This is a genomic window from Streptococcus equinus, assembly GCF_049393805.1.
Lineage (GTDB): Bacteria > Bacillota > Bacilli > Lactobacillales > Streptococcaceae > Streptococcus > Streptococcus equinus.
In genome coordinates, this window is the sequence record NZ_CP185763.1 from 288358 (window position 1) to 346028 (window position 57671).

The 57671-nt window shown below is 37.2% G+C and carries 51 protein-coding genes, 1 tRNA gene and 2 CRISPR repeat arrays (1 of these 54 running past the window's edge); of the genes, 4 read left to right on the top strand and 48 right to left on the bottom strand.

Going from position 1 to position 57671, the window contains the following annotated elements:
- Nucleotides 1-369: 369 nt before the first annotated feature.
- The 25 genes from ACN0NP_RS01400 to cdaA form a co-directional block, all read right to left on the bottom strand.
- Nucleotides 370-921, bottom strand: a complete 552-nt coding sequence (locus tag ACN0NP_RS01400; RefSeq protein ID WP_423217411.1) for an SLATT domain-containing protein — start codon at nucleotides 919-921, stop codon at nucleotides 370-372.
- A gap of 12 nt (nucleotides 922-933) precedes the next feature.
- Nucleotides 934-1752 carry an SMODS domain-containing nucleotidyltransferase gene (locus ACN0NP_RS01405; protein ID WP_423217412.1) on the bottom strand — a complete coding sequence of 273 codons (819 nt, stop codon included), beginning with the start codon at nucleotides 1750-1752 and terminating at the stop codon, nucleotides 934-936.
- 270 nt (nucleotides 1753-2022) lie between these two features.
- Nucleotides 2023-2232 carry a recombinase zinc beta ribbon domain-containing protein gene (locus tag ACN0NP_RS01410; protein ID WP_423217413.1) on the bottom strand — a complete coding sequence of 70 codons (210 nt, stop codon included), beginning with the start codon at nucleotides 2230-2232 and terminating at the stop codon, nucleotides 2023-2025.
- 3 nt (nucleotides 2233-2235) lie between these two features.
- On the bottom strand, nucleotides 2236-2454 hold the full coding sequence (locus ACN0NP_RS01415) for a recombinase family protein (RefSeq protein ID WP_423217414.1): 219 nt from the start codon (nucleotides 2452-2454) through the stop codon (nucleotides 2236-2238).
- Between the two features lie 82 nt (nucleotides 2455-2536).
- Nucleotides 2537-3892 carry a 23S rRNA (uracil(1939)-C(5))-methyltransferase RlmD gene (rlmD, locus tag ACN0NP_RS01420; RefSeq protein ID WP_423217415.1) on the bottom strand — a complete coding sequence of 452 codons (1356 nt, stop codon included), beginning with the start codon at nucleotides 3890-3892 and terminating at the stop codon, nucleotides 2537-2539.
- Between the two features lie 113 nt (nucleotides 3893-4005).
- A complete protein-coding gene (locus tag ACN0NP_RS01425) occupies nucleotides 4006-5475 on the bottom strand; it encodes an LCP family protein (RefSeq protein ID WP_423217416.1) in 1470 nt (489 codons plus the stop codon).
- Nucleotides 5476-5625: 150 nt separating this feature from the next.
- Nucleotides 5626-6450, bottom strand: a complete 825-nt coding sequence (pheA, locus tag ACN0NP_RS01430) for a prephenate dehydratase (RefSeq protein WP_423217417.1) — start codon at nucleotides 6448-6450, stop codon at nucleotides 5626-5628.
- A complete protein-coding gene (locus tag ACN0NP_RS01435; RefSeq protein ID WP_423217418.1) occupies nucleotides 6447-6923 on the bottom strand; it encodes a shikimate kinase in 477 nt (158 codons plus the stop codon). Before ACN0NP_RS01435 ends, pheA begins: the two co-directional genes overlap by 4 nt.
- The gene (gene aroA, locus ACN0NP_RS01440) at nucleotides 6916-8199 is read right to left on the bottom strand and encodes a 3-phosphoshikimate 1-carboxyvinyltransferase (protein WP_423217419.1); all 1284 of its coding nucleotides are present in this window, start codon (nucleotides 8197-8199) and stop codon (nucleotides 6916-6918) included. Before aroA ends, ACN0NP_RS01435 begins: the two co-directional genes overlap by 8 nt.
- 133 nt (nucleotides 8200-8332) lie before the next feature.
- A complete protein-coding gene (gene lepA / locus ACN0NP_RS01445) occupies nucleotides 8333-10168 on the bottom strand; it encodes a translation elongation factor 4 (RefSeq protein WP_423217420.1) in 1836 nt (611 codons plus the stop codon).
- Nucleotides 10169-10429: 261 nt separating this feature from the next.
- Nucleotides 10430-11786: a CRISPR direct-repeat array (repeat unit 36 nt; unit sequence GTTTTGGAACCATTCGAAACAACACAGCTCTAAAAC).
- Nucleotides 11787-11874: 88 nt separating this feature from the next.
- Complete coding sequence (ndk, locus tag ACN0NP_RS01450) at nucleotides 11875-12291, bottom strand: nucleoside-diphosphate kinase (protein ID WP_004232469.1); 417 nt, start codon at nucleotides 12289-12291, stop codon at nucleotides 11875-11877.
- 167 nt (nucleotides 12292-12458) lie between these two features.
- Nucleotides 12459-13483: a CRISPR direct-repeat array (repeat unit 36 nt).
- 142 nt (nucleotides 13484-13625) lie between these two features.
- A complete protein-coding gene (locus tag ACN0NP_RS01455) occupies nucleotides 13626-14006 on the bottom strand; it encodes a type II toxin-antitoxin system HicB family antitoxin (protein WP_074483645.1) in 381 nt (126 codons plus the stop codon).
- A 13-nt stretch (nucleotides 14007-14019) separates the two neighbouring features.
- Nucleotides 14020-14205: a type II toxin-antitoxin system HicA family toxin gene (locus ACN0NP_RS01460; RefSeq protein ID WP_074483646.1), complete on the bottom strand. Its 186-nt coding sequence runs from the start codon at nucleotides 14203-14205 to the stop codon at nucleotides 14020-14022.
- 95 nt (nucleotides 14206-14300) lie between these two features.
- On the bottom strand, nucleotides 14301-14963 hold the full coding sequence (csn2, locus tag ACN0NP_RS01465; protein ID WP_074483647.1) for a type II-A CRISPR-associated protein Csn2: 663 nt from the start codon (nucleotides 14961-14963) through the stop codon (nucleotides 14301-14303).
- Nucleotides 14953-15297: a CRISPR-associated endonuclease Cas2 gene (gene cas2, locus ACN0NP_RS01470; RefSeq protein WP_004232475.1), complete on the bottom strand. Its 345-nt coding sequence runs from the start codon at nucleotides 15295-15297 to the stop codon at nucleotides 14953-14955. The genes csn2 and cas2 overlap by 11 nt, the downstream gene beginning before the upstream one ends.
- The gene (gene cas1, locus ACN0NP_RS01475) at nucleotides 15294-16160 is read right to left on the bottom strand and encodes a type II CRISPR-associated endonuclease Cas1 (protein WP_074483648.1); all 867 of its coding nucleotides are present in this window, start codon (nucleotides 16158-16160) and stop codon (nucleotides 15294-15296) included. Before cas1 ends, cas2 begins: the two co-directional genes overlap by 4 nt.
- On the bottom strand, nucleotides 16160-20377 hold the full coding sequence (gene cas9 / locus ACN0NP_RS01480) for a type II CRISPR RNA-guided endonuclease Cas9 (protein ID WP_423217421.1): 4218 nt from the start codon (nucleotides 20375-20377) through the stop codon (nucleotides 16160-16162). The genes cas1 and cas9 overlap by 1 nt, the downstream gene beginning before the upstream one ends.
- 257 nt (nucleotides 20378-20634) lie before the next feature.
- Nucleotides 20635-20805, bottom strand: a complete 171-nt coding sequence (locus ACN0NP_RS01485; protein ID WP_134775434.1) for an NADH-quinone oxidoreductase subunit L — start codon at nucleotides 20803-20805, stop codon at nucleotides 20635-20637.
- Nucleotides 20802-21461 (bottom strand): TIGR01906 family membrane protein, encoded by a 660-nt coding sequence (locus ACN0NP_RS01490; RefSeq protein WP_074450629.1) that lies wholly within the window; start codon nucleotides 21459-21461, stop codon nucleotides 20802-20804. Before ACN0NP_RS01490 ends, ACN0NP_RS01485 begins: the two co-directional genes overlap by 4 nt.
- Complete coding sequence (locus tag ACN0NP_RS01495) at nucleotides 21451-22224, bottom strand: TIGR01457 family HAD-type hydrolase (protein ID WP_020917067.1); 774 nt, start codon at nucleotides 22222-22224, stop codon at nucleotides 21451-21453. The genes ACN0NP_RS01490 and ACN0NP_RS01495 overlap by 11 nt, the downstream gene beginning before the upstream one ends.
- A gap of 73 nt (nucleotides 22225-22297) precedes the next feature.
- Nucleotides 22298-23026, bottom strand: a complete 729-nt coding sequence (locus ACN0NP_RS01500) for an acyl-ACP thioesterase domain-containing protein (protein WP_021142663.1) — start codon at nucleotides 23024-23026, stop codon at nucleotides 22298-22300.
- 4 nt (nucleotides 23027-23030) lie between these two features.
- The gene (gene hemW, locus ACN0NP_RS01505; protein ID WP_287181598.1) at nucleotides 23031-24161 is read right to left on the bottom strand and encodes a radical SAM family heme chaperone HemW; all 1131 of its coding nucleotides are present in this window, start codon (nucleotides 24159-24161) and stop codon (nucleotides 23031-23033) included.
- A 93-nt stretch (nucleotides 24162-24254) separates the two neighbouring features.
- Entirely contained in the window at nucleotides 24255-25607 is a 1353-nt protein-coding gene (glmM, locus tag ACN0NP_RS01510) for a phosphoglucosamine mutase (protein ID WP_021142665.1), read from the bottom strand.
- A gap of 114 nt (nucleotides 25608-25721) precedes the next feature.
- A complete protein-coding gene (locus ACN0NP_RS01515) occupies nucleotides 25722-26678 on the bottom strand; it encodes a CdaR family protein (protein ID WP_423217422.1) in 957 nt (318 codons plus the stop codon).
- On the bottom strand, nucleotides 26675-27523 hold the full coding sequence (gene cdaA, locus ACN0NP_RS01520) for a diadenylate cyclase CdaA (RefSeq protein ID WP_021142668.1): 849 nt from the start codon (nucleotides 27521-27523) through the stop codon (nucleotides 26675-26677). Before cdaA ends, ACN0NP_RS01515 begins: the two co-directional genes overlap by 4 nt.
- Before the next feature lie 105 nt (nucleotides 27524-27628).
- On the opposite strand from cdaA, the gene murT reads away from it, so the two are divergent.
- The 3 genes from murT (at nucleotide 27629) to ACN0NP_RS01535 (ending at nucleotide 30168) form a co-directional block, all read left to right on the top strand.
- Complete coding sequence (gene murT, locus ACN0NP_RS01525; protein ID WP_423217423.1) at nucleotides 27629-28972, top strand: lipid II isoglutaminyl synthase subunit MurT; 1344 nt, start codon at nucleotides 27629-27631, stop codon at nucleotides 28970-28972.
- A 1-nt stretch (nucleotide 28973) separates the two neighbouring features.
- On the top strand, nucleotides 28974-29762 hold the full coding sequence (gene gatD / locus ACN0NP_RS01530) for a lipid II isoglutaminyl synthase subunit GatD (RefSeq protein WP_004232502.1): 789 nt from the start codon (nucleotides 28974-28976) through the stop codon (nucleotides 29760-29762).
- A 136-nt stretch (nucleotides 29763-29898) separates the two neighbouring features.
- Nucleotides 29899-30168 carry a DUF4177 domain-containing protein gene (locus ACN0NP_RS01535; protein ID WP_021142672.1) on the top strand — a complete coding sequence of 90 codons (270 nt, stop codon included), beginning with the start codon at nucleotides 29899-29901 and terminating at the stop codon, nucleotides 30166-30168.
- Nucleotides 30169-30457: 289 nt separating this feature from the next.
- On the opposite strand, the gene eno is transcribed toward ACN0NP_RS01535, so the two are convergent.
- Nucleotides 30458-31756 (bottom strand): surface-displayed alpha-enolase, encoded by a 1299-nt coding sequence (gene eno / locus ACN0NP_RS01540; protein WP_004232506.1) that lies wholly within the window; start codon nucleotides 31754-31756, stop codon nucleotides 30458-30460.
- A gap of 206 nt (nucleotides 31757-31962) precedes the next feature.
- Between eno and ACN0NP_RS01545 the strand changes: the two genes are divergently transcribed.
- The gene (locus ACN0NP_RS01545; RefSeq protein WP_423217424.1) at nucleotides 31963-32415 is read left to right on the top strand and encodes a DUF1694 domain-containing protein; all 453 of its coding nucleotides are present in this window, start codon (nucleotides 31963-31965) and stop codon (nucleotides 32413-32415) included.
- Here the strand turns inward: ACN0NP_RS01545 and ACN0NP_RS01550 are convergent.
- From ACN0NP_RS01550 to sufB, 22 genes are all read right to left on the bottom strand, one after another.
- Nucleotides 32412-33527, bottom strand: coding sequence for a glycerate kinase (locus ACN0NP_RS01550; protein WP_126437965.1), 1116 nt, complete (start codon nucleotides 33525-33527; stop codon nucleotides 32412-32414). The genes ACN0NP_RS01545 and ACN0NP_RS01550 overlap by 4 nt on opposite strands.
- A 130-nt stretch (nucleotides 33528-33657) precedes the next feature.
- Entirely contained in the window at nucleotides 33658-40314 is a 6657-nt protein-coding gene (locus ACN0NP_RS01555) for a pullulanase (protein WP_423217425.1), read from the bottom strand.
- Nucleotides 40315-40519: 205 nt separating this feature from the next.
- The gene (gene hisE / locus ACN0NP_RS01560) at nucleotides 40520-40834 is read right to left on the bottom strand and encodes a phosphoribosyl-ATP diphosphatase (RefSeq protein ID WP_024343809.1); all 315 of its coding nucleotides are present in this window, start codon (nucleotides 40832-40834) and stop codon (nucleotides 40520-40522) included.
- Between the two features lie 12 nt (nucleotides 40835-40846).
- Nucleotides 40847-41167 carry a phosphoribosyl-AMP cyclohydrolase gene (hisI, locus tag ACN0NP_RS01565; RefSeq protein WP_027968556.1) on the bottom strand — a complete coding sequence of 107 codons (321 nt, stop codon included), beginning with the start codon at nucleotides 41165-41167 and terminating at the stop codon, nucleotides 40847-40849.
- Nucleotides 41164-41922 carry an imidazole glycerol phosphate synthase subunit HisF gene (gene hisF, locus ACN0NP_RS01570; protein ID WP_024343808.1) on the bottom strand — a complete coding sequence of 253 codons (759 nt, stop codon included), beginning with the start codon at nucleotides 41920-41922 and terminating at the stop codon, nucleotides 41164-41166. Before hisF ends, hisI begins: the two co-directional genes overlap by 4 nt.
- Before the next feature lie 3 nt (nucleotides 41923-41925).
- On the bottom strand, nucleotides 41926-42645 hold the full coding sequence (hisA, locus tag ACN0NP_RS01575) for a 1-(5-phosphoribosyl)-5-[(5-phosphoribosylamino)methylideneamino]imidazole-4-carboxamide isomerase (RefSeq protein WP_141348127.1): 720 nt from the start codon (nucleotides 42643-42645) through the stop codon (nucleotides 41926-41928).
- A gap of 17 nt (nucleotides 42646-42662) precedes the next feature.
- A complete protein-coding gene (gene hisH, locus ACN0NP_RS01580) occupies nucleotides 42663-43277 on the bottom strand; it encodes an imidazole glycerol phosphate synthase subunit HisH (RefSeq protein ID WP_423217426.1) in 615 nt (204 codons plus the stop codon).
- 69 nt (nucleotides 43278-43346) lie between these two features.
- Complete coding sequence (gene hisB, locus ACN0NP_RS01585) at nucleotides 43347-43931, bottom strand: imidazoleglycerol-phosphate dehydratase HisB (RefSeq protein WP_004232533.1); 585 nt, start codon at nucleotides 43929-43931, stop codon at nucleotides 43347-43349.
- Entirely contained in the window at nucleotides 43932-44588 is a 657-nt protein-coding gene (serB, locus tag ACN0NP_RS01590) for a phosphoserine phosphatase SerB (RefSeq protein WP_423217427.1), read from the bottom strand.
- A complete protein-coding gene (hisD, locus tag ACN0NP_RS01595; protein WP_134775445.1) occupies nucleotides 44581-45858 on the bottom strand; it encodes a histidinol dehydrogenase in 1278 nt (425 codons plus the stop codon). The genes serB and hisD overlap by 8 nt, the downstream gene beginning before the upstream one ends.
- The gene (hisG, locus tag ACN0NP_RS01600; RefSeq protein WP_021142688.1) at nucleotides 45855-46502 is read right to left on the bottom strand and encodes an ATP phosphoribosyltransferase; all 648 of its coding nucleotides are present in this window, start codon (nucleotides 46500-46502) and stop codon (nucleotides 45855-45857) included. Before hisG ends, hisD begins: the two co-directional genes overlap by 4 nt.
- Nucleotides 46502-47470 carry an ATP phosphoribosyltransferase regulatory subunit gene (locus tag ACN0NP_RS01605; protein ID WP_074668809.1) on the bottom strand — a complete coding sequence of 323 codons (969 nt, stop codon included), beginning with the start codon at nucleotides 47468-47470 and terminating at the stop codon, nucleotides 46502-46504. Before ACN0NP_RS01605 ends, hisG begins: the two co-directional genes overlap by 1 nt.
- A gap of 12 nt (nucleotides 47471-47482) precedes the next feature.
- Entirely contained in the window at nucleotides 47483-48541 is a 1059-nt protein-coding gene (gene hisC, locus ACN0NP_RS01610; RefSeq protein WP_423217428.1) for a histidinol-phosphate transaminase, read from the bottom strand.
- 457 nt (nucleotides 48542-48998) lie between these two features.
- Complete coding sequence (ezrA, locus tag ACN0NP_RS01615) at nucleotides 48999-50723, bottom strand: septation ring formation regulator EzrA (protein WP_024343800.1); 1725 nt, start codon at nucleotides 50721-50723, stop codon at nucleotides 48999-49001.
- A gap of 104 nt (nucleotides 50724-50827) precedes the next feature.
- Nucleotides 50828-52780 carry a DNA topoisomerase (ATP-hydrolyzing) subunit B gene (gene gyrB, locus ACN0NP_RS01620; protein WP_423217429.1) on the bottom strand — a complete coding sequence of 651 codons (1953 nt, stop codon included), beginning with the start codon at nucleotides 52778-52780 and terminating at the stop codon, nucleotides 50828-50830.
- A complete protein-coding gene (locus tag ACN0NP_RS01625; protein ID WP_423217430.1) occupies nucleotides 52781-53341 on the bottom strand; it encodes an HAD-IA family hydrolase in 561 nt (186 codons plus the stop codon).
- Nucleotides 53342-53457: 116 nt separating this feature from the next.
- Nucleotides 53458-54669, bottom strand: a complete 1212-nt coding sequence (locus ACN0NP_RS01630; protein WP_074483661.1) for an FtsW/RodA/SpoVE family cell cycle protein — start codon at nucleotides 54667-54669, stop codon at nucleotides 53458-53460.
- A 223-nt stretch (nucleotides 54670-54892) separates the two neighbouring features.
- Nucleotides 54893-54964: transfer RNA gene (locus ACN0NP_RS01635), tRNA-Arg, on the bottom strand.
- Nucleotides 54965-55020: 56 nt separating this feature from the next.
- Nucleotides 55021-55368, bottom strand: a complete 348-nt coding sequence (gene rplS / locus ACN0NP_RS01640; RefSeq protein ID WP_021142699.1) for a 50S ribosomal protein L19 — start codon at nucleotides 55366-55368, stop codon at nucleotides 55021-55023.
- 131 nt (nucleotides 55369-55499) lie between these two features.
- Nucleotides 55500-56720, bottom strand: coding sequence for a chloride channel protein (locus ACN0NP_RS01645; protein WP_423217431.1), 1221 nt, complete (start codon nucleotides 56718-56720; stop codon nucleotides 55500-55502).
- Between the two features lie 18 nt (nucleotides 56721-56738).
- Nucleotides 56739-57020 (bottom strand): chorismate mutase, encoded by a 282-nt coding sequence (locus ACN0NP_RS01650; protein WP_423217432.1) that lies wholly within the window; start codon nucleotides 57018-57020, stop codon nucleotides 56739-56741.
- Between the two features lie 83 nt (nucleotides 57021-57103).
- Nucleotides 57104-57671 carry the 3' portion of a Fe-S cluster assembly protein SufB gene (gene sufB / locus ACN0NP_RS01655; protein ID WP_423217433.1) on the bottom strand. It continues 818 nt past the right edge of the window, so 568 of the gene's 1386 nt are visible here — the last part of the coding sequence; the start codon falls outside the window, past its right edge; the stop codon is at nucleotides 57104-57106.

Consider the following 57671-nt stretch of genomic DNA (forward strand, 5'->3'; position numbering starts at 1 on the left):
CTACTTCGCTGTTTCAGCAGCTTGCCTTAAAATTCAAAAGCAAGCTAAATTCTTATTCTGCGTTTTTAACTAGTAATCCTACACACTCAACATATGCTGATAGTTACCAGCTATGCTACGGAACAAAATGAAGGTTGTCAAATTTGAGATTATACTACAGAACGAAACTCTCCCTATTTTTTAACAATGAGTCTAATAGATGGCAAATATTCGTATTCTCAATTGATGATACCTAGACCATATTCACAAATATAGACACCTTACTTGCAATCATTAATATTAAAAAATGTCCGCATCCATCCAAGATTCACTAATTTTATTCATTTGCATCTCTAAATATATGATAGGCATGCCTTACACTTTAATTTATCACTTTTCAATACCGTTAGGTAAGATTGCATCAACCTCTTTCTCCTTAAAAGTCTGTTCTTCTTCCTTTTGTAAAGCCTTCTGTGCAATTTTGTAGCTTTTCTTATCAGTCGCAGGGTAATTGTTATTGACCTCTGAAACTTTTTTACAGAGAACATCTCTCTTTTTTCTTATTTCACTATCTTCAAGTACTTCAAAATCAACTAATAAGGAAAAATACCCTTCTCGAATATCCCACAATGCATTTGCTGCGTTCCTATGCTGACTTACTTCATTTTGAATCTTATATTCCTTGGTATAGAGGTTTAGGCACAGAGATAATACAGCTGAGATTCCACCTATCCATGTCAACATAACCTTATTAGTTATAATACTGGCAAAGAATCCACAAGAAGAAAAGGCAGTCAATATAATCTGCGCAATTTTCACAAATTTATTTTCTTTTTCAAGGCGATCAGCTAATTTATGATGAGCTGTATATGTGTAAATAACTTTCCCGCATGCCTCCTTGATTTGATTTCTAAGTTTATCTCTGTATTTCTTATCATCCATAATTTTACCGCCCTACACCATTTTATTTAGGATTTTACCAAGTACATCCCAACCCTTAGATGTATCAACCTGCATTCCACTACCAGGTGCCAATAAACTTGGAGGAAGCAGCCCGTTTAGTGAAACCTGATTATAATAATCAAGCAGAACTTGCTCATATGATTTAGTATAACTTGATGAACCGCCTTTTCCATCAGTAAAACGCCAGTTACCCATTGCAACATATACAAAAGAATCTATTAAAATTCCGGACAGATGATAGCTTGAATAAGATTCGTCTCTTATGGTTCTTATATGCTTACAGGTAGCGCACAACAGACCATTAGATGAGCTGTTTTTATCCTTCATCGCTTTCTGCTCTGACTTTGGATCTGTTGTTCTCCAATTTCCTCCCATATTAGTGTCAGGATACTTATAGGTGACCGCACCACTCCAGCTCATCTGTGGGAAAACTGGTAATACTTCAAACTTCATTCCGTCAGAAAAATCTATTTTAACAACCTGCCCATCCGCCCTAATATTACTTCTTGAATAAGGTGTTTCAATTGCATTTTTCACAGCCTGCAAAAGTCGAGATTGCCCATTTCCTTTAGAATATGAATACCTATTATTATATTCATATTCCGGAATTTCAATAAGTATATCTATATCACTTGTATTTATTGCTGTGTTCCTTCCATAAGAACCAACATAGAGACTATGTGCAGTTTCACTCGTAGAATTCCAAAATTCTCGATTTATAGCTTTAGTAACCGTATGGTATCTACTGGCTATACTTTGACGCGTTACTAAAGGGATAACATTATCGTGTCTTATTACGCTTAAACTCATAGTGAATAATCCATTTCATTTTTTTGTTTTTGATATCTTTATTATACCACGAAAATAGAAGAAAACTGCCACCTTTCGGTCACAGTTTCTCACAATTCAACTTCAGTCCCTTCAAGAAAGGCAACTATAAGTTGACCATTCTTTAAGATGCTGATATGGTCTAGAACTTGACACATCTCAAAGGAATCGAATACCTACGAAGTCCTATTTATTATATCAGCCAGCAACTTATTATAGTATTTTTCTAATGGACGATTTTCTTCCAGAAACTTATTCCACTTTGACCTTGTAGCGGTTGCTACACTGCAAAACATTACGTTTCCTTCGACTTGTCGTCCAATTCTTTCTGCCAAAGGCTGAACCACATTCAGCACAAAAGACCTTAGTCGCAAATGGATTCCCCTTGTTTTGCATCATATAGGATTTCAGTTTGTGCCTTACCCTGAATTCTTTCCACCTTGTAATTTCCAGTTGAACCATATCCTACACATCCGCATCTATGATAGCTTTACGATTATTGGCGACATAATATTGATTAACTTGTCCTTCGTTCTCCGAGCGTTTCTTGGTCAGAAAATCTACCGTATAAGTTTTCTGAAGCAAGGCATCACCTTTGTACTTCTCATTCTGAAGCATTTTAAGAATTGAACTGGGATACCAGTTAGACTTTCCCGACCATCCTTTGATATGATTTTGATTCAACTCTCACTCTGATACTTCCCCTCTATACGACAAAAAAGCCTTGATATCAAGGCTTTTCATTATATCTTTTATTCAAAGGTTTCTAGGCTTTTACGAGCAGAGCAACACATTCAACATGATGCGTATTCGGGAACAAATCTACTGGTTGTACTTTTTGGAGTTTGTAGCCAAGTTCTTGGTAAAGTTTGATGTCACGCGCCATAGTTGCTGGGTTACATGAGATGTAAGTGACTTTTTCTGGTTGCATGGCTACGCTTGCTTTGATAAAGTTTTCTGTCAAGCCTTTACGTGGTGGGTCAACCAAAATGACGCTTGGTTTGATGCCATTTTTGCTCCATGTCGCCATGGCATGTTCTGCAGAATCAGCCACATAATGCGCATTAGTAATGCCATTAAGTGCAGCATTGCGTTTAGCATCTTCAACCGCTTCTTCAATCACTTCAACACCATAGACTGCTTTGACATTTTTAGCAAATGAAAGTCCAATTGTTCCAATTCCAGAATAGGCATCAATCACGATGTCATCAGCCGTCAAATCTGAAAAATCAATAGCAGTTTGATAAAGTTTTTCAGCCATTTCAGTGTTAACTTGGTAGAATGAACGCGCTGAAATTTCATATTGATTACCAAGCATGCTATCAACAATCGTATCTTTTCCATAAAGTGTTCTAAAGTCATTACCAAAAATCGCATTGGTATTTTTATCGTTGATATTTTGGACGATTGATTTTACGGCTGGAAATTCAGCAACGATTTTTTCGATGATTTGCTCGATGCGGAAAATTTTCGGACGTGTTGTGACAAAGACAAGCATCATTTCACCAGAATAGTGTCCACGACGAACGACCAAGTTACGAATCAAACCAGTTTGCTCTTTTTCATCATAAGGTTTGAGGTCAAAACGACGAAGCAAATCACGTGTGAAATTAATCAAGCGGTCAATCTCTTTATTTTGAATGTAAAAATCAGAAATTGGCATCAAATCGTGTGAATGTTTGCGGAAGAAACCAGTTTCCAGTTGTCCATTAACACGGCGAACTGGCACTTGCGCTTTGTTACGATAGGCGTAAGGGTGTTCCATACCAAGTGTCTCAGCCACTTCAACATCTGAAATACCAGCTGTTTTGTAAAGATTATCCGCTACTTGTTTGCGTTTAAATTTGAGTTGTTCTGAATACGCAAGGTGACCAAAGTCTGCGATTCCTGTGCGCAAATAGTCAACATTCAAATCTTGGTTACGGTGTTCAGAAATTGTCAAGTATTCCTCAACCTTACCAAATCCAATATTTTTCTTCACTTTCAAGACGCGCATCTTGATTTTTTCACCTGGAAGAGCATTTTCAACAAAAAAGACAAAGCCATCAACCTTGGCTACTCCAGCTCCTTCATGTGATAAATCTGTGATTTCAACCTCAACAATGCTATTTTTTTCTAACATATTTTCCTTTCAACAAGCCTGTAAAGTTCAAGCTTCTAATAATCAATTCTCATTCGGTTACTTTTCTCAAAAAAAGAGAAGCATAACTGCCTCTCTATTATATCATATCTCATCTAGCGTAAGCCTAGTTCTTTCAACTCTTCTTGATATTTATTAAAATCAATCGAAATACCTATACCGCCATACATGTCATAATCATCTGTCCAATCCCCTTCTTCAGGAATTGTCTTTTGCTCAATGCCTTTTTTGCCGCTCGTCACTACACCCAAACCTTCTTTTACAAGAAATGGATAAGAAACGTTAGTTGAGGTAAGAGCATAAATTTTTCCGATTGCAGCTGAACCAGTAAAGAGTTTTGACGGATCTTTAATCTGGCTGACGATTGCTGAAATAACTTGTTGCTGGCGCTGTGTACGTCCATAATCTCCGTCATCATCCTTACGGAAACGCGCATAATTTAGCAAAGTCCTGCCATCCATCTTTTGCTCACCGACTTCAATGATTTGGTTTGGAACGGTTCCATCAGCTCGCATATTAAGATCATCAGGCACTTCCACAGAAGACACTTCTTGACCGTCAACCGTACCAAACTTGGCATCGATGTCAACACCATTAGGGAAAAGCGTGTTAATTGCTTCGGCAAAGGTTTCAAAATCGACCATAACATAGTACTTGATATTAATATCAAAATTATCCTTCAATGTTTTTCGCATCAACTCTGCACCTTGACTCTCATCTTGTTCGCCGATATTAAAAGCAACGTTTAATTTTTGGTCATTAGCATAGTCGTTATAGCTGACACCGTTAATATTGACAAGAGTATCGCGCATAAAGCTAACTAGCTTTACTTTTCCTTCTTTGTTGCCGATGTTTAAAACCATAATGGTATCTGTTCTGGCATCTGATGACCCTTGAGAAATTCGCTTATCACTTCCAAGAATCAAAATATTAGTACCATCTTTGCTATCTTGTCCATTAAAAGGCTCAGTAACAGCTGCTGAATAATTCGTTTCACCACTTGAGACTTCTTTCACTCCATGAAAAAACATGTAAATCATTCCTGCCATAACCAAAACGATTAGCATGGCAAAAAATTGTAAAAAATGTTTCAAACGTTTTTTACGTTTCTTCTTTTTAGAATTTTTTACTTTTTTGACAGGCTTGTCATCGATGCCTTCGTAATAGTCTAGATAAGAAGACTTTTTTGGCTTTTTTTGATGTTTACGCTTAGGACGTGAAGTTTTTTCAAACTTTGGATATTTAGGCAAACCTTGTGAGGTTACTTGATCATCATAGCTATCATATCCAGAATAATCATCATAATCTACATAAGCAGCACTATCTTCATAATCGTCGTAGTAATCATTATTATAATCATCGTAATAGCCATAATCGTCATACTGGTCATCATATGTCTCGTTATAGGCAGACGAAGAGTAATTTGATGGCTGTTGCATGCTCATCAATTTTTTCTGATAAAGATAATCAAACTCTTCTTTTTGTTGGGCATTCAGATATTCTAAATTGCCCAAAAGATATTGATACCTTAATTCTTCATGTCGACTTAATCTATTATTTGCCATATCTTATACCACTCTTTCATTCTAGCTAACTAAAGTCAGTACAAGTTTAACGAAACGACTATATTCTTATTATACTAAAAAATGGCAGCGCTTGCTACTTTGGGCACAAACCTATCAAAAAACACCTGATTTTGCAGGTGTTTTTTAGTGTTATAGTTTGTAAACGTCATAATTGCCTAGAGCTTTGTAATCAATGCCCAAAAGCTGCAGTTCCTCAAGAGCACATGCGACTAAAGCTTCATTTGAATTGTCTACATCAACAATGAAAAAGTATTCTCCAAGAGCTGTCTTCAAGGGACGACTTTCGATTTTTGTCAAATTAATCCCACGCCAAGCAAAGACTGACAGAGCTTTATAAAGCGCACCAGGCAAATTATCCTGCAAAGTGATAGCTAAAGACAGTTTTTGCTGAGACTTAGGCAAATCAAATACAGGCTTTTGGCGTCCAAGTAGCCAAAAGCGCGTGTAATTTTCATCCATTTCTTGAATATCTTTTGCGATAATCACAAGACCATACTCTTTTGCCGCTGCTGCTGGAGCAATGGCTGCGTATGGCTCATCAGGATTTTCTGCAATATAACGCGCGGCATAAGCAGTACTTGCTGTCATTTCGATTTGAGCATTTGGATAATGTGCTTTAATGTATTTCTTGCCCTGAGCAATAGCCTGAGGGTGCGAAAAAATCTTTTCGATTTTTTTATCCTGTGACGTTGCTAAAAGCTGTTGCTTAATCGGCTGAATCATCTCGGCAACTGCTTCAATATTGGCTTGGTGATAAAGATAATCAAGCGTTTCATGGACAGAGCCCTCAATTGAATTTTCAACTGGAATAATGGCATAATCCACGACACCTTCTTCATAAGACTTAATTACTTCTGTGATATTGGCAAATGGCATGCGCTCGTCATCTGGAAAAGCCTTAACAGCAACATTGTGCGTAAAAGAACCACTCGGTCCTAGGTAGCCAACTTTCATCCGATTTCCTCAACAATTTCTTCTGGTGTTTTTCCAGCGACTTCGATAATGCGATTAGCTGCTGACTCATACATTTCTCTACGCCCATCAAAGATAGCTTTAAATGCTTCTTTGCTATTATTGATAAATAGCGGACGCACATTTTTTATATCATTTTTGATACGGTCATAAAGCGTGTCAAAATCAGCTTTAAGATAAATCGTCTCACCATTTTTGGCCAAAATATCACGGTTAATAGGATTAATCACAACACCGCCACCAGTGGAAATGACATGCTCAGAATTAACCAACTCTGCTAGCACTTGAGACTCAATCTCACGGAATTTTGCTTCGCCTTCTTTTTCAAAAAAGTCAGCAATCGACATGCCAATGCGCTCCGTAATCAAAGCATCCATATCGACATAATCTTTATCTAAAAGTGATGAAATCGTTGACTTACCTGACCCCATAAATCCGATAATAATTCTAGCCACGTGACAACACCTCCAAATCATTAAAGAAGCTTGGGTAACTTGTATTGATTGCTTCTGCTCTTTCCAACTCAACATCGCCATCTGACACTAAAAGCGCAGCAATTGCTGTCATCATGCCAATGCGGTGGTCACCAAAAGTATTGATTTTAGCACCATGAAGCGGTGTTTTTCCTTTGATAATCATGCCATCATCTGTTGGTGTGATGTCAGCGCCCATTGCATTAAGAGCATCCGCAACCACCTGAATGCGATCAGTTTCTTTGACCTTCAATTCTTCTGCATCACGAATCACAGTTGTGCCATTTGCTTGAGTCGCAAGAAGAGCAATAATCGGTAATTCGTCAATCAAACGTGGAATGATTTCACCACCGATTTCAGTACCATGAAGTTCAGAAGTTTCAACGGTAATTGTCGCAGATTTTGCGATGTCATCGACATCTGAAATCGTCATCTTGCCGCCCATCGCTTTAATAACATCAAGAATACCAGTTCGCGTTTCATTGATACCAACGTTCTTCAATGTCACTTTTGCATTTGGGACAATAAGCCCTGCAACGAGCCAGAAAGCTGCTGATGAGATGTCACCTGGCACCACCACATCTTGACCAGTGAATTCTTGACCACCTTTGATGCGAATTTCTTTGCCATTGACATCAATTTTCCCACCAAATTGAACAATCATATCTTCGGTGTGATTGCGAGTCTTCTCTTTTTCGATAATGACTGATTCGCCATCTGCCTGCAAAGCAGCAAAGATAAGTGCTGACTTGACCTGAGCAGATGCCACAGGAAGTTGGTAGTGAATTGGTTTTAAAGCTTTGCTACCATGCATAGTAAGTGGTGGCAAGTCACGCTCAGTCTGACCTGAAACCTCAACACCCATTTGACGAAGCGGAATCGTCACACGGTCCATGGGGCGTTTTGACAAGCTATCATCTCCAAACATCTCAACAGTAAAATCTTGCCCAGCCAAAACACCAGAAATCAAGCGAATTGATGTTCCTGAATTTCCCATATTCAGTTTATTTTTTGGTGCTTTAAGTCCGTCAAAACCAACACCTGTAATGGTAACAAGCTCACCATCATCTTGAATATTTACACCCAAATCACGAAAAACTTGCATCGTTGACAAAACATCTTCGCCACGCAAAATATCGCGAACAGTCGTTTTTCCCTTAGCAAGACTTCCAAACATGATTGAACGGTGGCTAATTGATTTATCGCCAGGAACACGCAAGGTTCCTTGTAATTGTGACACATTTGTCAATAATTTCATACAACTCTCCCATGATTTCATTTTTAATCTATTGTACCATAAAAATACTGAAAATTTGCACAACTCTCTAATTATTCTCTTTTTATAGCTGAAATAAGTAGAAAAACAGCTGAAAATTCAGCTGTTTAATGGTTTATTTTTTACTGCTTTCGTCATCCATTGAAAGTACTGACAAGAAGGCTTCTTGTGGCACTTCAACTGAACCTATAGCTTTCATACGTTTTTTACCTGCTTTTTGTTTTTCAAGCAATTTACGTTTACGAGAAACGTCACCACCATAACATTTTGCAAGCACGTTTTTACGAAGAGCTTTAATATCTGAACGAGCCACGATTTTTTGACCGATAGCTGCTTGAATTGGCACTTCAAATTGTTGACGTGGAATGATTTTCTTCAATTTTTCAACGATTAATTTACCACGTTCATAGGCAAATTCATTGTGAACGATGAAGCTAAGCGCATCGACTTTATCTCCGTTAAGCAGAATATCCATTTTAACCAATTTAGATTTGCGGTATTCTGAAATTTCGTAATCAAAGCTTGCATAACCACGTGTTGATGATTTCAATTTATCAAAGAAATCAAAGACAATTTCAGCAAGTGGAATTTGGTAAATGACATTAACACGATTTTCATCAATGTAATCCATTGTCACAAAATCACCACGTTTACGTTGAGCAAGTTCCATAACAGCTCCGACAAATTCTTGTGGAACCATGATTTGTGCTTTAACGTATGGTTCTTCGATACTTGCAACCTTAGTTGGGTCTGGGAATTCAGACGGATTTGACACCTCAAGCATGTCGCCATCAGTCGTATTAACATGGTAGACAACGGATGGTGCTGTCATAATCAAATCAATGTTAAATTCACGTTCCAAACGTTCTTGAATAACATCCATGTGAAGAAGTCCCAAGAAACCACAACGGAAACCAAAACCAAGCGCTTGTGACGTTTCTGGTTCAAATTGAAGACTAGCATCGTTCAATTGAAGTTTTTCAAGAGCTTCACGAAGGTCGTTGTATTTATTTGATTCGATTGGATAAAGACCAGCAAACACCATTGGGTTCATTTGTTTATAACCGTGAAGTGGTGCTTCTGCTGGGTTATCCGCAAGAGTAACCGTATCACCGACACGAGTGTCCGCTACAGTCTTAATTGATGCTGCGATATAACCAACATCACCAGTTGCTAGAAAATCACGACCCACTGCTTTTGGTGTGAAGATACCCACTTCAGTGACATCAAATGTTTTACCATTAGACATCAACTGGATAGTATCACCAGGTTTTACCATACCATTGACGATACGAACTTGAAGAATTACTCCACGATAAGCATCGTAAACTGAGTCAAAGACAAGCGCTTGGAGCGGTGCTTCAACATCACCTGCTGGCGCTGGCACGTACTCAACGATTTGCTCAAGGATTTCTTCAATCCCGATACCAGCTTTTGCTGAAGCAAGTACTGCCTCTGACGCATCAAGTCCGATAACATCTTCGATTTCTTGACGAACACGTTCAGGGTCAGCAGCTGGCAAATCGATTTTATTGATAACTGGCAAGATTTCCAAGTCATTATCAAGTGCTAAATACACGTTAGCAAGTGTTTGAGCTTCAATACCTTGTGCCGCATCAACAACTAAAATAGCACCTTCACAGGCTGCAAGTGAACGAGACACTTCATATGAAAAGTCAACGTGCCCTGGTGTGTCAATCAAGTGGAAAATGTAAGTTTCACCATCTTTAGCTGTGTAATTCAACTCAATCGCATTCAATTTGATTGTGATACCACGTTCACGTTCCAAATCCATGCTATCCAAGAGTTGAGCTTGCATTTCACGACTAGAGACAGTTTCAGTTTTTTCCAAAATACGGTCAGCCAAAGTTGACTTTCCGTGGTCAATATGCGCAATAATTGAGAAATTGCGAATCTTTTCTTGTCGTTTTTTTAATTCTTGAATATCCATCTATCTATAATCCTATACAATTATTCATTATTTCTATTATAACAAATAAACACCACTGGTGCTATAAAAAGTTTTCTAGGCACGATAAATATCGCTAAAATCAGCTACCGCAAATCATTTTACAAATTACACAGAAAGCGCTATTATTTAAGCAAAGATAATAAAAACACAACTCATCGCAAACCTATGACCCACATAGATTACCCCACCCAGTGACGAACTAGGTGGGGGTTTGTTATATTCATATTTAGTAGCTACAACGTTTTGGAACCATTCGAAACAACACAGCTCTAAAACATTAGCTCTATCTGTCCACCAAGAAATCTCGTTTTGGAACCATTCGAAACAACACAGCTCTAAAACGCTACACTTTCGGAAATATCACTAAAAATTGTTTTGGAACCATTCGAAACAACACAGCTCTAAAACAATCATTAGCATTAAGCTCAAACGTTAATTGTTTTGGAACCATTCGAAACAACACAGCTCTAAAACTATAAAAATTGACCGTTTTCATCCGATACAGTTTTGGAACCATTCGAAACAACACAGCTCTAAAACGCTGCTTTTGTCATTGTATTAACATCAACAGTTTTGGAACCATTCGAAACAACACAGCTCTAAAACTTATCTCTAACTTTTGCTATCACAGAAAAGGTTTTGGAACCATTCGAAACAACACAGCTCTAAAACACTGAAATTGGCGCAGTGAATCTTTTAAAGGTTTTGGAACCATTCGAAACAACACAGCTCTAAAACTTTAGGACTTCTGATTCGTGTTCTAAATCGGTTTTGGAACCATTCGAAACAACACAGCTCTAAAACACGGCGGAATCGGTTGGCACTTATGTTCATGTTTTGGAACCATTCGAAACAACACAGCTCTAAAACTTAGATAATGTAATAATTCATCTTCTGAAAGTTTTGGAACCATTCGAAACAACACAGCTCTAAAACTTACGTGTGTATTGGCCGACTGGTTTGCTTGTTTTGGAACCATTCGAAACAACACAGCTCTAAAACACCATCATTACTCATATCATCTTCTGGGTAGTTTTGGAACCATTCGAAACAACACAGCTCTAAAACTCCTGTTCTGGTAGATTGTTCCCCTCAATAGTTTTGGAACCATTCGAAACAACACAGCTCTAAAACGAAGAAAAAGAGACAAAAGTCAAAGCTAAGGTTTTGGAACCATTCGAAACAACACAGCTCTAAAACAAGCTACGATTGGGGAGGTATATATTTAATGTTTTGGAACCATTCGAAACAACACAGCTCTAAAACAAATCATCTAAAATTAGATAGTCACATTCTGTTTTGGAACCATTCGAAACAACACAGCTCTAAAACAATCCTAATGGTGATGGATATACTAAAACGGTTTTGGAACCATTCGAAACAACACAGCTCTAAAACAGCGTTTTTATTTACCATACAAACATGACTGTTTTGGAACCATTCGAAACAACACAGCTCTAAAACAAAAGAAGCTGCTTTTTTCCTATTTTATACGTTTTGGAACCATTCGAAACAACACAGCTCTAAAACTGTATATTTCTTTCACTTCAAGTTTAAGCTGTTTTGGAACCATTCGAAACAACACAGCTCTAAAACCTCGTGGACCATTTTTCTCACGAAATTTCGTAATCGCGCCATTTGTCTCAGCCTGACTTCAGCTCCGAATGATTCCTTATTTAATTATTTTATTCCCCAAACCAAAGGGCGATTTCGCGTTCTACTGATTCTGGTGAATCTGAACCGTGAACGATGTTAAATGTTGCAGCGCCTTCAGCTGGTGCTTGAGCAAAATCACCACGGATTGTTCCTGGAAGAGCTTCTTTAGGGTTTGTTGCACCCATCATTGTACGCCAAGAAGTAATCACTTCTTCTCCTGACATAACACCAGCAATCACTGGACCACTTGTCATAAAGTCAACAATTAGTGGGAAGAATGGACGGTCAACCAAGTCTTCATAGTGTTTTTCTAACAACTCAGGAGTTGCCATACGCATTTCTAATTTTTCAATTTTGAAACCACGACGTTCAATACGTTTAAGTACTTCACCAACAAGTCCGCGTTTCACACCATCTGGTTTAATCATAAAGAAAGTTTTTTCCATGTAAACAATCCAACCTATCTAACTAAAATAAATTCATTTTCAATTTTACCATAAAAGAAAAATTTTGAAAAACATTGAAAGTGATTTTCACTAAAGTTTTAGTTAGATAATTTTTCAAAACAGCACAGCTCTAAAACATCAACGATTGTCGAACCAATATTCAAATCGTTTTGGAACCATTCGAAACAGCACAGCTCTAAAACTAGCGTGAAGCGATTGCTGACAAGTTATCAGTTTTGGAACCATTCGAAACAGCACAGCTCTAAAACAGACTACTCGTTAAAACGTCAAGTTTTAAAGTTTTGGAACCATTCGAAACAGCACAGCTCTAAAACTACCTTGTATGTGATTACGAGGACGGCGCTGTTTTGGAACCATTCGAAACAGCACAGCTCTAAAACTTGACATCGTACTGTTTATACAAGTATTTAGTTTTGGAACCATTCGAAACAGCACAGCTCTAAAACTTTTGATCTACTTCAACTCCTGCTGCTTGAGTTTTGGAACCATTCGAAACAGCACAGCTCTAAAACCGTCCAAGTTGTCATTTACAATATCTACACGTTTTGGAACCATTCGAAACAGCACAGCTCTAAAACTGTTGAACTGAGTAAATGTTTACCAATATAGTTTTGGAACCATTCGAAACAGCACAGCTCTAAAACTCTCGCAACAACTCAATCTCGGTAGATAATGTTTTGGAACCATTCGAAACAGCACAGCTCTAAAACAACTTTTCAAAATAACGTTTCATTTCTCAAGTTTTGGAACCATTCGAAACAGCACAGCTCTAAAACTATTAATGTTACGTTAAATAATTTAGCTTTGTTTTGGAACCATTCGAAACAGCACAGCTCTAAAACTCGACAACTCTAACTTTGATTACAACAAAGGTTTTGGAACCATTCGAAACAGCACAGCTCTAAAACGCTTGAGAACCTTTAATACCACTGTTCGCCGTTTTGGAACCATTCGAAACAGCACAGCTCTAAAACCTTCTAACGGAGATACTACTAAGCTAAAAGGTTTTGGAACCATTCGAAACAGCACAGCTCTAAAACTTGTACTATTAAACTTAATAAAATGCAACAGTTTTGGAACCATTCGAAACAGCACAGCTCTAAAACAAAGCATTAGCATTTCCACAATTAGCACGGTTTTGGAACCATTCGAAACAGCACAGCTCTAAAACCTCGTGGACCAATTTTTCTCACGAAATCTCGTAATCGCGCCATTTGTCTCAGCCAGACTTCAGCCTCGAATAGCTCCATAATATTAGCTTTATTATACCTTAAAAACCTTGATTTTTCAACGTTCCTGAACATTCTTAAAACTTATAGTTGCAACTTTTTCTCCAAAGCTTTTGTTAAAACCTCAGAATAATTTACCTGCTCACGATCAGCTAATCTGACCAACCATTCTGGTACTGTAACATTTTTACGAATAGCTTTTGTCTTCTTTAAATACGGTGAAGGATCAGCTTGAATCAGAGTAATGAAACCATCATCAACGGTTAGCTCACTCATATCAATAACTTTTGGAAGAGCAAGTCCTTCATCTAGATACGCAGCTAGCGAACTCTCAAGCATTTCACGAGCATTCTTCATAGCTTCCTCGATATCTTTACCTTCGGTTCCACCACCGAATCCTGGAAATTCTACCCAAAAACTTCCGCCTTCTTCTTTGTGAAAAATTGCAGGATATGTTTTTAACATCAGTTTGCCTCCTCTAATCTAAATCTTTAAGAATTTTTCTCTCTAAGCCTGCTCCAACGACCTTATTACCATGAATTGGTATTGTAACAATATAAGCTTTTCCACCTTTTTTGAATTGATGATGGCTTCCTTTTACACGAACTTCTTTCCATCCTTTCGAAATTGCTATTTTAGCTAGCTCTTTCCCAGTTTTTGGCACAACTACTCTCCTCCTTTATTTTATACGTATTATGCGTATATGTCAAAACATAAGAAAAAGTATCTACAAAAATGTAGATACTTTATTATTCGTTTTTAACTCATGTTTTCTGCAATCAAAAAATAATCATTATCCAAAACATATTGTGGAAAATCATAAAGTTTTCGTGGCTCTAGAAAAAGAACTTTTTGATTTGAAAGCTTGATATATTCCATCAATCTCTCCATCTCATTTTGGGTCAAATAAGCTCCACTATTCACAAAAATAAGCAACTTCTTTTTACTGAGATAATTATATATTTGAAGAATTTCAAAGCATTTTTCAAAAATCGTATCACTTTGTGTTTCAATCTTAACACCAAGAGCTTTTATCAACTCAAGAATTGTGATTTCATCATATTCAAGATCAAGTTCATTTTCTAAACACTCATAAGCAATTAATTCTGTAATAGTATCAGCCAGATTTTCAATCATCGATTTTACTTCTGGTTTCTCATTCAATTGACTTTCTAAATCAGCATGAATTAATTTGAGCATAGATGAAGAATTAACATCAAAGCCTAAAATATCTGTCACCAAAAGCAGCTCTGACTCTTTCAATGATTTCATTTTTTTGTCAAACAATTTCAACTCACTTTCATCTGTGTAAGAATACAATTGTCTAACAAGATTTGAAAAAACTGTTACATTTTCAACTGCTAGAATTGTGCCACCTGAAATTTCTATTGGCTCATCAAGTATCGGAAAATTAATCTTCATCACTATAATCCTCTCCTAAAAACACAAGCCGCTTATCAGAATTAGCCACACTCATATCTCTTTCACCGTTAAGATAAATCATACGAGCAAATTGCTTTTCAGTCACAGTCAAAAGAGTAATACTCCCTTTTTTAGGATTATTTGCCTGAAGTCTGTCAATCATCGCTTTATTAGCAGAATTATTTAACAGCAATTTACTATAAACAGAAAATTGGTGCATGATAAAACCTTCACTTAGCAAAAACTTGCGAAATTTGCGGTAAGCCTTGCGCTCCTCGACAGTCTCTGTGGGCATATCAAACATTAAAATCATTCGCATATATCGATAACTCATATCCTAAATTCAGGAACTCCTTTCCCACTATGATTAAGAGCTTTGACTACTTTTTTCGTATAATCACTAACAATATTATTTAAATACATTTCCTTATTGTTGTAAGAATATGTTTCATCAAACATTGTAAAAAGTTCTCGTTTAATTTTGACAAAGGAAGCATTACGATTTTCGTACACAATTCTATCAACGATTGGACGAAATGGTTCCATTATGTCACTTGCTAGATTGAATTGATTAAACTGATTAGAGTGTTTCAAGCCGAACTGAGTCATACAGCCACAAACAACTAGTTCACGCGCAAACATGCTTAACAACAAAGTATAACCATAATCTAGTCCAGCATTAATGTCATTGTCTTGTTCGCGAGAAAAGTCATTGCCAAACAAGGTATTAAAATAAATTCTAGCCGAGTGCCCTTCGCGATTACTAGGGTCAAATGGTTCTAAACCGTGATATAAATCCATAATCGATTGTGATTTTTCAAAGAAAGAACACTCACCAAGATACATACTCTGATTTAAAATTTTCTGTGCAATGATGTTAGTCCAGACATCACATTTAACCTCATCAGCCCATGCGATTTGATTTGTCAGCTGTAAGCTAGAATCATGGCGTCCATAGTAAGGCGTCAGCATTGCAGTTGGCAAACGTTTTTCATCACAAAAAATAATTAAAATATTTTTATCAACCAAACGTTCAATCAACATTGTCGTCAAAACAATATTTGTCGTTTCAAGCAAAAGAATATCAATTTCTTCTAAATGAATCATCTCAGTATGATAAGCATCCTTAAAAATCAAATGATTATTTTTATATGATAATTTCGAATGCTCGTTTACAATAACTGTACGCCATCCCATTACTCTTCTCCTAATTTACTCAAATCAATACGTGTTTCATAAAGACCAGTGATAGATTGGTGGATAAGGGTGGCAGAAAGATATTTCTTATTTGGTCTGTACCTTGGCCTTTTAACAGTAGCTTTTTCTGCAAAATAATTCGAAATATCTTGACTAACACCACTTTTAACAAAGCTAAACATTTTTATAAAATTATCATAATAGTAACGCACCACCTCATCTGTCACAACAATATTCTTAAATTGTCGGTTAGCATAACCACTAATTAAAGTTTTCAATCCTGTTGTTTCACCTAATTGTTGTCTAGCGAATTCAAATAGATTGTTAGCGATTTTATCAAATTCATTTTTATGATTATCAATGAATAAACTGCTTTCTTTAACAGCTTCCGTAGATTTTAAATCCATCAAATTTGAACGTGTAATAAAACGTTTCATATGGAAAAACAGCTCACTTTGCACATCTGTCAATCGAAATTGAGTAGTTTTTTGCAAATTTGAACTACTTTCTAAAAGGAATCTCTTATTATCGCTCAATTGAATCAACGAATATTTTGCTATTTTTTTATAGTAAATAACTTTGTTCAATGAATGTTTAGCTAAGAAGCCATTACTTGAACTATCATTTAAATATTCCATTGGGTTTTCATTAAATTTCTTATAGTTGATAATATAAATATCAAAAAAATCCTTAACTAAAATACACTTTTTCTTCTTTTCATCAAATTTTTCAGCAACAACAAAAACTGTCAATGCTGAATTAAGAGGAGTATATCCTCCATATGACTCAGGGTCAAGCCCTTGCTTAATAGGAAATCTTTTATCAATGGATATTTTAGAATGCTCGCTTATAGGATTTTCATTAAAGAAAGCCCCTTTTTTAACCACAGTCCTCTTAACAAAATTAATTTGAGAATTATAAATTACATTTTTAATAATTGGTAAATCTCTACTACAATCCCAAATATCTTTACTGATTTTAGAATTTTTACTATTAAAAAACTTCATAACGTTAGAATAGATTTGCTTTCTTACCGTAGCTCTATTCTCAAGATGTTTATTAAAATTTTTAAATTGTCCATAGGTTAGCTCTGGTGCCAATTTAGGATATGCTTTCAATAAGGTTTGAGCAACTACAACATTAAGATATGCATCATGTGCATGATGGTAATCATTTAAATCACGTAATTTCATTATATGAAAGGTATTTCTAAAATTTGACACCAATTGTGATTTTAGAGTAATAATTTTACTTGTATCAAACCTATCATCAAGTATTCGAGCAACATGCTTAATTATTTGTCTTGTTTCAACAAGTTGTCTTTCAATAAATCCAGCTTTTATATCATCAGTTAAAACACCATCTGGCGTACGTTCACTCATCGTCAAACGCTGGAATTTTGTCTGGTTAATTAACTTAGCATCCAATAATTGATTCCAAAATGCTTTCATCTCATGAACTGTTTTCTTATCTGGAATACTATCTCGTTTATTTTGATTATTTTTACGATGCGTTAAAACTTTATTATCAACTGAATCAACTGGTAATACGCTATAAGGTATAATATGGTCTACTTCATACTGATCTAGTTGATCAATATAAAGTGGTTCAGGATTTCCCATTGAATCCAAGCTATACATATCTTTTCCTTTTTGGAGACAATACAAGTACAATTTTTCTGATTGAAGCTCCTCATTACTAAAAGGAAGTTTACCATCTTTTGTTAATATATCATTTTCAATTTTCTTTAGTGTAGCCTCTAATTTTACTTTCCTTGTTTGTGATTTCTTAGCCCCCTCTTCAGTCGTCATATTTTCTCTCGCCATTTCAATGACAATATTTTCTGGTGGATATCCTATAATTTCAACTAATTCATCTACAACTTTGATACTATTTAAAATACCACGCTTTAAAGCTGAGCTTCCAGCTAATTCTTTTATTTGCTCAAAAACATCTTCTTCTTGGGGATGCTGAGACTGAAGCTTCATAATTTTACTTCTAAATGGTTCTTCTTCAATAACTTGATTAAGATTTCTATTTTGGTCATCATTCCTAATAAATTGAAGAATATTAAAACCTGTATCGTCATCTCGAATTCCTACGAGCAATTTTTTTGAATATTTACCCCATCCTGTATATCTAAGCTTAGAAAGAGACACAATTTGTTTTTCATCCAAGAAATCGCTGTAAAATCTATCTAAATAATCTTTTATCGATTTTTTATCATCAAATACAGTTACAATTTTTATTATTTCTTCCAGGTCATCTTGATACTCTTCAGAATCTAAGAATTGTCTTGAAAATATTCCGTTATCAACAAAATCATGATAAGTTTTTAAAATTGAATTAAAAGAGTTTTTAATTCCTGAAACAATTTCAACTGCCTTAAGTTCATCATGGTTCAAGCTCAAATATTTCAATAAATCTTGTTCTTTTATTCTTCCTGATTCTTCTTTAAAAAGATCCGAAATAATTTGGCTACGCACATCAGAAGTAAATCTGTGCGTTTTGCCATATTTATCTTTATATTTTACTCTTGTAAGTTCATTTTGAAGCATAAATTCCTCATAAATAAGACTACGCTTCGGTAAAACCTTCTCATTAAGCAAAATAACATCTTTTCCAATTAAATGATCGATAAAAGATCTTCTTGTTGCATCCAAATCAACAAGCTTGTCAAAGTTCCATGGCCGTATTTTTCCTGCTTGAGTTTCTTCATCATCATTAGAATCAATGATTAAATTATCATTCCTAACCAACCAAGAAAATCTACTTTTATTAGGTTTTGCCAATGGCCCTACATAATATGGAATTTTAAAAGTTAAAATTGAAATCAACTTATCCTTATTCTCCTCTAAGAATGGAAAATGTTTAGCTTGATTTTCAATAATATTTTCCATTTCATAACGATGAATTTGATTCGGAATCGAACCATTATCAGTTGTTCTAAGTTTTCTTAATAAGGTCCCCTGTTCAATTTTATCTAAAAAATATTGTGAGCCTTCAATTTTATTGATTTTTTTAGTTAAATTGCTATAAAAATATTCAAGTTTACTTTTTGATTTTTCCTCATTTGGGCTTAATTTCATATGATTAGAAATGTATCCGGCATAACCTTTTGCAGATTCATCGTTAAATATCTCTTCATAATCTTTTTCTGAAAGATTTAACCTTACAAACGTCTTTAATCGCTGTAAATCTTTCCTATGTTCTTCATATCTATCAATCATTGTTGCAGAAAATCGTGCATGAGTTGAACCTTTATGAGTAAGCATACTCGATAATAAGATACTATCTCTAAATGTTTTTAAAGTTTCAAATAAATCTGCATAATTATCTCCAATAATGTCAAGTAATTTTTCTAAATTTTCATCATATTTTTCTTCTGTAAACGATAATTCAATTTCTTCCTCTAAATCAAAACACCTTTGAAATTTTGTTTTTAGGCCGAACAATAATTGAAGTAACTGTTTAAAAATACTTCTATCTTTCTTTTTATTTTCTTCAGGGAAAAATTTTAGTATCTTATCTACTTTATCTTTTCTAGCTATATTTTCCTTAAATATACTGTCTAACTCTTCATAATTATCAGGTAAGTTCAAACCTAATTCCAAATTACAAGCTCTTAAAAAATCAATCCATTTTTCTCTAATATCAATATTATTAGGATTAATCTTACCCGCTGTTAAAAAATTCCCTCGATATTTCATAATATGAGATAGAGCAAGATAGACTTCTCTAATATCTGGGGCTTCTTTACTATCTGTATCAGCTAAATATTTTCTTAAATGGTAAATTGTCGGATATTTTCGATGGAATTCCTTCTCTAATTTCTTTTTACCAAAAAAAGGATGTTTTATTTTAATATCATCACTCTTATCATTAAATTTCCTAAAAGTCTCATCTAAGCGTCTGTAAAAATTCTTATCCACTTTTTCTATCTCAGATTGAAAAATTTCTCTCAAATATTTAATTCGATTATTCCTACGTTCAATTCTACGACTGTTAGCCCTAAAAGAACGCGTATCACCTGCAGTTTTTGCAGAATCAAAGGTAACTGAGCCAATCAGATTCTTTTTAATCGCCCTCTTCTCTGTATTTCCAAGCACTTTAAATTTAAATGTTGGAACTTTATGATCCTCAGTTACAACAGCGTAGCCAACTGAAGAAACTCCTATATCTAGTCCAATCGAGTATTTTTTAGTAAACTTTTCCATGTTTTTCTCCTACTTGAATTTTTTTTAACTTTTGATATAATAAAGCTGTTGGAACTATTCGAAACAACACAGCCGAGGACTTTGTCCTTTGAGTTAAAATATGGTTTATCCATAATTTAGTAATGCGCGCCCTTGTTCGGCGCTTTTTTTGTGCTCTTATAAACATTTTCAACAAAACTAAACAAGTTTATTTTACTCCTCAAATTATTAAAAAACAAGCGTTTCCACGCTTGTTTTCTTTTTATTTTTATTACTGCCTAACTCACCAACCAGCCCCAGAAGAAGGGGAGGAGAAAGGCGATGATGCCGCAGATGACATAGGTGATGCGCAGCCATTTTTGCGAAATGTTAGAGGATTTTACCCAAAATGTGATGGCAAATATCCACGCTACTGCAAACAGTAGCCAAAAGTACCATGCAAATGTCATTTCTCATCCTTTCTCTCGTTATTTTTTAGGCGATGATTTAATTGCTTGCGAGCTATTGCGACTAAACTTAGCATCATCACTTCATAAGCCACAAAGAAAATGATAAAGCAATGCATGAAGTATTCTTCTGGTAAAACCCAGATAATCGGGTCAGTCGCTGGGTTAAAAAGCCAACTGCTATCACCAGGAAATAAGGCTTCATGAAAGAGAGTAAAGAATTGGTCAAAACCAATCAAAAGCCCTGCTACTGCAATAACAATCGGTAAAATTGCAGCTAAGGTAAAAGCTCTCTGATGAAGAAAAAGTGATTTTTTAGCTCTGCTATTTTTCAAAAAACGCCAAGAAGGATATAGCAAAATCACAAAGACAGCTTGTGCTAAGTGAAAAAGGTGTTTAACATCACGAAAATGCTTGAGTCCACTAGCTGATGATGGAAAATCCGGCATCGCAAGCTTGTGCGATAGTGGATTAGTCAGATAAGTCATCAAGATGTTAAAATTTTTCAAAAGCTCATCTTTTGTGATAGTCACTTGGAGGCTCAGTTTTAGCCAGTCAATCTCTAGTGGATAAATCAACCACGCGCCATAAATGGCTACAAGGACCGCGAGTGACAGCAACCACAACCAAGTGCTAAAGGTCCAAATTTTAGTTTTCATCGAAATTCCATTCATCAAGACTAGCAAGAACGTGATTAGGTTTTACCGGGAGAGTTGGGACTTCTTCAGGTTTAGTAAATCCAGTTGTGACAAGAAGTGTTGCAATATCATTTTGAATTCCCGCCATAATATCTGTCAGATAATTGTCACCAACCATAATTGCTTCTTCACGTTTAACTCCAAGAACATCGAGAGCTTTATTCATGATAATAGCATTTGGTTTTCCAATAAAGACTGGTTGCACGCGAGTAGCTGCTTCCAATAATTTGTTAATAGCGCCCGCACCTGGCATCAAGCCACGTTCAGTTGGGATGTTCAAATCTGGATTTGTTCCGATAAAAACAGCACCTTTTTGGATAGCTAATGTCGCTACTGCTAATTTTTCATAAGTCAAATCATTATCAAGACCAACAACGACATAAGCTGGATTTTCAGTGTCTTCTACATAACCCGCCTCAGCAATAGCCGTTTTCAAACCAGTTTCACCAATCACATAAACTGTCTTACCACGATTCAAATCATTCATGTAATCAATCGTAGCCATTGTTGCTGTGTAGATTGTTTCAAGTGGGGTGTGAACGTTGAACTGAGTTGACAACATTTCTTGTACTTTTTCAGGTGTACGAGTTGAATTATTCGTTACTAAAACGTAAGGAATATTTCTTTCTTGAAGTCGTTGAATAAAACGTTCCCCTGCTGGAATACGATTTTTTCCTTTGTAAATAGTTCCATCCAAATCGATTAAATAGCCTTTATAAGTCATTTTTCCTCCAATATAAAATAGTAAATGACCTTTTCTCTCAATCTTAAAAAGGTCATTAAGCATTACTTCCTAATTATTTCTCCATCCATTCAATGAGTGCTTGCGCTCTCACTGCACCTTGTGTGACAATTTCGTGTTTTGTTGTCAATCCAACTCTCTCTACACGAGACTTGATGTCATGTCCATAGTGAACTTCTTTCACATATTTCAAATTAATGCGATGAGGAATATATTCTTCTAAGAACTTCACATCAAGCACATCGTACATCCACTCAAGGTATTTACTATTATTAACATGTCCGTTCAAATCAAGATCAAAAAATCTAACATGATAAAGTGTTTCTTCTGGATTTTCAAGACCTTCGTAACGTGGTCCACGGAAGAATTTCTTCACTTTTTCAACTTGATAAACTTCTACAATCTCATCTAAAACAGGATGTACTTTACGAGTATCATAATCCATCAAAACAAACGTTGAATGAATCGTCAAAAGCTTTTCACCAGATTCACTGTAGACATTAAAATCGCGATAACAAAAGAGCTTATTGTAAGCTGTCGGTACTGTTTCAATCACGATATTTTCAGTGTATTTTGGCAAGCGTTCAATTTCGATGGCGTATTCTGTAATAATCCAAACAAGATTGTAAGTTTTATAAATATGTTCGTCACTCATTCCTAAGCTCAGCGATTGTTTTCCAGAAACCTGCAAAACTAGCGACAAAAGCTGTGACAATTTCATATTTTGATTAATATCACTTTCATAAAAAGGCACTTGATATTTTTCTCTATAACTTAATCCCATCTTGTTACTCCAATATAAATCTCTCCGCGACAGTGTCTCCCAAGAATAAACCTTTTTTGGTCATACGAACAACATTGTCATCTGGCACTAAAAGCCCTTGGTTGCAAAGTTCCCTTACAATTTGTCCATAACGTTCTTCGAAAGACACACCGAATTTTTCTTCAAATCTAGCAATCGAAACACCAGATTTTTTGCGTAATCCTAAGAACAATTCTTCTTCCATCATCTCTTCTTTTGTCAAGGTTTCTTCTGACAATCGAGCATTGCCTTCTGAAACAGCCTTTAGATAATGCTGAATCGGTCCACGATTACGATAACGCACACCATTCAAATAACCAGAAGCACCTGCTCCAACGCCATAATACTCCGCATTATCCCAATACATTAAATTATGGCGACTTTCAAAGCCAGGTTTTGTAAAGTTTGAAATCTCATAATGCTCAAAGCCATTTTTCTCCAACTCTGAGATAATGTATTCAAACATCTCCGCTTCCAAATCTTCTTGCGGCAACTGTAATTTACCGCGACGCATCTTATTCATAAAAACTGTGTGATGCTCTAAAATCAGACTATACAAACTCAAATGTGGAATATCAAGAGCAATTGCCTTGGCAACATTTTCTTTGACATCTTCCATCGTTTGCCCAGGAAGAGCATAAATCAAATCAATCGAAATATTATGAAATCCAGCTTTTTTAAGATTTTCAATCGTTGAATAAATCTGAGCTTCATTATGGCTACGACCGATTTGTTTTAAATGTTTGTCGTTAAAAGTCTGAACACCAAGTGAAACACGGTTAACTGCTGAATTTTTCAGCACTTCAATCTTATCTTCAGTCAAATCACCTGGATTTGCTTCGATAGTAAATTCTTCCAAAACACTTAAATCCAAATGCTTTGTTAAATTCGTCAATAAATACTCCAATTGCTCTGCAGTAATTGAGGTTGGAGTGCCACCTCCGATATATAAAGTACGCAATTTTTTGATATCATATGATTCAAATTCACGAATAAGAGCCTGCAAATAAGCATCAACAGGCTGATTTTTGATGAATACTTTTGAGAAATCACAATAATAACAAATTTGCGTACAAAATGGTATATGTACATAAGCTGATGTTGGTTTTGTTAGCATGACGTTATTATAACATTTTTAAGAAAGATAACCAATGAAATAAACACAAAAAGGTCTGAGCTTAACACCCAAACCTTTTCTTTTTTATTGAATTTAGTCGATACCGATTTCGTTACGAACAACATCAGCAATAGTATTTACATAGTAGTCAACTTCTTCATCAGTTGGCGCTTCAGCCATAACGCGAAGAAGTGGTTCAGTACCACTTGGACGAACCAAGATACGACCGTTTCCATTCATTTCTTCTTCCATCTTGCTGATGATTTCAGCGATTGCTGGAACTTCCATCGCTTTGCTCTTCATGCTATTTTCAACACGAACGTTAACTAATTTTTGTGGGTAAATAGTCACTTCAGCAGCTAATTCAGAAAGTGGTTTACCAGTTTCTTTCATAACTTTAACCAACTGAATACCAGTCAATTGACCGTCACCTGTTGTGTTATAGTCCATGATAATAACGTGACCTGATTGTTCACCACCAAGATTGTAACCAGATTTACGCATTTCTTCAACAACATAGCGGTCACCAACAGCTGTGATAGCTTTGTTGATACCTTCACGGTCAAGTGCTTTGTGGAAACCAAGGTTAGACATAACAGTTGTAACGATTGTGTTGTGAGCCAATTGACCACGTTCAGAAAGGTATTTACCAATGATGTACATTACTTTGTCGCCATCGACAATTTCACCATTTTCATCAACGGCAATCAAACGGTCACTGTCACCATCAAATGCCAACCCAACAGCTGCACCAGATTCTTTAACAAGTGCTTGCAATTGTTCTGGGTGAGTTGAACCAACACCAGCGTTAATGTTAAGTCCGTCTGGATCTTCACCGATAACTGTAATATCAGCATCCAAATCTAAGAAAATATCACGCGCAGACACTGAAGCTGAACCATTTGCAGTATCAAGAGCGACTTTCATTCCTTCAAGGCTAACACCTGTTGAAACAAGGAATTTTTCATATTTACGAAGTCCTTCTGGATAATCAACAAGTGTTCCAAGACCTTCAGCTGAAGGACGTGGAAGAGTATCTTCTGGAGCATCAAGAAGAGCTTCGATTTCTAATTCTTGGTCATCAGCCAATTTGAAGCCATCACCACCGAAGAATTTAATACCGTTATCTTGTGCAGGGTTGTGACTAGCTGAAATCATAACACCAGCGCTAGCTTTTTCAGTACGAACAAGATAAGACACACCTGGAGTTGCTAAAACACCAAGTTTGTAAACTTCAATACCAACTGAAAGAAGACCAGCAACTAAAGCTGATTCAAGCATTTCACCTGAAATTCGAGTATCGCGTGCGACGAATACTTTTGGACGTTCTGTTTCATGTTGGCTAAGAACATAACCACCAAAGCGACCCAATTTGAAGGCTAACTCAGGAGTTAACTCAACATTTGCTTCTCCACGAACACCATCAGTACCAAAATATTTTCCCATTATTCATTTAGCGAAAATTTCGCTTCCTCCATTACTAAATTCATTTTTACCAAAGAGTTGAGTTTTAACAACAACTCTCATTATTCACTAATAGACTATCTTTGTTATTATCTACTATTTTTTTGTTGCTGTCAACTGTACAGTCACGACAGATGGCTCAACTGACACATTATCTGCGGCAAGATTAACACTTAAGCTTGTATCTTTCGTAATATTTGACACATTGACAGTTGCAACAACTTCGTTAACGGCATCAAGTGCTGCCTGACTTCCAGAAATTGTTACTTGATCTTGATTCAGATTATAAGAAATATCCGAAAGTCTATCATTCATCTTTCCAGTTAACTTAACCCTTACAGGGACGGTCTTGGTTAATTTCTTAACACTGACTTCAAGACGTGCTTTTGATGGGTTGATAGCACTAGCTAGAATTGTTCCATCAGCAGAAACAGCTTGAAGGGCAACACGTCCGCTATAGTTGCCATTAAGAACTTCGTTTTCCGGAAGATTTGCAACAACGTGATCAATCTGATCAATGATTGATTCATCACTTGTAACTTCAACTTCTGAAACATCGGTTGAAACTTTTTTCAGCTCAAAACCTGGCGCCAATTGACTGACGTCAACTTTGCCTTGAACATTGAATGTTTTTGTCTTTTTCTTACCGATTGTTACAGAAATATTGTTAGGTGAGGCTGTTGCGGTAACGCCAGATGGCAAATTCATAACCTTTAACGGAACTGTTTGAGTGCCTTCTCCTAGCCCCGTCAAATCAGCGACAACCTTAAAACTTCTTGTATCATTATTGATTTCTGAATCAAGTTTCACACGATTGATTGAGGTCAAATAAACTTCAGTCTCATAAGAATAACCACTAATAAAGTACTTATCACTATCATATTTGATATCAATGGGCACATTAGTCAAAGTATGGGTGTAAGTCTCAGTTGCACCTGAAACTTGTGAACCAACGTGCGTATAATTACTTGTTGTAGCAGCCAAAAATAGGAGAAGAGAAAGGAAAATTGACACAATAACCAACCAGAATTGACTATTGAAAAACTTTTTCATTTTTTCTTCCTCCAAAATTTTTGATACCAGTGCTCTTCTTCCTCAACTTCAGGAATCAAATGTGCGCGAAGAATGGCTTCAAAGTTTTCTTTTGACAAATCATGTAAGAATTCACCCTTTGAAGTGATGGAAATACCACCAGTTTCTTCTGAAACGACAATAGTCAAGGCATCTGAGTTTTCAGATAGACCAATGGCAGCACGGTGACGTGTCCCAAATTCCTTTGAAATTGCCATTGACTCAGACAAAGGAAGATATGAACATGCCGTTGCAACTTTATTTCCTCTGATAATGACGGCACCATCATGCAAAGGCGTGTTTGGAATAAAAATATTAATCAAGAGTTGACTTGAAATATCAGCATTCAAAGGAATCCCTGTTGAAATATATTCTTGTAAGGTCTGAGTTCGTTCAATTGAAATCAACGCCCCAATCTTACGTGGGCTCATGTAAGCAACTGATTTAACCAGTGCTTCAACGAGTTTTTCTTCGTCACTAACTTGTTGTGTTTGTGAAAAAACTTGTGTTGAACGACCAAATTTTTCAAGTCCTGTTCGAATTTCAGGAGCAAATATAACAACACAGGCAATAACACCGTATGTAATAACTTGATTCATCAAATAAGAAATTGTCGTAAATCCAATCCACTCAGCGATGAATTTTAGTAGGATAAAGAAGACAACCCCTTGAATCAAGGACATAATCTTCGTGCCTGCTAAGGCTTTTATTAATCTATAAATAAAATAGGCTACAATTAAAATATCTAGCAAATGAACAACAATAGTCCATGGATTTTCAACTAAAGTTGCCCAAAATTTGGCATCAATAGCCGCTAAATTTCTCATACATACATCTCTTTTCTCTAACTAATTAAAACTACCTTTCTATTATACCACTTTTAAAGCAGATTTTCTTTATTAGAAAAGCCCTTTTTATGGTACAATATTCCTATGAAAGCAAACACATTAATGGGAATAACAGCTGGTAAAGCAGCTCACGCCATTCTTTCAAAAATGGGACGTGGTTCAACTTTGCCTGGAAAAATCGCCCTCAAATTCGACAAAGACATTTTAGATACGATTGCAAAGGACTATGAAATTGTAGTCGTTACTGGAACAAACGGTAAGACACTTACAACTGCTCTCACTGTTGGTATTTTACGCGAAGCATTTGGTGAAATCGTGACAAATCCAAGCGGTGCTAACATGATTACTGGGATTACATCAACTTTCTTAACCGCTAAAAGAGCAAAATCTGGTAAGAAAATTGCCGTACTCGAAATCGACGAAGCGAGCCTTCCAAAAATTACTGAGTACATCACACCAAGTCTCTTTGTCTTCACAAATATCTTCCGTGACCAAATGGACCGTTATGGTGAAATTTACACAACTTACCAAATGATTTTAGATGGTGCTGCTAAAGCTCCTAAAGCTACAATCCTAGCTAATGGTGACAGCCCACTCTTTAATTCAACAAAAGTTGTGAATCCAGTAAAATACTATGGTTTTGACACTGAAAAACATAACCCAGAGTTAGCTCACTACAATACTGAGGGAATTTTGTGTCCTGAGTGTCAAAATATCCTGAAATACAAACTAAACACTTATGCTAACCTAGGTGATTATGTTTGTGAAAATTGCGGTTTCCACCGTCCAAAACTCGATTACGCTTTGACTGATTTGACAAAAATCACAAATACAACATCAGAATTTGTCATCGATGGTCAAGATTACAAGATCAACGTTGGTGGTCTGTACAATATCTACAACGCACTTGCTGCTGTTTCTGTTGCGGAATTTTTCGGTGTCGAGCCAGAAAAAATCAAAACAGGATTCGACAAGAGCCGTGCTGTCTTTGGTCGCCAAGAAACCTTCAAAATTGGTGACAAATCATGTACCTTGGTTCTTATTAAAAACCCAGTTGGTGCCAGCCAAGCACTTGATATGATTAAGTTGGCTCCTTATCCGTTTACACTGTCTGTTTTGCTTAACGCAAACTATGCTGACGGTATTGATACAAGCTGGATTTGGGATGCGAATTTCGAATCTATCCTTGAGATGGATATTCCAGAAATCTTCGCTGGTGGTGTTCGCCATTCTGAAATTACACGCCGCCTACGTGTCACTGGCTACAACGAAAACAAAATCACAGAAGCTGAAAGTCTCGAAGATATTATGACATTGATTGAAGCACAACCAACTGACCATGCCTATATTTTGGCTACTTACACAGCTATGCTACAATTCCGAGAAATCTTGGCAAACCGTCATGCTGTTGGAAAGGAGATGAACTAAGATGACTTACACTTCACTACAATCTCCTGCAAACAAGGATTATCAATTCGAGCTTAACGTTGCTCATCTTTACGGAAATCTTATGAATACCTATGGTGACAACGGTAATATCTTGATGATGAAATACGTCGGTGAAAAATTAGGTGCTAAAATGACCTTCGACATTGTCTCACTCGGAGATGATTTCGACGCTGATTATTATGACATGGTCTTCTTTGGCGGAGGACAAGATTACGAACAATCAATCGTCGCCAAAGACCTTCCAGGTAAAAAAGAAGCTATCGCTGATTTCATCAATAAAGATAAAGTCATCCTTGCTATCTGTGGTGGCTTCCAATTGCTTGGTCAATACTACGTTCAAGCAAACGGTGAAAAAATTGATGGACTTGGTGTTATGGGACATTACACTCTTAGTCAAAATAACAACCGCTTCATCGGAGATATCAAAATTCACAACGACGAATTTAATGAAACATACTATGGCTTTGAAAACCACCAAGGGCGTACCTTCTTGTCTGAAGATGAGAAACCTCTAGGTATGTGTGTCTACGGAAATGGTAATAACAAAGAAGATGGCACTGAAGGCGTTCATTATAAAAATGTCTACGGTAGTTATTTCCACGGACCAATTCTCTCACGTAATGCAAACCTTGCTTACCGTCTTGTAACAACTGCTTTGAAAAACAAATACGGGTCTAGTATTTCACTACCAAGCTACAATGACATTCTTTCAAAAGAAGTCGCCGAAGAGTATGCTGATACTAAAAGTAAAGCTGAATTTGGAAAATAAAAACAAAAACGTCTGATAATTTCAGACGTTTTTTTGTAAATACATCCAGTAAATCTTTGACCTAATCCACCTATTATCATAAAATTAAGTTATAAAGAAATCGTTAACATCGCACGATTTAGATTGGAGGCAAAAAATGGGATTATTCAATAATGTAAAGGAAGAAAGCACATTTTCAACTGCATCTGGTTCTGATGGGCTAAAATATGTCGTCCTTCAAGTTACCCTAAAAGAAAAATTCATCGGGACTGGTTCAGGAAACCTAACAGAGTTAGAAAAAGTTATCAACGAACAAGCTGATAAAGGCTACCGTTTACACACAATCACAACTACAAACGGAGGCAGCAAAGGACTAAGCGGTGCTGACCGAATCCAAGCTACTATGGTATTTGAGAGAATCGACTAATATCATCTCACTTGACAATCAATTGACCATCAAAGTTTAAAATAACCTCAGGATTACTCCTGAGGTCTTTTAATAAATTTCCCCCTTAGCATAAGCCTCTTTAGCTTCTGCTAGAGTTATCTATTCTTTACATTAATTACATCATCAGAGATTTCAATTCCAAATAGTAAGTAAAATTTTAATAGTATTGCTGGACCAAAATGATAGAACAACAATAGATTTTCCGTTTTTACACAAAAAAAGACTCCATCTTAATAGACAGAGTCTTTAAACCTTATATAATCAAAGATTATTTTTTAAGGTTGTAGAATGATTTCAATCCACGGTACTCAGCTACTTCACCAAGTTGGTCTTCGATACGAAGCAATTGGTTGTATTTAGCGATACGGTCAGTACGTGAAAGTGAACCAGTTTTAATTTGACCAGCGTTAGTTGCAACTGCGATGTCAGCGATTGTTGAATCTTCAGTTTCACCTGAACGGTGTGATACAACTGCAGTGTAACCAGCTTCTTTAGCCATTTCGATAGCTTCGAATGTTTCAGTCAAAGTACCGATTTGGTTAACTTTGATAAGGATTGAGTTAGCAGCTTCTTCTTTGATACCACGTGCAAGGTATGAAGTGTTTGTTACGAAGAAGTCATCACCGACCAATTGAACACGTTTACCAAGACGTTTAGTAAGTTCTTTCCATCCGTCCCAGTCGTTTTCGTCCATTGCATCTTCGATTGTGATGATTGGGTATTTGTTAACCAATTCTTCGATGTAGTCGATTTGTTCTGCAGCAGTACGTTTAGCAGCACCTTCACCTTCGAATTTAGTGTAGTCATAGATTCCGTTATCGTAGAATTCTGATGAAGCACAGTCAAATCCAAGGAATACATCTTCACCTGGTTTGTAACCAGCAGTTTCGATAGCTTTGATGATTGTTTCTACAGCGTCTTCAGTTCCTTCAAATTTAGGAGCGAAACCACCTTCGTCACCAACAGCTGTTTCAAGACCACGTTCTTTAAGGATTTTCTTAAGAGTGTGGAAGATTTCAGCACCCCAACGAAGAGCTTCTTTGAATGTAGGTGCACCAGCAGGTACGATCATGAATTCTTGGAAAGCGATTGGAGCGTCTGAGTGAGAACCACCGTTGATGATGTTCATCATTGGAGTTGGAAGAACTTTAGTGTTGAAACCACCAAGGTAGCTGTAAAGTGGAACTTCAAGGTAGTCAGCAGCTGCGCGAGCTACGGCAATAGAAACACCAAGGATAGCATTTGCACCGAGTTTACCTTTGTTTGGAGTACCGTCAAGAGCGATCATAGCACGGTCGATAGCTTGTTGATCACGAACATCGAAACCGATGATTGCTTCAGCGATGATGTTGTTAACGTTGTCAACAGCTTTTTGAGTACCAAGACCGTTGTAACGAGATTTGTCTCCGTCACGAAGTTCTACTGCTTCGTGTTCACCAGTAGAAGCTCCTGAAGGAACCATACCGCGACCGAATGCGCCTGATTCTGTGTAAACTTCTACTTCAAGTGTTGGGTTACCGCGTGAGTCAAGGACTTCGCGAGCGTAAACATCAGTAATAATTGACATTATGTTACTCTCCTTATGAGTTTTTAATATTTTTACACTAAAATAATACCATAATATCGGCACTTAAGCAAATAAAAACGAGAATTTTTGAAAATCGCTACCAACTTTCATGGCTTTTTCCATAAATTGGGGTTAAAACAGTCCAAATCTGACAGTTTAGTAAATTTAACTTATAATAGTTGTAAATAAACCATGGAGGTTATGATATGGCTGATTTAGAAAGTAAAGTACTGCAGGCTGCAACAGGTGAAAAACGCCTTAATCCCGATGAACAACGTCTTTATTTTGGAACGTTTGCAGAGCGTGTGGTACTATCTATTCTGCTTGAAGATAGTCGTTTAGAAGATGTTCAAAAACGTTTCAGTGACATTTTAAAAAAATTAAACGGCAAATATGATACTTTGTCAGTTAAAATTTCACCAAAATTATCCGTTTCAAATCAAGTCTTTTACATGAAAATTGCTCAAGAGCTAGGAAATCAAGCAACTATCGTCGATGAAAAAAATGCACAATCACCATATGGTATCATCGTACACTCTAATCAGGCTGAAAATGTCGATAACCCTCTGCTGTCTGAACAATTTCCGACACAGCAAAAAGAAACAAAAGAAGCCCCTGCTAAGAAAGGCTTCTTATCAAAATTATTCAAAAAGAATTAATGAATTTTTACCGCTAAAAGGTTACCAATATTTTGAGCAGTACGTTCTAGATTTTCTCTAGCTTTTGCTAGGGTATTTTCTAAAGTGTCAATGTTTGAGATAATCGGAAATGCCGCTTGAATATTTGAATTTGGAAATGATGGTAAGTCATTTTTTAGGCTACCACAAATGGCAATGACAAGTTTACCTCGTGGAGTTCGCTGTGCAACGCCAACTGGTGCCTTGCCTGAAAGGCTTTGTTTGTCCATACGACCTTCACCAACAATGACAATGTCAGCATTTTTCACACGTCGATCAAAGTCAAGGATGTCAAGGACTGCGTCTATGCCAGAAATGATTTCACCGCCTGTAAAGGCTGATAGACCTGCTGCCATACCGCCGCCCGCTCCTGCTCCTGCTATCTCAAGAACAGCTGGGAAGAAAGTTTGATAGAATTTTTCCATATCCTTATCAACGCTTGCGAAGTCATCTTCTGCAAGCCCTTTTTGACCACCAAAGATATAAGTTGCACCGTTGGGTCCACATAGTGGGTTCGTAACATCAGTAATAACTGTAATTCTTACATTCGATAAATCCCAGTAGCAATCTTCATACGACACCATTGCTATTTCTCCGAGATTCTTCCCAATCGCAGCCACTTCGTGACCTGATTTATCAAAAAAGCGATACCCTAAACCCGCTGCCATACCAAGACCACCGTCATTGGTTGAGCTGCCGCCAACGCCAATCATGATTTCCTGCACACCATTTTCGACCAAATGACCAATCATTTCACCGACACCTCGAGTTGTTAGGGTCAATGGATTACGCTGATTGAGCGGAACTTTTTCCAAACCACAAATGTCAGCCATTTCAAAAACAGCTAGGCGACCATTTGTTGCATAATGCGCTTCGACAGTATCACCAAGTGCACCAGTTACAGTACAAGTTTCACGTTTTAAATGTAAACCATCTGTTAATGCTTCAAGTGTTCCTTCACCACCATCACCTACTGGCATCAAATCAAATGTCGCATTTGGCAGAGCTTTGCGAAATCCATTTTGAATTGATTTTGCAACTTCAAGTGCTGATAGGCTTTCCTTAAATGAATCAGGTGCAATCAAAATATGCATGGTACCAACTCCCTTACAATTTCTTAATACTATTATATAATTTTTTATACGAAAGAGGTTGCAAAAACACGAAAGCATGACAAAAATCCCCTTCTGAATTAGAAGGAGATTTTTATATACCAATCAAATGTTATTGACTTTTCTTACGTCTTTTGACTTCTAATACTGCTAAACTTGCTAAGCTTAAAATACCAGTAAAGGTTAAAACTTTACTATCTTTTTGACCTGTTTTTGGCAGAGCAAGAGTACTATTTTCCACGACAGCAACCTTTTGAAGATTTTCAAAAGGTTCAGAAGAATCTTCACCTCGGACAGCAGCCTGATTTTGTACTGTCGCTGCAATTTGTGATACGTCACTAAATTCCACTAGGTTTTCATTTTCTGCAGCTTGAGTTTTATAAATAATACCATATTGACTAAAATGCTCAACGTCAAAGATAACAAATGTGACGACTTGCCCCTCAACATTTTTAGTAACTTCTCTAAAGTTCAAAGCTTGTGGCTGTGCATTTTCTGGAAGGAAGAAAACTTTGGCAACCGTCTTACCAGCATCAATCGGTAAAATGATTTGAACTTGCTGGTTTGGACTAACAGCATGCCCATAAGCATCTTCAGGCTCAATATCATACAAATCATAATCTTTTCCTTGTAGAGCCTCAGGTGTTTGACTATCATTTGTTTCTTTATGATGAACAGCAATTTGTGTAATATCTTCTCGTTCACCTGGTGCTAGAATGACACTTATACCACTTGCTTGGTCATAAAGTGTACGTTCAGTTTCTGTACCAACTTTTTGCAAACGTAAAATTGTAGCTGTAAGTGGATCGAGTTTAACGCTATTTTCTGTAAAAGCCACACCTGTCGGATTTGAAATTGCAGTTGTTCCTGCTTGTTCACTATCTGCAAGAACTTCCCCATTAAGGAGAGCTTTATAGGCATCTGACACGACAATCTCACGCGCTTTGCTATCAGCATTGATAAAGACGGCATAAACATCGCCATTGCTTGCTTGTGTTTGATAAGCGATTACCAAATCTTCTTGAGCAACCCCATTTTCATTTGGAACAGTAATCAGTTTAACTTTACTATCAACATCTGCTTTTGTTTTAAGCGTAAAGGCATCTGTTGAGCGACGAAGTGCAATAAGACCTTTTGTGTAATCCTTTGTTTTAACATTTCCTGAATAAAGGCTACTATCAGTTGCTTTTGCCCAATCAAAATGATTAATCGCATCTGTTGAATCATAAGAATCACTGATAAAGTAAGGATAAACAAACGGTGTGCCATCTGCGTTTGTTAGCAAATCAGATTTTGCTGGAACCTGATCAGCTGGAACTGGTGTCTTATAGGCTTCATCACGGAATTGCTTAGTACGACCGTATTCCTGACCAGAATGAATAAAGGCTGTTCCCTGAGACGTTAAGATGATAAGATTTCCCAAACGTTGACGACGTAAAATTTCAGCTTCATTTTCAGTCACTGATGGATCTTTGTGTATTGATTTAGCAATAATATCGTGAAGAGTTAGGTTATCATGAGCTGCAATGTATTGAATCACATCACCTGGATCATCTGCTGTGAAATTATTTGGTTGAGCTTTGATGGTATTAAAGAGCTCTTGCAAATCTTTTGCCCCACCTGTGATAAAACATGGTGAACCTTCACTAGGATAGCCAGATTTAAGGAGATTACGAATATCATCAGAGAACGAAGCAACACTATCTGTCTGTGACATCCAAGTTTGGTCAGCAGGTTGGCTGGAATCATTGGCATCCCCAACATAAGTAATCCAACCTTCACCAAGCATAATAACATTTGGATTTAAAGCTTTTGCCTTGTCGTAAGCCATTTGAACTGTCTTGGCATCCAAATCACCCATCATATCAAAACGAAAACCATCTACTTTAAATTCATTTGTCCAATAAGCAATTGAATCAAGTACCATACGTCGTGTCATGTAGTGAGTTGTTCCTGGGCGACCACCACCAAAGCTTGTCTTAGCTGTGCCATCTGCTTCCATAAAGTGATAATAGCCAGGTTCCAAATCTTCAAGAATAGCAAGATCAGCAGTGTGATTGTAAACCACATCAAGAATAACCCCCATGCCATGTTTATGGATTTCAGCAATCAAATTCTTGAATTCTTCAATTCGTTTTGCTGGGTCAGCTGGATTTTCAGAGTACATTCCTGTTAAAGCAAAGTAACTTTGCGGATCATATCCCCAGTTGTAGTTTGTCTTGCTTGAAGAAAAATAATCTAAACGTTGTCCATTAATCTCTTCGTTCGCAAAATAGTAACTCATCACAGGAAGTAATTGAATATGAGTAACACCAAGACTTTGGAGATAGTCTAATTTCTCTGCAAAGGCTGCAAATGTTCCAAATTGGTGCTTTAGGTCATCAGAAATTGCTTTATCAGAAGTAAAATCACGCACATGCGCTTCATAAATAATGGCATCTTCACGAGCCGTGTAACCTTTGATATCTGCGTAAGTCAAGTTTTGATTTCCAATAGCACTAGTATCGACAATAGCTGCTTTTGCTACCTTAGATGACGGATTTGTTCCGATTAAATCGCTATTCCACTCTGCAAGAGAATTTGCGTATGGGTCAAGCGCAAGAACTGTATCATCCCCACGTGTGATTTCATAATGGTAATAATAACCTCGATAATCACTAACTCCCCAACCGAGACTTGGTGTTAGACTAGCTGACCATTGACCTTTATCACCTTTTGTCATAGCTACTTTGCCAAGAACTTTAGTCTGGTCTTCTTTATCATAAAGAACAACTGCTACTTGGTCTGCACTTGGTGACCAGACGGTCAACTCAACACGCGCCCCGTTATCAAAAACATGTGCTCCCAAATCACCGTCATAGGCATACTTAGAATCTGTATATTGCCAACTTTGCTTAGCTTGATATTGGTCTCCATTATAGCTTACTGTGTAAAGACCTTCACTTGAAAAATCACCTGTAATACTAACTTTATTACTTACTTTATCTAGACTGATAGCTGTAATGATAACTTCATTACCATCTTTGTCTATCACTTTAAGGTTTTCTAAAAGCTCATCTTTATCAGCATCCGCTAAGTTACTGATAATCGCTACAAGCTCTGAACTACTGATTTGTTGTGCAGATGTTAAGCAAATTGTGCTTACAAAATATGGATTCGTATAAATGGTCTTATCCTCATCTTTCAAAAAAATTTGTGTTTGATTTATTAAATCTTTAAAAATATAATTATCTGGTTGAATTTTAGCCGCATCGCCTTCTTTAGACTCATCAAGAAGTAAGAAACCAAGCTCATTAAAATCAGCTAACGGCACATCGATATAAGCACCGTATTTGCCAAAGTTTTCAAAATCAACACCATCTGGCCAAGAACCTAAACGACCAGTGATGGAACTGTCTGCACTTCCCCACAACCAAATTGCTAAATTCTTGTAATTACCATCACTACGATAATAATTGATACGGATTTTTCCTTTTTCAAGCGGAGCATAATAATTAGCTTGATAATTCTCATCAAACCAAACTTCATTCATATCAGGACTGATAAGATTAACCACTTTATCCCCTGAAATATTCTCACCACTAGTATTATTGATAAGTAGTCCAACTTTGTGACGATTACCATTGACCAATTTCACATCGAGATAATAACCATAAGCATCGTGCTTAAGGTTAGAAAGATTAATTGCACCATTCGGCCAAGATTCCGACGGGTGTTCAACATCCTCCCAAGTCCATAAACCAAGACTTGCTAAATCCTCAGATGGCAAGGCCTTAAAATGAATGCGCAGCGTATTTTCAGCTATTGGTTCTTCTTCAGTCTGAGCAATAAGAGCTTGCGTAATAGTACCTGCAGAGACTTTCAGAAGCATGGTACCACCTTTTGAAATCGTTGGTGCTTCAATATCAAGATAATATTGGCCATCTTGCCCGAGAAGAGCTTGGTAAGTCCTTCCTGTGTAATAATCAGTTACAGTTGCTGCATCAGACAAAAGCAAACGGATTTTTTGCGTTTGGTCTTTCAAATTGTACAAAATATAAGCTGCATCTGAGTCATTTGCTCGTTTGGCAAGTAGCCAACCTTGACTATCATTAACAGCTACAGTACTGTGACTACCACGTGCCAACAATTCACTATTTTCACGACGAAAAGCTAATAATTTTTGATAGTGCTCTAAGATTGCATTACCTGAAACATCATTCCAATCAAACTCATAACGGTTATCATAATATGGCCAGTTATTAGCACCAGATTGACCTAATTCTTCACCGTAGTAAATGACAGGTTGACCTTTAGCTGTCAACAAGAGTGTTGCTGCTAATTTTAATTTATTTAAATCACCACCGATACTGTACAGAAAGCCATCTTCATCATGGCTGCCAAGAAACTGCGCCAAGGTATAAGCGCTAGTAAGCGTATCATTTCTAGCAATCAACTCATCATTAGCTTCTTTCAAACGACCATTGACTAATAACTTAGCAATATCTTTAAAACCAAAGTCAAGAAGACTATCCATACTGCCAGTACCTAAATCACCTTTAGTATCTTTATAATTTGCTCCCCAACTTTCTCCAACTAGATGAAAATCAGCATCTTTTAGCGCAAGCTCATTTTTGAAATACTGCCATGTCGTATCATCAACATGTTTAACAGTGTCAACACGAAAGGCATAAATGCTGTTTCCTTTAGCAGTTGTTGATTTTTCAAGCCATGCTGTTTGCCAAGCAACTAATTGCTCACGAACAGCTTTTTCTTCTGTTTTGAAATCTGGAAGACCTGATTGTGAACCTTGAATGTCATCACCTTTATCTTCTTCTGGTGTGCGCAACATACCAGCATATTTGTCTTCGGTACCATAACCTGAGTGGTTAAGTACCACGTCGACAATGATATTAATGCCACGTTCTGCAGCCTGGTCAATCAACTCATGAAAATCATCCAGTGTCCCAAGATGTGGGTTGAGTTTTTCAAAATCTTCTGCCCAGTAACCATGATAGGCATAATATTCCTTACCAGCTTCTGTACTGACATCTTGCGGAATATTGTCAACAATCGGTGTCACCCAAATACTTGTCACACCAAGTTGTTTGAGGTAGTCAAGCTTTGCAGTCACCCCTTTAAAGTCTCCACCTTTATAAACACCAGCTTGATTAACTGCGCCAGCGTAATCTTGATGATATGGGTTGTCATTACTTGGGTCTCCGTTATAAAAGCGGTCAGTTAACATGAAGTAAATTACTTGTTCATCCCAGTCCACTTCACCAGCTTGTTTAAAACGCTTGGTTACAGTGACTGATGCCGTTGTGTCATAATAGCCATTATCCTTGTCAAAAACTCGAACGGGTAAGTCGTAAGTTCCTGGCTGAGTATCTGACGTTGCCGTGATTGTGACACGGTTGAGCTCTGGTGAAATTTCGATTACACCCCCACCAATTGGTGTGGTATCAACTTGCATGCGCGTGATATCAACATTTTCTGGATTGATTACTGTTACATCAATCAAATCAGTTTCATTATAGTTAAAAGGTCGGTAACTACTTGCTGATACTGAAACATTGTGTACTCCAGGTGTGGCCTTTGAAAAATCTTGTCCAGTAACAGTAGCAATATAGTATGGGTTGGTATAAATAGTCATATCATCGTTATGTAAGAAAATTTGGCTATGAATGTTTCGGTCAGAAAAATTCATATCGATTGTTTTATTGCCCGTTTTTTCTGGGTCGTTTTGATTGACTAGTAAAAAACCAATATTTGACTCTAATAATTTTGATAAAGGCAAATCAATATAGCGGCCGTAATCTCCTTCTTGAGTGAAATCAAGTGCATCCGTTGGCCACGTTCCAAATTGCGCAGCCACATCACCCCAAGCCCATAGGCCCCAGCCGTCATAATTACCATCATCACGCTTATAATTGATGCGAATGAGTCGATCATCAGCCAATGGTTTATAGCTATAGGCAGTAAAATTCAAAGCAACCCAAACTTCATTTACATCTTTTGATAAAAACTTAATAGTTTGATCAGAATCGCTGGTCTTCTCACCATTTTTAAGAAGGAGGTAGCCAATATCACCATGACTTGCTGCTTGAGTCAAATCAATGTAGTAACCAAAATCATCTTTTTGATTAGCCGAAAATGGCGTTGCTGCCGCTGGCCAATTATTACCATCAGACGGTTCTGCGACTGCTCCCCAAGTCCACAAGCCGTACTGTGTGTAATTGTCATCAGTAACAGCTTGAAAGTGTACGCGAACAGTATTTTCTGCAATTGAAGGTTTCGTCACTTGATTATCAGATTGAGAAGATTTTAGGAGATTAATCTGATTACTATTTTCAGTACTTGTCACTGTTTTGACTTCATCAATTCTAACAGATTCTGCTGTCTCTCGGACATCTTGTAGATTTGAATTAGCTTCTGAACTCTGTGACTCTGGTACAGTTTCTTCTACTGCTGGGCTCTCAAGATCATTTAATTGACCTTTGCTATCAGCATTTAAATTAGACGAATTGTTTTCTTCAAGATTTTGACTAACATCATCCGTCTTCTCTAACTCAAGAAACGACTGGTTGTCATCTTCTGGAAGCGATGTTTCATTTACCACTTCCGAAGCAGGTGTTTGAGAAGAAATTTGATCTGCTGAAACGTTTGTTAATCCAGCGCTCCAAAAAAGAGTTGTCGCAATCGCAACCGAAACAACACCAACTTTTAGCTTACGTATCCCAAAGTACTCTCGTTTTTCTGGGAAAGAAAGCCGACTTATCTTTTTCATGGAAGACCTCCGTCTTAAATTAGTAGTATTTTATGCTTTCAGTATACAAAATACTTTATATTTACGCAAGCGTTTTCGTAAATTATTTTTTTGCTTTTAGCAAGCGAAACATCATATATACAACTAGCATCTTCTTATAAATAGCGCAACCGATTGCTTTTAAAGGGATTAAAAAAAGCAGGAATTAATTTCCTGCTTTTTTAGCTTAATAATTTGTAATTTCTGGTCTATCGTGAACGTTACTCTTTTTTCCTTGGCGAGCTTTTAGGACTGCCTCAATATCATCTGGTGTCAAACCTGTTTCGACCAACATGACCGCCAAATGATACAGCACATCTGCAGTTTCATTAGCGATTTCGACTTTATCTGCATTTTTGGCTGCGATAACAACCTCTGTTGCTTCTTCACCGACTTTTTTCAAAATCTTGTCTAAACCTTTGTCAAAAAGGTAATTGGTATATGAACCTTCTTTAGGGTTTTCCTTACGGTCTAAAGCTTCATTATAAAGTGTTTCTAACATCATTTTTCCTTTCTATAAAATCTCATTGAAGAAGCAGCTGTATGCTCCTGTGTGACAAGCTGCACCTTCTTGCTTGACAGTAACCAACAAAGTATCACAGTCACAATCTGTTTTTATAGATTTAACATACTGATAATGCCCACTGGTTGCACCTTTATGCCAAAGTTCATTGCGCGAGCGACTCCAATAATGCATCTGCTTTGTTTCAAGAGTCAAGCGATAAGCTTCTTCATTCATGTAAGCAAGCATTAACACTTGCCCAGTCTGATAATCAGTCACAATAACAGGAAGAAGACCTCCTTGTTTGGCAAAATCTAGCTTTATCTCACTCATCGTCTCACCTCAATTCCTGCTTCTGCCATAGCAGATTTGGTATCTGCAATCGAAACCTCACCAAAATGAAAAATCGAAGCGGCAAGTGCACCTGTTGCACTTGTTTTTTCAAAAACTTCAACCATGTGCTCAATATTTCCTGCTCCGCCTGAGGCAATGATAGGAACATCGACCACATCAGCAACCGCATTGAGCATGTCTAAGTCAAATCCTGACTTCGTGCCGTCTTTGTCCATGCTGGTTAGCAAAATCTCACCTGCGCCGAGGCTAACCACTTTTTTTGCCCAGTCAATCAAGTCAATTCCAGTATCTTTGCGACCACCTGCAACATAAACATGCCAAGTGCCATCACTTTCTTTTCTAGCATCAATAGCAGCAACCACACACTGATTGCCAAATTTTTCTGAGCAGTCTTTGATAAGTTGTGGGTTGGCTACAGCAGATGAATTTACAGCAACCTTGTCTGCACCGGCTTTGAGCATTTTATTCATATCTTCAACTGAACGAATGCCACCACCAACTGTAAAGGGAATAAAAACTTGGTCAGCAACACGTTTCACCATTTCAACTGTCGTGTCACGTTTTTCATGAGTCGCTGTGATATCTAGAAAAACTAGTTCATCACAGCCCGCCTCATAGTAAGCACGAGCTGCATCTACTGGGTCACCAACGTCTGTCAAATTAACAAAGTTAACTCCCTTAACCACTCGACCATCCTTGACATCAAGGCAAGGAATAATACGTTTTTTCAACATAGGCTATCCTCCAAAAGCTTTTAGCTCTTCAAGGCTGATATTGCCATTGTAATAAGCTTTCCCAACGATTGTTCCTGCTACGCCAATCTTTTCTAACTCAGCTAAGTCTGCCTGCTCTGCTATACCACCAGATGCAATGACCTGAGCTGTCGTTAGTTCAGCTACCAAACGCTTATAATGCTCAAAATTAGGTCCTGTTAGTGTCCCGTCTCGGTCTACATCCGTATAAACAAAGAGAGTCACCCCAATTTTTTCCATAGCCTTTGCTAAACTGATATAATCTACATCACTTGTCTCAAGCCACCCTTCGGTTGCCACCATGCCAGCTTTAGCATCAATTCCAACCACGATTTTGTCACTGCCAAATTTTTCCAAAGCAGCTCTCACAAAATCTGGATTTTTGACTGCCATTGACCCGATAATCACACGATCAATACCAACCGCTAAATAATCTTCAATCTGTTCAAGTGTACGAATGCCACCGCCGACTTCGACACCAAGACCAGATTCCTTTTTTAGCTTGGCAATCAAATCACGATTCGTAGCACGACCGTCAAGGGCACCATCAAGATCCACAACATGAATAAATTGAATTCCTGCCTTGGCAAAAATCTTGCCTTGTTCAAGTACGTCAGGATTAACCACCGTTTTTTGATTAAAATCACCTTTGAAAAGACGAACAGCCTGCCCATCTTTAATATCAATTGCTGGAAGAATTTGCATACAAAACTCCTTTTTCATCACGTGTTAGCTTTACAAATATCGACAAATTTTTCAAGAATGCCTAGGCCAAGGTCACCTGATTTTTCAGGGTGGAACTGGGCACCGTAGACATTTCCCTTATGAATCATAGCTGGTACTTCAATGCCGTAATCCGCTGTAACATCAATGTACTCTTCAGGGACATCTGTAAAATAGCTATGTACAAAATAAACCGACTGTCCATCCAAGCCATCTGTCAACGGGCTATCCTGTTTTACCGTTAAATCATTCCATCCCATATGAGGAACTGGCAAATTTTTACTAGCCCTTATTTCTCGACAAACACCTGGAATAAAACCAAGTCCTTGAGTTTCTTGGTGTTCAAGACCTGTTTCAATCAGCACTTGCATACCTAGACAAATACCAAGTAACGGAATACCTTTAGCAACAGCTTCTTTGATTGCTGTTACTAAATGTCGTTTTGTCAGCTCAGCCATGGCAGTTGGATAAGCACCGACTCCAGGTAAAATGAGCCCATCCGCAGCTAAAATCTTCGTAGGATTACTAGATAATTCAGCCTGAACACCAATTTTCTTCAAGGCTCTCAAGACATTCGCTGTATTTCCAGCATCATAATCAATCACAATAATCATTAGCTAAGTTATCAAACCTTGAAAACACCAATCATTTTCAGTGTTTTGGCTGATTTTCCTTTCTATATATTAAAGCAAACCTTTTGTTGAATTAACCCCGTGAATTTCAGGGTTAATAGTAATTGCTTCGCGAAGAGCTCGTCCAGTCGCCTTAAAAAGACTTTCTGATTTGTGGTGGTTATTTTTACCATGCAAAATCTTCAGGTGTAAATTCATTTGAACATTGAATGCAAATGCTTGGAAGAATTCTTCAACCAACTCAGTATCAAAATTACCAAGTTTTGGGTTGTCAAACTCACAATCAAAAACAAGGTAGCTGCGTCCTGACAAATCAAGGCTAGCCATTCCGAGTGTTTCATCCATCGGAACAAAAGCTGTTCCGTAGCGATTGATTCCTGCTTTATCGCCAAGGGCTTCTTTCAAAGCTTGTCCTAAAACAATTCCCACATCTTCTACAGTGTGGTGGCTATCAACATGCAAATCACCATCTGCCTTAACCACAAGTGACATGCGACTATGTCTTGCAAAAAGAGTCAACATGTGGTCAAAAAATCCGACACCTGTGTCAATAGAAACAGGCTCTTGAGCATCCAAATTAAGATTCAATTTGATTTTTGTCTCAAAGGTATTACGTTCAATTTCTGCTTGTCTCATTTATTGTTCTTCCTTTTCTTGACTGTCTATAATGTCAATCACCTTGTACAAATCCGCTTCATTAATCTGATGTGGAGCTTCTTTTCGAACGATTGGCTTCGCACAAAAAGCAATGCCAATTCCTGCTGTTTTAATCATAGGAAGGTCATTTGCACCATCTCCCATAGCGATTGTCTGACTAAGCTCCAAATTATTTTCTGCTGCCCACTGCATTAAACTTGCTTTCTTGACATCTTTTGTGACAACTTCACCAAGGACCTTTCCTGTTAGCACACCATCTTTGACTTCCAAGCGATTAGCTCTCACATAATCAAGTCCGATGAGTTTTGCCAAAACGTCAACCGTTTCGTGAAAGCCGCCAGACACAACAGCAACTTTATAGCCGCGACGATGAAGCTCAGCCACCAACTTCTCAGCACCATTTGTAAAATGCATACGCGCGAGCACCTTATCAAAAATACTTTCTGGCAAGCCTTTTAATAAACCAACACGCTCGTCCAAAGCTTGTTTAAAATCAAGTTCACCATTCATGGCACGCGCTGTAATATCAGCGATTTTTTCACCAACACCAGCTTCTTCACCTAATAAATCAATTCCTTCTTCTTGGATGAGAGTTGAATCCACATCCATCACCAATAAACCTTTTACCTTAGTCATGACGCACCTCGATTGCTTTAGCGTGTGCTTGCAGACCTTCAGCGTAAGCAAGCGTCGTAATATCGTGACTAGCAGCACTAACCGCTGACTTAGAATATTGCATGTACTGAATACGTTTCACAAAATCATGTACGCCAAGTGCAGAAGAAAATCGACTTGTACTTGTTGTAGGCAAGACGTGGTTGGCACCAGCGTAATAATCTCCAATCGGCTCACTAGTAAAGTGTCCGAGAAAGACTGAACCAGCATTTTCAACTTTATCAAGATAATCATAAGCATTATCCATCGCTAACTCCAAATGTTCTGGCGCCACTTGGTTCATCAATTCAAACATGGCTTCAACTGAATCTGCAATGATAATACGTCCATTATTTTCAATCGAAGCTCGAGCAATTTCTTCACGTGGCAATGCTTTTAGCTGAGCTTCTATTTCTGCTTCAACTGCATCAGCTAGTTCAGCAGAGTTTGTAACCAAAATCGCACGAGCACGTTTATCATGTTCTGCTTGAGAAAGCAAATCTGCTGCCACATATTTTGGTGTTGCAGTGCTATCAGCAATCACTCCGATTTCAGATGGACCAGCAATCATATCAATGCCAACGAGTCCGTAAACCATTTTCTTAGCTGTAGCTACAAAAATATTTCCAGGTCCAGTGATTTTATCAACACGAGGAATACTTTCAGTACCATAAGCTAGAGCTGCCACACCTTGTGCACCACCAACTTGATAAATTTTATCAACACCAGCAAGTGATGCAGCAACCAAAATAGCTGGTTCAAAATGCTTTTGTGGTGGGGTAATCATTATAATTTCTTTAACACCTGCAATTTTTGCTGGAATCACATTCATCAAAACTGATGACGGGTAAGCAGCTGTTCCTCCTGGAACATAAACACCCGCACGTTCAATCGGACGAATCAGCTGACCACGAATGACACCATCTACTGGAGCATCTTCGAAGCCTGATTCAAGCTGTTGCTTGTGATAGCTTTCGATGTTTGCTTTAGCGTTCTTAAGAGCTTGTAAAACTTCTGGATTAATTTCTTCAAAAGCTTTATCAATAAGGTCTTGACCAACTTCAAAATCATCTAAAGCAAGCTTGTCAAATTTTTCAGAATAAGCCTTAAGAGCTTTATCGCCATTTAATTTGACATCTTCTAAAATCTTACGAACTGCATCGTCAACATCAAGATTTTCTTTACTCAACTCCAGCTGTTCTTGATAAAGAATTTTTGAAATTTCTTCAGTCGTTCCAGTCAATCGTTTCATTTAAAAGCTACCTCCTCATTTCCGACAATTTCTTCTATTTTCTTGATAAATGGCATAATATCAGGATTATTTTTTAGAGCCGCTTTGTTGACAATCAATCTAGCTGAAATACGGCAAATATCTTCGTAGACTTTAAGACCATTTGCAACCAAAGTATTTCCAGTCTCAACAATATCAACAATAGCATCCGCAAGTCCAATAACTGGGGCAATTTCAACACTTCCTTGAATGGAAATAATCTCAACATCCTCCCCCTTTTTATTGAAATAATCTGTTGCTATGGTTGGGTATTTTGTGGCAATTCGCTTGCGCTTATGGTCATGTGGCTTATAATCATCTGTTGACGCTACTGAAAATTTACATAAACCAAAATTTAAATCTAACATTTCAAGATACCCTGTCGGATGTTCAATCAACAAATCCTTTCCGACCACACCAAGGTCTGCCACACCATGTCTCACATAAGTTGTCACATCAGGTGCCTTTACTAACAAAAAGCGAAACTTTTTATCTGGACTTTCAAAAATCAAGTTGCGACCTTTATTTGCCATAAACGACATGTCAAAACCAGCTTTTTCCAGAAGTTTCACCGTATCTTTTTCAATACGACCCTTCGTCAATGCAATCGTAATTTGATTTTCCATTAGGCACCTCCTTCTAAGCTATCGTGGACAGCTTGGTAAATGGCATCAATGTCAACTGCCCAACCAACTGCTGTCAATTTCTTTGCACCAAAGCGTTCAAATAATTTGTCGTAGCGTCCGCCAGATGCAAAAGCATCAGGAACCTTGTCACCAAAAACTTTGAACATCACACCAGTATAATATGGCATTGATGGAATTTGTGCTAAATCAATATTGCTTTCAGGCAAAATATCAGAAACTTGTTCCAATAGATTTTCCAAATCAGTCAAAGCTGCTAAAACCGACTCATTTGTAACAAGCTTGCGAGCCGCTTGCAAGACTTTATGACTTTCTCCAAATAAAAACGGCAATTGCTTCAAAAATTCATCAAACTCGCTTGGGTACTTTTTAGTCAGTTCATTCAATTGTGTAATATTTTTATCTTTGATTGCCACATCGAATTCTCTGCTAGCTGTTTCTGGTAAATTAAGCTTTTCAAAAATCGTTTGTAAAATACCTGCATGAGAAAATTCAAATTGATAAGATGGAATATCGGCTTTATCAAGTGAGGCTTTCGCTGACGCAATCGCCTCGTAAACCGCTTCGTTTGCAGGAAATCCGACAATTTCAACACCAGCTTGCGTATGCTCATTCATCAAACCACGCATCTCTTCATTGTACTTAAAAACTTTTCCAGAGTAAGAAAATTTAATCGGTGTTTCAACCTGAGTCGAGGCAATCACACGACCAATCTGACTTGTAATATCTGGACGAAGAGTTAACAACTCACCACTTTTATCAAAAAAATTATAATTATTTTTAGTAATCGAATCACTAAAAACCTCAAAGTGCTCAAGCGTCGGAGTTTCAATGCGATTAAAACCTTGACTCATCAAAAAATCACTAATGTCACGCTCGATTTTATAGGTTACTCGAGCACGTTTAAACAATTTATCATGCATACCGACAGGTAATGTCGTTTTTTTCATTCAATCGCCTCCTTACTTCATATAATATTTCTTAATCACTCTGATTACTTCTTCCATTTCGTCTTGACGACCGATGGAAATTCGCAAATGATTCTTAATACGCTCAACTTTTGGGAAATATCTGACATAAATGTTATTAGACTGCAAATACTCAAATAGCGATTTCGCAGAGCGATGTGGACATTCTGCCAATACAAAATTTGTCTTTGACGCTAAGACAGTGAAATCAAGAAATGTCAATTCATCAGAAAACCAATCTCTTGTCGCCATGATTTTTCGGCACGTTTCTTCATAGTAATCCCACGATTCAACCGCTGCAAGCGCGAGCTTTTCAGCAATCAAATCAACGTTATAAGGATTCACTGAGTTCTTTACTGCGTTAATAACTGGCATCAATTTTTTACTTCCCATGCCATATCCAACACGAAGCCCAGCAAGTGAAGCATCTTTTGAAAATGTCCGTGTAATAAACACATTGTCATATTTTTCAAGCAAGGCAATAGCTGTTTGACCACCGAAATTAATATAAGCTTCATCAATAATGACAACCACATCTTGATTAGCTCGAATAATACGCTCAATCTCATCAAGCGACTTATAAATCCCTGTCGGTGCATTTGGATTGGTAATGACAATACCTCCATTATCAGAAATATAATCAGTCACATCAATTTCAAAATTGTCATCTAAAGGAATTTCACGATAATTGATATGGTACAAATCAGCCCAGACTTTATAAAAACCATATGTCAAATCAGGAAATAAAATAGGATCATCGCTATTAAAGAATGCCAAGAATGCCATAGACAAAACATCATCAGATCCATTACCAACAATAATCTGATCTGGATCAAGACCATGTTGTTTAGCGAGAGCTGTACGAAGTGATTTTTGGTCTAAAGTAGAATATTTTCGCAATTGATGGACATCAAAGTGTGAAAAGGCATCTACTACTTTAGGACTTGGTCCGTACGCATTTTCGTTTGTGTTTAATTTTATTAAATTTTCGCCACTCGGTTGACTTCCGGCAACATAAGGGTCAATTTTTCTCAATCCTTTGATAGTTGTCATAACAAAATCCTTTCTATTTTCTGATATAAAAAAGCCCTCGCAAAAAAATTTGCAAGGACGCTTAAAACGTGGTTCCACCTCTGATTCAGCAGCAAGTCGCCTTTACTGCTCTCATGAAGTACGTGACTTCTAGTCTGTAACGTAGACCACGCGTCGTGCACTACTGTCATAAGAGTTCGCACACGCACTCAAGAATGTGTCGCCCAAGGATTGCACGCTTTTCTCACCATCAAGCACTCTCTGTCTGTTGTCTCAGGCTCTTTCTATCACTGCTTTTTTATATTAAGGATATTTTACAAGAAAATTCTGAAAATTGCAAGTAGAATTTTTAGAATTTTTACTCAAACAAAAAAACAGTCGAAATGACTGTTTTATATTCACTCTATGATCATGTAAGAAATAGATAAATCAAAAAAGGTTTAGAAAAATTTTCCAAACCTTTTAGTATATCTTCGTCTTAGAAACGAATTTGTTCACGTGTCTTTTCGTATGACGTTACAAAACGATCAGTTACACCTGGTTCAACCGTTTCAAGTGCATATGAAATTTCATCAAATGATGCTTGATAATCATTATCCACTTCAAAGAGATGCAAAGCATGTTCGAAGCTACTTTGAACACTTGGTTCAAAGCTACGATAACGATTTGAGTATTGTAACAATTGTTCAGTCAATGTAGCATTTTGAACGACTTGATATGCAGAATCTTCAAGATTAGCAATTGCTGCAGTCGCAACATCTGTCAATCGTGAAACAGCTTCAATATCAATACGACCACGGCTAAGTTCATCAATCAAAACTTCTAATTGTTTGCTTGTTGTGAAGAATGCACTCAAGAAACCTTGAGGGATACCAGGCAAATTACGTTTTTCGATGAAACGTTTAATCATGTGCAAACGATTAATGTATTGATCCAAGCTTTGGCGAGCAACACTTTCAATTTGTTCAATGTTTTTAACGTGCTCAAAGACTTGCATTTGTCCTTCTTCAACAGCATCAAGAGTTTTCAATGTACGATCAAAAATCAATTGAAGTTCAGAGAACGGTTTGTCTTGGTTGTCAAATACTTCAACAATTGGTAATGTTTCTTGTTCGATTTCTTCCAAGTTCTTAGTGAATGAACGAAGATTAAGTTTTTCATTGTCATTCAAAATATACTTGTGAGACAAACGTTTAATTTCATGCTCTAATTTTTCGTTATTAGCTTTAGCATGAGCTAAATAATCCGGAATAATCTTACTGTCTTTAAGAGCTGACTTGTGAGCTTTGATTTCACGTTCAAATAATTCATACAATGAATCAATATTTTCTTGAATGTGCTCATTTTCATCACGTGCACGATCCAAATCAAGTGTCACAAGTTCAGAAGAGTTAGCACGAATTGAATCACGCACTTCTTGGAAACGAGCTTCAATGTCTTTTTCAGCGAAGTGGTAATTTTGTTCAAGCAAACGACGATAACCTTGTTCCAAATCATCAAGTTGATCTGGGAAATCATCTTCTAATTTAGCAACAATTGCTGGAATTTGTTCAGAAATTTGTCCAAGCGCAATTGTGTGTTCTTCAGCACGGTCAAGTACTTCTGAAGCTTCAACGGGGTCACCTGTTGAGTTAAGAGTTACAAATTGAGAAAACTCAGTTTCAATGTTCTTCAATTGTTTTTCAATTTCAGGCATTGTTGAACCAAAGTTATCTTCTTTTTCTGAGATTGAAGCTTGAAGAGTTTCGTACAAATCCAAAGCATGTTTAACACGAGCACTATTCTTTTCTTCTTGTTCTTTCAATACTGAAAGTGCTTCTCGAATAGCATTGATATCTTCTTCAACCAGATTCAATTGACTTTCAACATTGTCAATCTCGTGTTTTGCGCTGATGAATTTGAAACTATCATTAAGATCTTCTGCTTCAAAAATATGATTTTCAATATCTGAAAATGAATTTAATGAAAGGTCAACCCATTTTTGATTCCATTCACGGAATGTTGTTTGACTTTGTCCGATAAGATGAAGATTTTTAACAGCTTCGACTTCTTCATTGACTGGTAATCCAAATAATGATTGTTTTCGTTCTTCTAAGCTTGCAATCAATGAATCATTTCGTTTGCGTACAACAACGCCAACTAGATAAGCAATAATGACTAAAACAACTATTGCTACAAGCAGTAAAATAATTCCGCTCGACATTTAAAACTCCTTATAAATTGTCTTTTTATCGTAAAAAATAGCTATAACGTTACAATTATACCATACTTAGAGATTGCGTGCAGTATTTTTCTGTTAATATTCTGTTAAATATCAAGTGTACTGTAAACCGCATTTTCTTCGATGAACTCACGACGTGGTTCAACCTTATCACCCATAAGCATATCAAAAATCTTATCAGCTTCAGCCGCATCATCAACTGAGACACGCGCCATCAAACGATTCTCTGGGTCCATTGTTGTTGCCCAAAGTTGGTGGTCATCCATTTCACCAAGACCTTTGTATCGTTGAACAGATGGCTTAGAACGACCATTACTGTAACGTTCGATAGCCGCTTGAAGTTCACTTTCTTGATTTGCTCCTGGTTGGATATACTCTTTAATCTCACTACCAACTTTGACACCGTAAATTGGTGGTTGTGCGATATAAACATAACCTGCTTCTAGAACAGGACGCATAAAGCGATAAATCAAAGTCAATAACAATGTACGAATGTGTGCACCATCGACATCGGCATCGGTCATGATGACCAATTTGTGATAACGTGCTTTTGTAACGTCAAAGTCAGCCCCAAATCCAGTTCCCATAGCTGTAAATAAACTTCGGATTTCTTCATTAGCAAGGATTTTATCCATACTTGCTTTTTCAACGTTCAAGATTTTACCACGAATTGGCAAAATAGCTTGGTGCTCACGGTCACGACCTGATTTTGCTGAACCTCCGGCAGAGTCCCCTTCGACGATGAACAATTCGTTCATTGTTGCGTCATTTGAAGAACAATCAGCCAATTTACCAGGAAGATTTGAGATTTCAAGACCTGATTTCTTACGAGTAACCTCACGAGCTCGTTTGGCAGCAATACGAGCTTTAGAAGCTAAAATACCTTTTTCAACGATTTTCTTCGCAATTTGAGGATTTTCTAACAAGAAACGGCTAAAGGCATCACTAAACAAGCGGTTAGTAATTTTAACAACTTCTGAGTTTCCAAGTTTTGTTTTTGTTTGCCCCTCAAATTGTGGGTTAGGGTGTTTAACAGAGATAACAGCCGTCAAACCTTCACGAACATCGTCACCAGTCAAATTGTCATCTTTTTCTTTAAGGATTTTATTTTGACGAGCGTAGTCATTAATCACACGTGTCAAAGCTGTACGAAAACCTTGTTCGTGTGTACCACCTTCATGTGTGTGAATATTATTTGCAAAACTCATAACTGTTTCGTGGTAACCTGTTGTGTACTGCATTGCCACTTCAACAGAAATGCCATCCATCTCACCATCAGTGTAGATAGGAGTATCAAAGATAACATCTTTGTTTTCGTTAATGAATTGAACATAACTTGAGATACCACCTTCATAGTGATAGTGTTGCTCTTGCTCAATTCCTTCACGTTTATCAGTGATTGAGATACGTAGACCACGGTTCAAGAAAGCAAGTTCTTGAATACGTTTTGCCAATTTATCAAAATCAAAAACAGTAGTTTCTGAAAAAATCTCACCATCTGGAGTAAAGTGAACAGTTGTTCCGTGACGATCTGTTTCACCGATAACTTTCAAATCATCAACAACATGTCCGCGACGATATTCTTGGTAATGAATCTTACCATCACGATAAACTGAAACATCCAATTGTGTAGAAAGGGCGTTTACAACAGATGAACCTACACCGTGAAGACCACCTGATACTTTATAACCGCCTCCGCCGAATTTACCTCCGGCGTGCAAAACCGTAAAGACTGTTTCTACGGCTGGGCGACCAGTTTTTTCTTGAATGTCAACTGGAATACCACGTCCATCATCGACAACTGTAATTGAGTTATCTTTTTCGATAAAGACTTCAATATGTGTTGCAAAGCCTGCTAAAGCTTCATCGATAGAGTTATCAACGATTTCCCAGACTAAGTGGTGCAAACCTTCTTTTGAAGTTGAACCAATGTACATCCCTGGGCGCATACGTACAGCTTCAAGACCTTCTAAGACCTGAATCTGACTCGCGTCGTATTCTTTGGCTAATTCTGCTAAATTTTTATTTTCTTCCGTCATTTACTTCACTATCTCCAATAAGGATTTTTTTCCATCAACTAATAAGGTATTAAAGCCTGCTGCTTGACCGGCTTCTTTATCAATTTCACGATCTCCAATCACCAGAGCTTGCTCAATATTGTATTTTTCTTTGAGGTACAACATCGATTCTGGATTTGGTTTACGGGCAAAGCCGCTTTCAGATGTAACAACTTCCGTGAAATATGGAAGGACCTTAGTTTTTTCTAAAATATCAAGGACTTGCTTATTACGATGAGAAACCAAAAAGTTTCTTCCTCCGCTTGCCACAATTGCCTGCAAAACATCGCTAGCACCCGCAAAAAGAACCGGTGTTTTCAAATAATCGGCTTCTAAGGTTTTATAATCTTTTAAAAATTGTGGTTGGTTTGGGATAAATTGTGCAACAGCGGCATCTGTGGATTCCTTTAGCTTTTCATAGACCTCATCATGTGATGCTTGTTGGCCAAAATCTGCTAACGTTTTCACAAAAGCCTGAGTAGACATCTCATAATTATCAAGTAAAGTGCCACCCAAATCCCAGATATAATCATGGTAATTCATAACCAATATTATATCACAAATTTACATTTTTTTACAGTCTCTGACCAATCATTTTCATCTCCCAAACGGCTTCATTTTGACAAGAAAAAAGGCTTGGAATTTCTTCCAAACCTCTTTTAATAACGTTCACTTCTTCTGAAATGTTCTTCGATTTCTTGCTCATGATGCAAATTATTTTGATAACTCATTGATAAAATCAAACCAACACAAATCAGATTAGAAATCAATGATGAACCACCTTGTGAAATAAATGGCAAAGGGATACCAGTCAGAGGTAGAATTCCGATTGCCGCACCAATATTTTCAAAAATATGGAATAAAATCATCATGATAAATCCTGTTGAAATATAAGTGTAGAATCGATTGTTAGATTCAAATGTCACACGGAGCATTCGATAAATCAAAACAAGGTACAAGCCCATGACAACAGCGCAGCCAAGAAAACCAAAATCTTCAGCAATAACAGTGAAAATCATATCACTTTCACGAACTGGAACTGAAAGATCGACCACATTGAACCCTTTACCGCTGAAACCACCGCTACCAATCGAAATCATTCCTTGAGTTTGTTGGTAGGCAATTGATTTTGCATATGAAAATGGATCTAACCAAGCTGAAATACGGTTAATTTGATAAGTATCCATCCCCAAACTATAGAAAATATCTTTCCCATGAGGAGATAGAAAAAGCGCTAAAAAACCTGCAATAACAACTGTAACAACAATAACTACAGGTAAGATAATCCACCAAGAAATTCCTGACAACAAAATCAATCCTGCTAAAATCGCTGAGAAAACCATTGCTGTACCAAGGTCTTTTTGCAAGCCTAAAAGAATCATCACTGGCAAGGTAATCAAGGCAAAAACTCCAAGAAGTTTCCAATCATTTTTCAAATTATCTTCTGAAAATTTTTGGCGGAACCATATGGATGCCCTAGCAAGCATTAAAATATACGAGACCTTCATAAACTCTGAAGGTTGAAATAAGGTCACAGAACCAATTGTCACCCAGTTTTTAGCACCTGTAGACTCTACCAATTCAGGACTGTAAAAAATCAAAGGTAAAACCATCAAGGCTAGTCCTAATCCATATAGATACGGGGTGACTTTCCATAAAAATTCTGTGCTAAAGAGCATGACAACAAAGGCAACTGCACAACCTAAAAAAATCCAAATGCCTTGTTGCGTCATCACTTTTGCAATGGTTCCAGGATAATCATTTGCTGTTGCAATATAAACAGCAACTAAACCAATAAGCAAAAGAAAAAAGACAGGTAAAATCACAGAATAGTCGATGCGACTATCGATAGAATATTTTTTTCTTGCCATTATACTTCCTTCGTTTCTAATCAAAAAATATTATATCATTTTTTATCTAGAATAGAGGAAAAAACCTGGTGAAAATAAAAGATTTTTTCAGAAAAAATTAACACAATATTTCTTGAACTTTTCACTAAAAAAGAGGAAGAATTTTTGAGACAAAATTTGGGGCAAAATCCATTTCAAACATAAGAAAAAGCCTTGATATCAAGGCTTTTTACGATAATTTCTATCTCCCCTGCCGGAATCGAACCAGCAACTACTCCTTAGGAGGGAGTTGTTATATCCATTGAACTAAGGGGAGTTAAGAAAAAATCTGCCGCAAGGACAGATCTTTTCATCGAATCGTGTTCGTTAAAATTAACGACGGATTTCTTTAATACGAGCAGCTTTACCTTGCAATGCACGCAAGTAGTAAAGTTTAGCACGACGTACTTTACCGTGGCGAACAACTTCGATTTTTTCTACACGTGGAGTGTGAACTGGGAATGTACGTTCAACACCGATACCACTTGAAATTTTACGAACTGTGTACATTTCTGAGATCCCTTGACCTTTACGTGAAATTACCACACCTTCGAAAATTTGGATACGTTCGCGGCTTCCTTCAACAACTTTTGCGTGAACACGAACAGTATCACCAGGTTGGAATGCAGGGATGTCAGTACGTAATTGACCTTCAGTCAAACTTTGAATTAATGGATTCATTTAATTATTCTCCTATCTTACTAATCTTAAGTGCTTGTCCCAGCGGATTAGCCGTATTTTAGTGCGTCCATTACACACATATCACATTCTACCAAAAATAGCCATGACTGTAAAGCAATATGACGTATTTTTTAGAAAGAAAGTACCTCTTGACCAGTGTAGATAGAATTCCTGCGATTAAGGCTATAAGCGAAAATCATTACCAATGTAAAATACGGTAAATTGGCAAAGCCAAAAACTTCACCACCAATAAAAATCGGTGCGAGCAGCGTATTCGTAGCACTGCCAAAAACACTGATATATCCAGCTGCTGCTACAAATTCAACAGGAAGTCCAAAGATTTTTGCTAAGACAACGCCAAGCGATGCTCCGATTGCAAACAAAGGAGTTACTTCGCCACCTTGGAAACCAATAGCAAGTGTCGCAGCTGTAAAAATCAGTTTGAGAAGCCAATCATAAATATGAATATCGCCTCCAGAAAAACTTGCAGCAATCAAATTCGTTCCAAGTCCTGAGTAACGCCCGTTGAAAAACATCAAGAAAAGTAAACTTAGAAAAATCCCACCAAACAAAATACGATAGTATGGATTTGCAAAAACTTCCTTTGCTTTTTCCTTAGAAAAGGCTAAAAACGCTGCAAAAGCATTTCCAACCAAACCAAAGATAATCCCTAACAAAGCTAATTTGAAAAATAGGAATATATCAAGATTTAGCGATACATCAACAAAGTGAGAAAATTTTTCCAGTCCTAAAAAATGTGATGTCGTACTTGCAACAAAAGAAGCAACCGTCATCGGCAATAAAGCAACTAACTGCAACTTGCCAAGCACTAATATTTCTAGTCCAAAAAATACAGCTGCAAGCGGTGTTTGGAACAAACCTGCAAACCCTGCTGCCATACCAATCACAAGAAACAAGCGCGAGCTATTTTCAAAAGAAATAAATCGACTGAATGCATGCGAAATCGTTGCACCAAGCTGTACAGCCACGCCTTCTCTACCAGCACTACCACCAAAAAGATGTGTTGCCCAAGTAGAAACAGTTACCAAGGGCAGTAAAACAAGAGGAATCTCGTCTTCTTCTCCACGTCCGACAGCAAACATCAAGCCCATTCCTTTGGCTGCTCGACTATCTGCTTTTTGATAAAGATAAACAATCAAAAGTCCGACAAGCCCTAAAAATGGTATCAGATAATTGAAGTTTGCAACTCGAAAGTCGCTCAAAGCAAGTAAGACACGTCCGAAAATAGCATCAACACAGCCAATGAGAATTCCTATAAGAATGCTTAATCCTACTAATTTTCCTAGTAAATTCAAAGAATAATCTTGATTATCCTTTAGTTTTTTTATCATGATAAATCTCCCTTAACCTCAATCATCAGCTAATTGTTTGGCTTGATAGTTGCGAGAATTTTTCATAATATCTGCGAAAGTATTTACTAATGTTTCTTCAAAGGCTTTGTTTTGAACGCGGCTAGCAACTTTGTTTAGTACAATTTTTTCACGGCTAGTATCCAAAATAGGCTTACCAGTAGCTTTTTTATAGGCTGCAACATCATTGACCAACTGCATGCGCTTTTCTAGCAAAGCAACCAGTTGTTGATCAACTTGGTCAATTTCTTTACGAGTAAGCTCTAAATCTTTTACTGACATATCCCTATAACCTATCTTTCTTCTATATTATTGTTTCCATTATAAAGAAAAGTTAATAGCTTGACAAGAAAACTTTAAAGATATTAACCAACTGAGCCTTCCATACTCATGGTAATTAAGCTATTCATTTCAACAGCGTATTCCATAGGAAGTTCTTTTGTGATTGGTTCCATAAAGCCATTAACAATCATCGCTGTCGCTTCTTCTTCTGAAATGCCTCGACTCATCATGTAGTAAAGCTGTTCTTCTGAGACTTTTGAGACTTTTGCTTCATGTTCTAATGAGACATTTGAATTGTGAATCTCATTGAAAGGAATGGTATCAGAACTTGATAAATCATCAATTAAAATGGTGTCACATTCAATATGAGATTTTGAGCCGTCACTATGCTTACCAAAGTAAACTGACCCACGATAATCAGTTTTTCCACCATCTTTAGCTACAGATTTTGAAATCAAAGTTGAAGACGTATGAGGAGCATTATGATAAACCTTACAACCTGCATCTAGATGTTGTCCATAATTGGCAAATGCCATGGAAAGCACAGATGTTTTAGCATGTGGTCCTGCTAAAATTGAGCAAGGATATTTCATGTTAACCTTACTTCCAAGATTACCATCAATCCACTCCAACATACCATTTTCTTCAACT

Coding starts and splice junctions, on each gene's coding strand:
- ACN0NP_RS01400 (WP_423217411.1), bottom strand. CDS start 921: ATGGATGATAAGAAATACAGAGATAAACTTAGAAATCAAATCAAGGAG.
- ACN0NP_RS01405 (WP_423217412.1), bottom strand. CDS start 1,752: ATGAGTTTAAGCGTAATAAGACACGATAATGTTATCCCTTTAGTAACG.
- ACN0NP_RS01410 (WP_423217413.1), bottom strand. CDS start 2,232: ATGGTTCAACTGGAAATTACAAGGTGGAAAGAATTCAGGGTAAGGCAC.
- rlmD (WP_423217415.1), bottom strand. CDS start 3,892: ATGTTAGAAAAAAATAGCATTGTTGAGGTTGAAATCACAGATTTATCA.
- ACN0NP_RS01425 (WP_423217416.1), bottom strand. CDS start 5,475: ATGGCAAATAATAGATTAAGTCGACATGAAGAATTAAGGTATCAATAT.
- pheA (WP_423217417.1), bottom strand. CDS start 6,450: ATGAAAGTTGGCTACCTAGGACCGAGTGGTTCTTTTACGCACAATGTT.
- aroA (WP_423217419.1), bottom strand. CDS start 8,199: ATGAAATTATTGACAAATGTGTCACAATTACAAGGAACCTTGCGTGTT.
- lepA (WP_423217420.1), bottom strand. CDS start 10,168: ATGGATATTCAAGAATTAAAAAAACGACAAGAAAAGATTCGCAATTTC.
- ndk (WP_004232469.1), bottom strand. CDS start 12,291: ATGGAAAAAACTTTCTTTATGATTAAACCAGATGGTGTGAAACGCGGA.
- ACN0NP_RS01455 (WP_074483645.1), bottom strand. CDS start 14,006: ATGTTAAAAACATATCCTGCAATTTTTCACAAAGAAGAAGGCGGAAGT.
- csn2 (WP_074483647.1), bottom strand. CDS start 14,963: ATGAAGATTAATTTTCCGATACTTGATGAGCCAATAGAAATTTCAGGT.
- cas2 (WP_004232475.1), bottom strand. CDS start 15,297: ATGAGTTATCGATATATGCGAATGATTTTAATGTTTGATATGCCCACA.
- cas1 (WP_074483648.1), bottom strand. CDS start 16,160: ATGGGATGGCGTACAGTTATTGTAAACGAGCATTCGAAATTATCATAT.
- cas9 (WP_423217421.1), bottom strand. CDS start 20,377: ATGGAAAAGTTTACTAAAAAATACTCGATTGGACTAGATATAGGAGTT.
- ACN0NP_RS01485 (WP_134775434.1), bottom strand. CDS start 20,805: ATGACATTTGCATGGTACTTTTGGCTACTGTTTGCAGTAGCGTGGATA.
- ACN0NP_RS01490 (WP_074450629.1), bottom strand. CDS start 21,461: ATGAAAACTAAAATTTGGACCTTTAGCACTTGGTTGTGGTTGCTGTCA.
- ACN0NP_RS01495 (WP_020917067.1), bottom strand. CDS start 22,224: ATGACTTATAAAGGCTATTTAATCGATTTGGATGGAACTATTTACAAA.
- ACN0NP_RS01500 (WP_021142663.1), bottom strand. CDS start 23,026: ATGGGATTAAGTTATAGAGAAAAATATCAAGTGCCTTTTTATGAAAGT.
- hemW (WP_287181598.1), bottom strand. CDS start 24,161: ATGCTAACAAAACCAACATCAGCTTATGTACATATACCATTTTGTACG.
- glmM (WP_021142665.1), bottom strand. CDS start 25,607: ATGGGAAAATATTTTGGTACTGATGGTGTTCGTGGAGAAGCAAATGTT.
- ACN0NP_RS01515 (WP_423217422.1), bottom strand. CDS start 26,678: ATGAAAAAGTTTTTCAATAGTCAATTCTGGTTGGTTATTGTGTCAATT.
- cdaA (WP_021142668.1), bottom strand. CDS start 27,523: ATGAGAAATTTAGCGGCTATTGATGCCAAATTTTGGGCAACTTTAGTT.
- murT (WP_423217423.1), top strand. CDS start 27,629: ATGAAAGCAAACACATTAATGGGAATAACAGCTGGTAAAGCAGCTCAC.
- gatD (WP_004232502.1), top strand. CDS start 28,974: ATGACTTACACTTCACTACAATCTCCTGCAAACAAGGATTATCAATTC.
- ACN0NP_RS01535 (WP_021142672.1), top strand. CDS start 29,899: ATGGGATTATTCAATAATGTAAAGGAAGAAAGCACATTTTCAACTGCA.
- eno (WP_004232506.1), bottom strand. CDS start 31,756: ATGTCAATTATTACTGATGTTTACGCTCGCGAAGTCCTTGACTCACGC.
- ACN0NP_RS01545 (WP_423217424.1), top strand. CDS start 31,963: ATGGCTGATTTAGAAAGTAAAGTACTGCAGGCTGCAACAGGTGAAAAA.
- ACN0NP_RS01550 (WP_126437965.1), bottom strand. CDS start 33,527: ATGCATATTTTGATTGCACCTGATTCATTTAAGGAAAGCCTATCAGCA.
- ACN0NP_RS01555 (WP_423217425.1), bottom strand. CDS start 40,314: ATGAAAAAGATAAGTCGGCTTTCTTTCCCAGAAAAACGAGAGTACTTT.
- hisE (WP_024343809.1), bottom strand. CDS start 40,834: ATGTTAGAAACACTTTATAATGAAGCTTTAGACCGTAAGGAAAACCCT.
- hisI (WP_027968556.1), bottom strand. CDS start 41,167: ATGAGTGAGATAAAGCTAGATTTTGCCAAACAAGGAGGTCTTCTTCCT.
- hisF (WP_024343808.1), bottom strand. CDS start 41,922: ATGTTGAAAAAACGTATTATTCCTTGCCTTGATGTCAAGGATGGTCGA.
- hisA (WP_141348127.1), bottom strand. CDS start 42,645: ATGCAAATTCTTCCAGCAATTGATATTAAAGATGGGCAGGCTGTTCGT.
- hisH (WP_423217426.1), bottom strand. CDS start 43,277: ATGATTATTGTGATTGATTATGATGCTGGAAATACAGCGAATGTCTTG.
- hisB (WP_004232533.1), bottom strand. CDS start 43,931: ATGAGACAAGCAGAAATTGAACGTAATACCTTTGAGACAAAAATCAAA.
- serB (WP_423217427.1), bottom strand. CDS start 44,588: ATGACTAAGGTAAAAGGTTTATTGGTGATGGATGTGGATTCAACTCTC.
- hisD (WP_134775445.1), bottom strand. CDS start 45,858: ATGAAACGATTGACTGGAACGACTGAAGAAATTTCAAAAATTCTTTAT.
- hisG (WP_021142688.1), bottom strand. CDS start 46,502: ATGGAAAATCAAATTACGATTGCATTGACGAAGGGTCGTATTGAAAAA.
- ACN0NP_RS01605 (WP_074668809.1), bottom strand. CDS start 47,470: ATGAAAAAAACGACATTACCTGTCGGTATGCATGATAAATTGTTTAAA.
- hisC (WP_423217428.1), bottom strand. CDS start 48,541: ATGACAACTATCAAAGGATTGAGAAAAATTGACCCTTATGTTGCCGGA.
- ezrA (WP_024343800.1), bottom strand. CDS start 50,723: ATGTCGAGCGGAATTATTTTACTGCTTGTAGCAATAGTTGTTTTAGTC.
- gyrB (WP_423217429.1), bottom strand. CDS start 52,780: ATGACGGAAGAAAATAAAAATTTAGCAGAATTAGCCAAAGAATACGAC.
- ACN0NP_RS01625 (WP_423217430.1), bottom strand. CDS start 53,341: ATGAATTACCATGATTATATCTGGGATTTGGGTGGCACTTTACTTGAT.
- ACN0NP_RS01630 (WP_074483661.1), bottom strand. CDS start 54,669: ATGGCAAGAAAAAAATATTCTATCGATAGTCGCATCGACTATTCTGTG.
- rplS (WP_021142699.1), bottom strand. CDS start 55,368: ATGAATCCATTAATTCAAAGTTTGACTGAAGGTCAATTACGTACTGAC.
- ACN0NP_RS01645 (WP_423217431.1), bottom strand. CDS start 56,720: ATGATAAAAAAACTAAAGGATAATCAAGATTATTCTTTGAATTTACTA.
- ACN0NP_RS01650 (WP_423217432.1), bottom strand. CDS start 57,020: ATGTCAGTAAAAGATTTAGAGCTTACTCGTAAAGAAATTGACCAAGTT.